This is a genomic window from Shinella daejeonensis (assembly GCF_024281235.1).
In the GTDB taxonomy this organism is placed as follows: domain Bacteria; phylum Pseudomonadota; class Alphaproteobacteria; order Rhizobiales; family Rhizobiaceae; genus Shinella; species Shinella daejeonensis.
Genome location: NZ_JAHWXY010000004.1, coordinates 57385 through 114352, shown reverse-complemented (window position 1 = coordinate 114352; position 56968 = coordinate 57385). Strand labels below are relative to the sequence as shown.

General features: G+C 63.7%; 54 protein-coding genes (2 of these 54 running past the window's edge). 28 read left to right on the top strand and 26 right to left on the bottom strand.

Going from position 1 to position 56968, the window contains the following annotated elements; translation table 11 throughout:
* Window positions 1-1408: the final stretch of an NAD-glutamate dehydrogenase gene (locus tag KYK29_RS13250; protein WP_254691378.1), read on the top strand. 3380 nt of this gene lie to the left of the window's left edge; 1408 of the gene's 4788 nt are visible here — the last part of the coding sequence; its start codon lies beyond the left edge, outside the window; the stop codon is at window positions 1406-1408.
* A 102-nt stretch (window positions 1409-1510) separates the two neighbouring features.
* On the opposite strand, the gene KYK29_RS13245 is transcribed toward KYK29_RS13250, so the two are convergent.
* The gene (locus tag KYK29_RS13245; protein WP_254691377.1) at window positions 1511-1708 is read right to left on the bottom strand and encodes a DUF1674 domain-containing protein; all 198 of its coding nucleotides are present in this window, start codon (window positions 1706-1708) and stop codon (window positions 1511-1513) included.
* Window positions 1709-1844: 136 nt separating this feature from the next.
* Here KYK29_RS13245 and htpX point away from each other — a divergent pair, with 136 nt between their 5' ends.
* From htpX to purH, 4 genes are all read left to right on the top strand, one after another.
* Window positions 1845-2807: a zinc metalloprotease HtpX gene (gene htpX / locus KYK29_RS13240; RefSeq protein WP_254691376.1), complete on the top strand. Its 963-nt coding sequence runs from the start codon at window positions 1845-1847 to the stop codon at window positions 2805-2807.
* A gap of 92 nt (window positions 2808-2899) precedes the next feature.
* On the top strand, window positions 2900-4204 hold the full coding sequence (locus KYK29_RS13235; RefSeq protein WP_254691538.1) for an RsmB/NOP family class I SAM-dependent RNA methyltransferase: 1305 nt from the start codon (window positions 2900-2902) through the stop codon (window positions 4202-4204).
* Between the two features lie 126 nt (window positions 4205-4330).
* Window positions 4331-6013: a heparinase II/III family protein gene (locus KYK29_RS13230; protein WP_254691375.1), complete on the top strand. Its 1683-nt coding sequence runs from the start codon at window positions 4331-4333 to the stop codon at window positions 6011-6013.
* 112 nt (window positions 6014-6125) lie between these two features.
* Window positions 6126-7736 (top strand): bifunctional phosphoribosylaminoimidazolecarboxamide formyltransferase/IMP cyclohydrolase, encoded by a 1611-nt coding sequence (gene purH / locus KYK29_RS13225; RefSeq protein ID WP_254691374.1) that lies wholly within the window; start codon window positions 6126-6128, stop codon window positions 7734-7736.
* A gap of 139 nt (window positions 7737-7875) precedes the next feature.
* Here the strand turns inward: purH and KYK29_RS13220 are convergent, their stop codons facing one another.
* The 9 genes from KYK29_RS13220 to KYK29_RS13180 form a co-directional block, all read right to left on the bottom strand.
* Entirely contained in the window at window positions 7876-9261 is a 1386-nt protein-coding gene (locus KYK29_RS13220; RefSeq protein WP_254691373.1) for an MFS transporter, read from the bottom strand.
* A 199-nt stretch (window positions 9262-9460) separates the two neighbouring features.
* Complete coding sequence (gene leuC, locus KYK29_RS13215) at window positions 9461-10870, bottom strand: 3-isopropylmalate dehydratase large subunit (RefSeq protein WP_254691372.1); 1410 nt, start codon at window positions 10868-10870, stop codon at window positions 9461-9463.
* Between the two features lie 288 nt (window positions 10871-11158).
* Window positions 11159-11884, bottom strand: coding sequence for an SDR family oxidoreductase (locus KYK29_RS13210; RefSeq protein ID WP_254691371.1), 726 nt, complete (start codon window positions 11882-11884; stop codon window positions 11159-11161).
* A 27-nt stretch (window positions 11885-11911) separates the two neighbouring features.
* Window positions 11912-12976, bottom strand: a complete 1065-nt coding sequence (locus tag KYK29_RS13205; RefSeq protein WP_254691370.1) for an ABC transporter ATP-binding protein — start codon at window positions 12974-12976, stop codon at window positions 11912-11914.
* A gap of 11 nt (window positions 12977-12987) precedes the next feature.
* Window positions 12988-14031 (bottom strand): NAD(P)-dependent alcohol dehydrogenase, encoded by a 1044-nt coding sequence (locus tag KYK29_RS13200; protein ID WP_254691369.1) that lies wholly within the window; start codon window positions 14029-14031, stop codon window positions 12988-12990.
* Between the two features lie 25 nt (window positions 14032-14056).
* Window positions 14057-14281, bottom strand: a complete 225-nt coding sequence (locus KYK29_RS13195) for a DUF2160 family membrane protein (protein WP_254691368.1) — start codon at window positions 14279-14281, stop codon at window positions 14057-14059.
* A 3-nt stretch (window positions 14282-14284) separates the two neighbouring features.
* Window positions 14285-15121, bottom strand: coding sequence for a carbohydrate ABC transporter permease (locus KYK29_RS13190; protein ID WP_254691367.1), 837 nt, complete (start codon window positions 15119-15121; stop codon window positions 14285-14287).
* The gene (locus tag KYK29_RS13185) at window positions 15121-15999 is read right to left on the bottom strand and encodes a carbohydrate ABC transporter permease (RefSeq protein WP_254691366.1); all 879 of its coding nucleotides are present in this window, start codon (window positions 15997-15999) and stop codon (window positions 15121-15123) included. Before KYK29_RS13185 ends, KYK29_RS13190 begins: the two co-directional genes overlap by 1 nt.
* 120 nt (window positions 16000-16119) lie before the next feature.
* Window positions 16120-17547, bottom strand: a complete 1428-nt coding sequence (locus tag KYK29_RS13180) for an ABC transporter substrate-binding protein (RefSeq protein WP_437437253.1) — start codon at window positions 17545-17547, stop codon at window positions 16120-16122.
* A 414-nt stretch (window positions 17548-17961) separates the two neighbouring features.
* Between KYK29_RS13180 and KYK29_RS13175 the strand changes: the two genes are divergently transcribed.
* The 9 genes from KYK29_RS13175 to KYK29_RS13135 all read left to right on the top strand — a co-directional run bounded on the left by KYK29_RS13175 (window position 17962) and on the right by KYK29_RS13135 (window position 26087).
* Window positions 17962-18846, top strand: a complete 885-nt coding sequence (locus KYK29_RS13175) for a sugar phosphate isomerase/epimerase family protein (RefSeq protein WP_254691364.1) — start codon at window positions 17962-17964, stop codon at window positions 18844-18846.
* 122 nt (window positions 18847-18968) lie between these two features.
* Complete coding sequence (locus KYK29_RS13170) at window positions 18969-20168, top strand: ROK family transcriptional regulator (RefSeq protein ID WP_254691363.1); 1200 nt, start codon at window positions 18969-18971, stop codon at window positions 20166-20168.
* Between the two features lie 188 nt (window positions 20169-20356).
* A complete protein-coding gene (locus KYK29_RS13165; protein WP_254691362.1) occupies window positions 20357-20626 on the top strand; it encodes a hypothetical protein in 270 nt (89 codons plus the stop codon).
* A gap of 2 nt (window positions 20627-20628) precedes the next feature.
* On the top strand, window positions 20629-21357 hold the full coding sequence (locus KYK29_RS13160; protein WP_254691361.1) for an SDR family oxidoreductase: 729 nt from the start codon (window positions 20629-20631) through the stop codon (window positions 21355-21357).
* A gap of 88 nt (window positions 21358-21445) precedes the next feature.
* Window positions 21446-22339 carry an ROK family protein gene (locus KYK29_RS13155; RefSeq protein ID WP_254691360.1) on the top strand — a complete coding sequence of 298 codons (894 nt, stop codon included), beginning with the start codon at window positions 21446-21448 and terminating at the stop codon, window positions 22337-22339.
* Between the two features lie 23 nt (window positions 22340-22362).
* Window positions 22363-23154, top strand: a complete 792-nt coding sequence (locus tag KYK29_RS13150) for an inositol monophosphatase family protein (RefSeq protein ID WP_254691359.1) — start codon at window positions 22363-22365, stop codon at window positions 23152-23154.
* A 40-nt stretch (window positions 23155-23194) separates the two neighbouring features.
* The gene (locus KYK29_RS13145; protein WP_254691358.1) at window positions 23195-24271 is read left to right on the top strand and encodes a Gfo/Idh/MocA family protein; all 1077 of its coding nucleotides are present in this window, start codon (window positions 23195-23197) and stop codon (window positions 24269-24271) included.
* On the top strand, window positions 24271-25110 hold the full coding sequence (locus KYK29_RS13140) for a sugar phosphate isomerase/epimerase family protein (RefSeq protein ID WP_254691357.1): 840 nt from the start codon (window positions 24271-24273) through the stop codon (window positions 25108-25110). The genes KYK29_RS13145 and KYK29_RS13140 overlap by 1 nt, the downstream gene beginning before the upstream one ends.
* The gene (locus KYK29_RS13135) at window positions 25107-26087 is read left to right on the top strand and encodes an ROK family protein (protein ID WP_254691356.1); all 981 of its coding nucleotides are present in this window, start codon (window positions 25107-25109) and stop codon (window positions 26085-26087) included. The genes KYK29_RS13140 and KYK29_RS13135 overlap by 4 nt, the downstream gene beginning before the upstream one ends.
* 19 nt (window positions 26088-26106) lie before the next feature.
* On the opposite strand, the gene KYK29_RS13130 is transcribed toward KYK29_RS13135, so the two are convergent.
* From KYK29_RS13130 to acs, 3 genes are all read right to left on the bottom strand, one after another.
* Window positions 26107-26868 (bottom strand): hypothetical protein, encoded by a 762-nt coding sequence (locus KYK29_RS13130; protein WP_254691537.1) that lies wholly within the window; start codon window positions 26866-26868, stop codon window positions 26107-26109.
* Window positions 26869-26945: 77 nt separating this feature from the next.
* On the bottom strand, window positions 26946-28418 hold the full coding sequence (locus KYK29_RS13125; protein WP_254691355.1) for an amidohydrolase family protein: 1473 nt from the start codon (window positions 28416-28418) through the stop codon (window positions 26946-26948).
* Between the two features lie 156 nt (window positions 28419-28574).
* On the bottom strand, window positions 28575-30527 hold the full coding sequence (gene acs, locus KYK29_RS13120) for an acetate--CoA ligase (protein WP_254691354.1): 1953 nt from the start codon (window positions 30525-30527) through the stop codon (window positions 28575-28577).
* A gap of 237 nt (window positions 30528-30764) precedes the next feature.
* Here acs and KYK29_RS13115 point away from each other — a divergent pair, with 237 nt between their 5' ends.
* Window positions 30765-31463 (top strand): DUF1013 domain-containing protein, encoded by a 699-nt coding sequence (locus KYK29_RS13115; RefSeq protein WP_254691353.1) that lies wholly within the window; start codon window positions 30765-30767, stop codon window positions 31461-31463.
* A gap of 193 nt (window positions 31464-31656) precedes the next feature.
* On the opposite strand, the gene KYK29_RS13110 is transcribed toward KYK29_RS13115, so the two are convergent.
* Window positions 31657-32316 carry a YggS family pyridoxal phosphate-dependent enzyme gene (locus tag KYK29_RS13110; RefSeq protein ID WP_254691536.1) on the bottom strand — a complete coding sequence of 220 codons (660 nt, stop codon included), beginning with the start codon at window positions 32314-32316 and terminating at the stop codon, window positions 31657-31659.
* A 191-nt stretch (window positions 32317-32507) separates the two neighbouring features.
* Between KYK29_RS13110 and leuS the strand changes: the two genes are divergently transcribed.
* The 3 genes from leuS to holA are packed head-to-tail and all read left to right on the top strand — an operon-like array spanning window position 32508 to window position 36697.
* The gene (leuS, locus tag KYK29_RS13105) at window positions 32508-35138 is read left to right on the top strand and encodes a leucine--tRNA ligase (protein ID WP_254691352.1); all 2631 of its coding nucleotides are present in this window, start codon (window positions 32508-32510) and stop codon (window positions 35136-35138) included.
* A complete protein-coding gene (locus tag KYK29_RS13100) occupies window positions 35125-35649 on the top strand; it encodes an LPS assembly lipoprotein LptE (protein ID WP_254691351.1) in 525 nt (174 codons plus the stop codon). The genes leuS and KYK29_RS13100 overlap by 14 nt, the downstream gene beginning before the upstream one ends.
* 7 nt (window positions 35650-35656) lie before the next feature.
* Window positions 35657-36697 (top strand): DNA polymerase III subunit delta, encoded by a 1041-nt coding sequence (gene holA / locus KYK29_RS13095; RefSeq protein WP_254691350.1) that lies wholly within the window; start codon window positions 35657-35659, stop codon window positions 36695-36697.
* Between the two features lie 116 nt (window positions 36698-36813).
* On the opposite strand, the gene KYK29_RS13090 is transcribed toward holA, so the two are convergent.
* From KYK29_RS13090 to hemE, 8 genes are all read right to left on the bottom strand, one after another.
* Complete coding sequence (locus KYK29_RS13090; RefSeq protein ID WP_254691349.1) at window positions 36814-37704, bottom strand: ParB/RepB/Spo0J family partition protein; 891 nt, start codon at window positions 37702-37704, stop codon at window positions 36814-36816.
* Window positions 37705-37728: 24 nt separating this feature from the next.
* Window positions 37729-38523 (bottom strand): ParA family protein, encoded by a 795-nt coding sequence (locus KYK29_RS13085; RefSeq protein ID WP_254691348.1) that lies wholly within the window; start codon window positions 38521-38523, stop codon window positions 37729-37731.
* A gap of 15 nt (window positions 38524-38538) precedes the next feature.
* Entirely contained in the window at window positions 38539-39174 is a 636-nt protein-coding gene (gene rsmG / locus KYK29_RS13080) for a 16S rRNA (guanine(527)-N(7))-methyltransferase RsmG (RefSeq protein ID WP_254691347.1), read from the bottom strand.
* The gene (gene mnmG / locus KYK29_RS13075) at window positions 39171-41060 is read right to left on the bottom strand and encodes a tRNA uridine-5-carboxymethylaminomethyl(34) synthesis enzyme MnmG (RefSeq protein ID WP_254691346.1); all 1890 of its coding nucleotides are present in this window, start codon (window positions 41058-41060) and stop codon (window positions 39171-39173) included. The genes rsmG and mnmG overlap by 4 nt, the downstream gene beginning before the upstream one ends.
* Before the next feature lie 66 nt (window positions 41061-41126).
* Window positions 41127-42455 carry a tRNA uridine-5-carboxymethylaminomethyl(34) synthesis GTPase MnmE gene (gene mnmE / locus KYK29_RS13070; protein WP_254691535.1) on the bottom strand — a complete coding sequence of 443 codons (1329 nt, stop codon included), beginning with the start codon at window positions 42453-42455 and terminating at the stop codon, window positions 41127-41129.
* Between the two features lie 138 nt (window positions 42456-42593).
* The gene (gene rho / locus KYK29_RS13065; protein ID WP_254691345.1) at window positions 42594-43859 is read right to left on the bottom strand and encodes a transcription termination factor Rho; all 1266 of its coding nucleotides are present in this window, start codon (window positions 43857-43859) and stop codon (window positions 42594-42596) included.
* Window positions 43860-44099: 240 nt separating this feature from the next.
* Entirely contained in the window at window positions 44100-44642 is a 543-nt protein-coding gene (gene hemJ, locus KYK29_RS13060; RefSeq protein ID WP_254691344.1) for a protoporphyrinogen oxidase HemJ, read from the bottom strand.
* Complete coding sequence (hemE, locus tag KYK29_RS13055) at window positions 44639-45652, bottom strand: uroporphyrinogen decarboxylase (protein WP_302795552.1); 1014 nt, start codon at window positions 45650-45652, stop codon at window positions 44639-44641. Before hemE ends, hemJ begins: the two co-directional genes overlap by 4 nt.
* A gap of 434 nt (window positions 45653-46086) precedes the next feature.
* On the opposite strand from hemE, the gene KYK29_RS13050 reads away from it, so the two are divergent.
* Genes KYK29_RS13050 through dnaQ form a run of 5 tightly spaced genes read left to right on the top strand, consistent with a single transcriptional unit; the run spans window position 46087 to window position 49669 of the window.
* Window positions 46087-46899 (top strand): pyruvate, water dikinase regulatory protein, encoded by an 813-nt coding sequence (locus tag KYK29_RS13050; protein ID WP_254691342.1) that lies wholly within the window; start codon window positions 46087-46089, stop codon window positions 46897-46899.
* Window positions 46900-46925: 26 nt separating this feature from the next.
* On the top strand, window positions 46926-47525 hold the full coding sequence (locus KYK29_RS13045) for a Maf-like protein (RefSeq protein ID WP_254691341.1): 600 nt from the start codon (window positions 46926-46928) through the stop codon (window positions 47523-47525).
* On the top strand, window positions 47518-48378 hold the full coding sequence (locus KYK29_RS13040) for a shikimate dehydrogenase (RefSeq protein ID WP_254691340.1): 861 nt from the start codon (window positions 47518-47520) through the stop codon (window positions 48376-48378). The genes KYK29_RS13045 and KYK29_RS13040 overlap by 8 nt, the downstream gene beginning before the upstream one ends.
* A complete protein-coding gene (gene coaE / locus KYK29_RS13035; RefSeq protein WP_254691339.1) occupies window positions 48375-48965 on the top strand; it encodes a dephospho-CoA kinase in 591 nt (196 codons plus the stop codon). The genes KYK29_RS13040 and coaE overlap by 4 nt, the downstream gene beginning before the upstream one ends.
* On the top strand, window positions 48965-49669 hold the full coding sequence (gene dnaQ / locus KYK29_RS13030) for a DNA polymerase III subunit epsilon (protein ID WP_254691338.1): 705 nt from the start codon (window positions 48965-48967) through the stop codon (window positions 49667-49669). The genes coaE and dnaQ overlap by 1 nt, the downstream gene beginning before the upstream one ends.
* Window positions 49670-49780: 111 nt before the next feature.
* On the opposite strand, the gene secB is transcribed toward dnaQ, so the two are convergent.
* On the bottom strand, window positions 49781-50269 hold the full coding sequence (secB, locus tag KYK29_RS13025; protein ID WP_254691337.1) for a protein-export chaperone SecB: 489 nt from the start codon (window positions 50267-50269) through the stop codon (window positions 49781-49783).
* Window positions 50270-50391: 122 nt separating this feature from the next.
* Complete coding sequence (locus KYK29_RS13020) at window positions 50392-50847, bottom strand: FxsA family protein (protein WP_254691336.1); 456 nt, start codon at window positions 50845-50847, stop codon at window positions 50392-50394.
* A gap of 162 nt (window positions 50848-51009) precedes the next feature.
* On the opposite strand from KYK29_RS13020, the gene KYK29_RS13015 reads away from it, so the two are divergent.
* The 5 genes from KYK29_RS13015 (at window position 51010) to gyrB (ending at window position 56350) form a co-directional block, all read left to right on the top strand.
* A complete protein-coding gene (locus KYK29_RS13015) occupies window positions 51010-51714 on the top strand; it encodes a Tim44/TimA family putative adaptor protein (RefSeq protein ID WP_254691335.1) in 705 nt (234 codons plus the stop codon).
* A 14-nt stretch (window positions 51715-51728) separates the two neighbouring features.
* Complete coding sequence (mltA, locus tag KYK29_RS13010; RefSeq protein WP_254691334.1) at window positions 51729-52847, top strand: murein transglycosylase A; 1119 nt, start codon at window positions 51729-51731, stop codon at window positions 52845-52847.
* Window positions 52834-53403, top strand: a complete 570-nt coding sequence (locus tag KYK29_RS13005) for a Smr/MutS family protein (RefSeq protein WP_254691333.1) — start codon at window positions 52834-52836, stop codon at window positions 53401-53403. The genes mltA and KYK29_RS13005 overlap by 14 nt, the downstream gene beginning before the upstream one ends.
* Entirely contained in the window at window positions 53400-53780 is a 381-nt protein-coding gene (locus KYK29_RS13000) for a helix-turn-helix domain-containing protein (protein ID WP_254691332.1), read from the top strand. Before KYK29_RS13005 ends, KYK29_RS13000 begins: the two co-directional genes overlap by 4 nt.
* Window positions 53781-53914: 134 nt before the next feature.
* Window positions 53915-56350, top strand: a complete 2436-nt coding sequence (gene gyrB, locus KYK29_RS12995) for a DNA topoisomerase (ATP-hydrolyzing) subunit B (protein ID WP_254691331.1) — start codon at window positions 53915-53917, stop codon at window positions 56348-56350.
* Between the two features lie 57 nt (window positions 56351-56407).
* Here the strand turns inward: gyrB and KYK29_RS12990 are convergent, their stop codons facing one another.
* Window positions 56408-56641, bottom strand: a complete 234-nt coding sequence (locus KYK29_RS12990; protein WP_254691330.1) for an Ada metal-binding domain-containing protein — start codon at window positions 56639-56641, stop codon at window positions 56408-56410.
* A gap of 24 nt (window positions 56642-56665) precedes the next feature.
* Window positions 56666-56968, bottom strand: the 3' portion of a protein-coding gene (locus KYK29_RS12985; protein ID WP_254691329.1) for a nitroreductase family protein. It continues 291 nt past the right edge of the window; the window shows 303 of its 594 coding nt (coding positions 292-594); the start codon falls outside the window, past its right edge; it ends in the stop codon at window positions 56666-56668.

The following is a 56968-nucleotide window of genomic DNA, read 5'->3' as shown; positions in this document are numbered from 1 at the left end:
GACCCAGCGCGGCCGGATCGCCTACAGCCTGAAGGGCGGGCGATGCAACTCCGACGCCATCGACAATTCGGCCGGCGTCAATTCCTCGGACCTCGAGGTCAATATCAAGATCGCGCTCGCCCCGGCCATGCGCGAAAACCGCCTGACGCGCGACAAGCGCAACGTGCTGCTGGCCGCGATGACCGACGAGGTGGCGCATCTCGTGCTCGCCAACAATTACCTCCAGTCGCTGGCGCTCTCGCTTGCCGAACGACAGGCGGCGGCAAACCGCGCGCCGCTGAGCCGGCTCATGAGCCGTCTCGAAGCGACCGGCCGGCTCAACCGCAAGGTCGAGATGCTTCCGGACGATCAGGCGATCAACGAGCGCTATCAGGCCGGCAAGGCGTTCACACGGCCGGAAATCGGCGTGCTGCTGTCCTATTCCAAGCTGGCGCTTTTCGACGAGCTGATCCTCAGCGACCTGCCGGACGAGCCCTATTTCGAGCCGACGCTGATGGGCTACTTCCCGGTGAAGATGCAGAAGGCCTATGCCGGAGACATCCGCTCGCACCGGCTGCGGCGCGAGATCGTGGCCACGGTTCTCGCCAACGAGGTGATCAACCGCGGCGGACCGGCTTTCGTCAGCACGCTGACCGACGGCACCGGTTTCGTCACCGCCGATGTGGTGAAGGCCGCGGTGATCGCCCGGGACGGCTACGGTCTCAACGCGCTTTACGACCGCGTCGACGCCCTCGATACCCTGGTGCACGGCGCGGTGCAGAACGATCTTTATGAGGAGATCGGCCGCATCCATGCCGCCGTCACCGGCCTGCTCCTGACCACCGGCACGATCAGCGGGCCGATGGATGAGACGGTTCAACGGTTGCAGAAGGCCCTGAAGCAGCTTCGCCCGCATATCGAGAGCCTGATGCCGGAACAGGCTGGCGAAGAGGTTCGCCGCCGGGCCCAGGCGCTTCGCGACAGCGGCGTCCCGGCCGATCTTGCCGACGAGGTCACCCTGCTTGCGTCGATGATCTTCGTTCCCGACGTCATGCTGATCGCCGCAAGGACCGGCGATCCGCTCGTCAGGACGGCGCAGGCCTTCGCCGGCATCAGCACCTCGCTCAATATCGGCAGGCTGCTGGTCGCCGCAAGCCGCGCCCCGGCCGGCGACCTCTACGAAGCGCTCGCGCTCCAGCGCGCCCTGCGGGATATCACCAATGCGCGCCGTGATCTCGCCACGACGGTGCTCGCCCGCCACAAGGACGAAAAGCATCCGCTTGCCGGCTGGCAGCAGGCCGACAGCGAGCGGCTGGCGCGCGTCACCAGCCGGCTTTCGGCGCTGACGGAGACCGGCGAGGCGACACTCGCCAAGATCTCGGTCGCCGCGGGGATCCTGAGCGATTTCGTGCAGGAACGGGCAAAATAGGAACACCGATAACGGACAGACGCGATCCCCATGGTTGGGATCGCGTCTCCGACGATATCGGGCGGCGGCCGGCCAGCCGGAAGCCCTACCCGCAGCCGGGGATCAGAAATCGATTGCTCGGCCCTTGATTTCCCAATCGCCGAAGCGGGCCGGGTCGGCGCCGCCGCGGCCGCCGAACTCTGGCGCGGCCGGGGATGGCTTTGCCGCCTGCCGGCGCGCCTCGGCCTCCTTCAGCGCGCGCACGGCCGCCGGCGGGAGAGCCTTGCGACCGTCGGCGCGATTGTCGTTATCGCTTTGCATGAAAATCGCCGTTCCTTGCCGATATTGAAGAATTCCTGTTGGCTTCCCATCATATAAGGGCGGGGACGCCCGCAGGAAAGGACCGTTTCACGTGAAATTCCGGATATCGCCGGCCCTCTGAAGGAACCGACACAGGATGAATATCGTTCGCACAGCCATGCTTCTCGCCTTCATGACCGCGCTCTTCATGGGCGTCGGGCTGCTGATCGGCGGAAAGGGCGGCATGATGATCGCGCTCGTCATCGCCATCGCCATGAACTTCTTCTCCTACTGGAATTCCGATCGCATGGTGCTGTCCATGTACGGCGCGAAGGAAGTCGACGAGCGCTCTGCCCCGGAATATTACGGCATCGTGCGCGATCTGGCCCGGCGCGCGGGGCTGCCCATGCCGCGCGTCTATGTCATCGACAGCGAGCAGCCGAACGCCTTCGCCACGGGACGGAACCCGCAGAACGCCGCCGTCGCCGCATCGACCGGTCTTCTCCGCGCGCTGAGCTACGAGGAAGTCGCCGGCGTGATGGCGCATGAGCTTGCCCATGTGCAGAACCGCGACACGCTGACCATGACGCTGACCGCGACGATCGCCGGCGCAATCTCCATGCTGGCGAATTTCGCCCTGTTCTTCGGCGGCGGCAACAGCCGGGAAAACAGCAATCCGCTCGGCTTCATCGGAGTGCTGATCGCCATGGTGGTCGCGCCCTTCGCCGCCATGCTGGTACAGATGGCGATCAGCCGGACCCGGGAATATTCCGCCGACCGCCGCGGCGCGGAAATCTGCGGCAACCCGCTCTGGCTTGCCTCGGCGCTTCGCAAGATCGCGCTTGCGGCCGATCGCATTCCCAACGCGGCCGCCGAACACAACCCGGCGACCGCGCATATGTTCATCATCAACCCGCTGTCGGGCGAGCGCATGGACAATCTGTTCTCGACCCACCCGGACACCGGCAACCGCATCGCCGCGCTCGAAGAAATGGCGCGGAACACGCACGCGCGCTCGACGGCGCCGGTCAGGGCTGATAATCCGGTGCGCAAATCGCGCTCCGTTCCGACGACGGGCTGGGGGCGCGGCTCCAAACCACCCAAGGGTCCCTGGTCTTGACAGATGACGAACGACGAACGCACCCGAAACACAAAGCCCGCAGGCCGTCCGGCCGGCGAGAGGCCGAGGACGCCCGGCCGGAAAAACCGGGCCTGAGGGCGCGGCAGGCCGCCGCCCGCATCCTGGCGGCGGTGGTCGATCGCAAGACGTCGCTCGACGGCATGCTCGACGCCGAAAACGGCACGCCCGTCTACCGCCAGCTTTCCGAGGCCGACCGGGCGCTCGTGCGCGCCATCCTCAACACGGCGCTGCGCCATCTGCCCCGCATCGAGACGATCCTCGATTCCCTCGTGGGCACGCCACTGCCCGACGGCGCGCGCGCGCTGCAACACGTGCTGACGGTCGCCGCGGCGCAGATCCTCTATCTGGACATTCCCGACCATTCGGCGGTCGACCTTGCGGTCGAACAGGCGCAGATCGACCCGCGCAACCGCCGCTTCGCCAGCCTCACCAATGCCGTCCTGCGCCGCCTCTCGCGCGAAAAGGGCGCGCATCTTGCAGCCATCGGCGTCGTGCCGGTCATTCCCGACTGGTTCCGCCAGCGGCTGGTCGCCGTTTACGGCGCCGACCATACCGCGCAGATCGACGCCGCATTGCTGGATCCCGCCGCCGTCGACCTGACGGTGAAATCCGACCCTCGCGCATGGGCGGAGCGGCTCGACGGACATGTGCTGCCGACCGGTTCGGTGCGGCTTCGCCCGTCTTCCGGGGCGATCCCGTCGCTCGAAGGATTTGCAGAGGGCGCCTGGTGGGTGCAGGACGCGGCCGCTACGCTGCCGGCCCGCATGTTCGGCGATCTGGCGGGCCGCAGCGTCGCGGATCTCTGCGCCGCGCCCGGCGGCAAGACGGCGCAACTGGCGCTGGCCGGCGCCAGGGTGACGGCCCTCGACCAGTCCGCCAACCGGCTGAAGCGGCTCTCCGGCAATCTGGAGCGGCTCGGTCTTTCGGTCGAGATGATCGAAATCAACATGGTCGATTTCCGGCCGCACACCCCGTTGGACGCGGTCCTTCTCGACGCGCCATGCTCTTCCACCGGAACGATCCGGCGGCATCCGGACGTCCTGTGGACCAAGGGTCCGGCGGACATCGAGAAGCTGGCGCGGCTACAGGAAAAGCTGCTGCGCCACGCGTTGACGCTGGTGCGCCCGGGCGGCGAAGTGGTGTTTTCCAATTGCTCGCTCGATCCGGCCGAAGGCGAGGACGTCACGCGACGCGTGCTCGCGGACAATCCCGACTGGCAGCGCGTTCCCGTCGACCCGGCGGACTGGCCGGGACTGGAAGAAGCCGTGACGCCGCTTGGCGAGTTTCGAACGACGCCGGCCATGCTTGCCCCGACAGAGGGCTTCACCGGCGGTCTCGACGGGTTTTACGCGGTGCGGTTGCAAAAAGCCGGCTGACAGCCCCCAAAAGCCTGGCCGATACCTACCCGTTCCTTGACGGTCATCAACAGGCCCTTGCCGGATGCGAATTGACGGGACTCCCGTCCTGCGCCTACACCAATAGCGCAGGAGGCATTCTCGACAATGCAGCTTTCCGACGGGCAGCGGCTTCTCTATCTGTATATGCGTGAGGGATGGCGGCGTTTCTCCCGCAGGCTCGCCGTGGGCCGGGTCTCGACATTGCGTTTTTCGGGCTCGACGCCCGATCGCCTGATCGTCGCGCCGACGGACCTCCATCCGGCCGATTCCTTCGCCGGAGAGGAAATCGCCCTCGGCCGTTTTCCGCTCGCCGGACGGGTTCTCGATTGCGACGGCGAGTCGCCTTTTGCGCTCGAACTGCCGTCGGAGCGTTTCGCCGTAAGGCTCCATTCCTTCCGCTGGCTGCGCCATCTGCGGCTGATCGATCCCGCGACAGCGGCGGCGACCGCCCGTTTCCTCGTCGACGACTGGCTGCACAGCCACGGCAAGACGATCGGCGGCCTCGCCTGGCGGCCGGACGTCATTGCCCAGCGCATCATCGCCTGGCTGTCCCATTCGCCGGTGGTGCTCAAGGATGCCGATTACGCCTTCTACCGCCGGTTCCTGAAATCGCTGGCCTTTCAGGTGCGTTATCTGCGTCATGTCGCCGATACGACCCGCGATGGCGAGCAGAAGCTGCGCGTGCGCATCGCGCTTTCCATGGCGTCCATCGCCATGCCGGCCCCCGCTTCCGCCATGCGCCGCGCCGCGCGCAATCTCGATGCCGAACTCATCCGCCAGTTCCTTGCCGACGGGGGCCATTGTTCGCGCAATCCCCGCGCCGCGCTCGATCTACTTCTCGACCTGCTGCCGCTGCGCCAGACCTATGTGAACCTCGGCCACGACGTTCCGGCCCAGCTGATCCCCTGTATCGACCGCATCTATCCGGCGCTGCGCTTCTTCCGGCATCAGGGCGGCGAACTCGCGCTTTTCAACGGCGCCACCTATACGCTCGCCAACGAGCTGATGTCGGCGCTGCGCTACGACGAGACCGGCGGCGCGCCGTTCAAGGCGCTGCCGTCGCTACGCTACGACCGGCTGGCGGCGGGCGAAACGGTGGTGCTGATGGATACCGGCGCGCCGCAATCCGTGGCGCTTTCGGCAACGGCTGCGGCCGGCACGCTGTCCTTCGAAATGTCCTCGGGACGCAACCGCTTCATCGTCAATGCGGGCCGGCCGCGCTTCGCCGGCGAAGCGATCCGCCGGATGTCGCGCATGACGGCTGCCCATACCGTCGCGACACTCAACGACACGTCCTCCTCCCGTATCTCCACCTCGTCCTTTCTCGGACCGATCCTCATCGGCGGCGTGCGCAAGGTCGAGGCATCGCGTTATGAGCCGCAGGCGGGCGCGGACGGCGTCATCGCGACCCACGACGGCTATCTGAAAGCCTTCGGCCTGCTTTACGAGCGGGATATCCGGCTTGCCGCCTCCGGCGACGAATTGCGCGGGCGCGAGCGTTTCTTCCGGCCGAATGCCCCGGACGCGCCTCTTTCCGGCGGCGTCGCGGTGGTGCGCTTTCACATCCACCCGTCGATCCGGCTCGACCGCATTTCGCAAAACGAGACGTCGCTCGTCGCGCCCGATGGGGAAAGCTGGTCCCTGAGCTGCATCGACGCCCCGGTGGAGGAGGAAGAAGACGTCTTTTTCGCCGACCCCTCCGGCATACGGCCGTCCCGCCAGCTGATGCTGACAATGCCGCTTGCAAGGATTTCCGAGTTGCAATGGCTTTTGATCCGCCAGCGCTGAGAACGCTGCGGTTTCGAGGTTTTCTCACGGTCCGGCCTGTGGTAACCGGGCGCATGACCACCCGGCCCCATTTTCTTTCCTCCCGCTCGGGGCCCCCAGAACGGAGTGTCCCATGGCCGTCATCTCGAAGAAGATTCCCGCTCCCGACCGCGTCGCCGTCCGCACCGCGCTGCTGTCGGTATCCGACAAGGCCGGCATCGTCGATCTCGCGCGCGCGCTTGCCGAAAAGGGCGTCCGGCTTCTGTCGACCGGCGGCACCCACAAGGCGTTGAGCGAGGCGGGGCTCGCCGTCACCGACGTTTCCGAGGTCACGGGCTTTCCGGAAATCATGGACGGGCGCGTAAAGACGCTGCATCCCGCCGTCCATGGCGGCCTGCTGGCGATCCGCGACGATGAGGATCATGTCGAGGCCATGGCCGCGCACGGCATCGGCGCGATCGACCTTGCCGTCATCAATCTCTATCCCTTCGAGGACGTTCGCGCCAAGGGCGGCGATTATCCGACGACCGTGGAGAATATCGATATCGGCGGACCGGCGATGATCCGTGCCTCGGCCAAGAACCATGCCTATGTGACGATCGTCACCGACCCGGCCGACTATTCCGCGCTGCTCGACGAACTGGCAGACGGTTCCACGTCCTATGGCTTCCGCCAGCATATGGCCGCCAGGGCCTTCGCGCGCACCGCCGCCTATGATGCGGCGATCTCCAGCTGGTTCGCCGAGGCGCTGGCGATCGCCATGCCGCGTCACCGGGTCTTCGGCGGCGTGCTGAAGGAGGAGATGCGCTACGGCGAGAACCCGCATCAGAAGGCGGGTTTCTACCTCACCGGCGAAAACCGGCCCGGCGTGGCGACGGCCACCCTCATCCAGGGCAAGCAGCTCTCCTACAACAATATCAACGACACGGACGCGGCCTTCGAGCTGGTGGCCGAATTCCGGCCGGAAAACGGCCCGGCCTGCGCGATCATCAAGCACGCCAACCCCTGCGGCGTCGCGGTCGGCCGCACGCTGAAGGAAGCCTATGGCCGCGCGCTCGCCTGCGATCCGGTTTCGGCCTTCGGCGGCATCATCGCGCTCAATTCGACGCTTGACGGCGAAACGGCGGAAGAGATCGTGAAGCTCTTCACCGAGGTCATCATCGCACCGGAGGCCGACGACAAGGCGCGCGCCGTCATCGCCGCCAAGCCAAACGTGCGGCTTCTCGTCACCGGCGCGCTGCCCGATCCGCGCACGCCCGGCCTTGCCGCCAAGACGGTGGCCGGCGGGCTGCTGGTGCAGACGCGCGACGACGGCATGGTCGAGGACCTGGAACTGCGGGTCGTGACGAAGCGCACGCCGACACCTCAGGAGCTGGAGGACATGAAGTTCGCCTTCAAGGTCGCCAAGCATGTGAAATCGAACGCCATCGTCTATGCCCGGGACGGCCAGACCGCCGGCATCGGCGCCGGCCAGATGAGCCGTGTCGATTCCGCTCGTATCGCCGGCCTCAAGGCGGAGGAGGCGGCCCGGAGCATGGGCCTTGCCGAACCGCTGACGCGCGGCTCGGCGGTTGCCTCCGAGGCTTTCCTGCCCTTCGCGGACGGGCTGCTTTCGGCCATCGCCGCCGGAGCGACCGCGGTGATCCAGCCGGGCGGCTCGATGCGCGACGCCGAAGTGATCGCCGCGGCCGACGAGGCCGGCGTCGCCATGGTCTTCACCGGCATGCGCCATTTCCGGCATTAGAGCATTTCCCGCAAAAGCGTGAAACGGTTATGCGTCCGGAAATATAGCCAAAACAAAGAGATAGGGTAGTTCTGCGAAACCAGAACCGCTCTCAGCCGGGCCTTCCAAACCGGCGCTCGGCGTCAACGTCGAGCGCCGTTCAGGACCGTTCGCGATCGGCGGGATAGGGCGTGCGCAACAGCAGCACGAGGCCCGCGACGAGGAAGGCGATCAGCATCGCCATGCCGAGACGGGCCGAGCCGGTGGCCGTCGTGACGAGCCCCACCGAAAGCGGCGCGAGGAACGACGTGGCGCGGCCGGACAGCGCATAAAGCCCGAAATAGCGCCCGGCCTCGTCCGGATGCACGCTTTGCGCCAGATAGGAACGGGCGGAAGCCTGCACCGGGCCGAAGGCGACGCCGATCAGCAGGCCGAAGAGAATATAGGCCTTTTCCGCCGCCGTGCCGAACAGGCCGCCACTGTCGCCCGGCGGCAGCGGCACCAGACCGAAGAGGGTGAAGCCCGGGCCGGTCGAAACGATGCCGACTGTCGCCACGACGAGGCAGAAGAGGCTCGCCGCCACCACCACCTTCGAGCCGAGGCGGCGGTCGAGCCGGCTGGCGTAGAGGCAGCCGCCGATCGCCACGACATTGAGGATGATGCCGTAGATGCCGAGTTCCATCGTACGCCAGCCGAACATGCCGGCGGCGAAGGTGCCGCCGAGCGCGAGCAATCCGTTGACGCCGTCCTGATAGACCATGCGGGCGATGAGAAAGCGCAGGATACCGCTGCGCCGGCGCAGGTCCTTCAGCGTCCCCGTCATCTCGGCAATCCCGGTGCGCACCGCCGCCAGCGCCGGCAGGCCCCTGTCGCCGTCGGGCGTGAAGAGGAACATCGGTATCACGAACACGAGATACCACAGCGCGGCGATCGGCCCGGTGATGCGGGCGTCTTCGCCCCGGGCGGCGTCGAGGGTGACAAGCGGCTCGATCCCGAGGGCCGTCCGCCCGGTTTCCGGATCGGTCGCAAGAAAGCCGACGACGGCGATCAGCACGACCATGCCGCCCAGATAACCGAGCCCCCAGGCGATATTGGAAACCCGTCCGGTCTCGGCGGGAGGAACGAGCCTCGGCATCATCGAATCGTTGAAGACGATGGAGAATTCCGCGGCGACCGTGGCCAGGACCATCATCGTCATGGCGAAGGCGAGACCGCTTCCCGGCGCCGCGAACCAGAGCGCTGAAAGCGACAGGATCTTGATGACGGCGAAGACGCCGATCCACGGCTTGCGAAGGCCCGAGGCATCGGCGATCGCCCCGAGCGCCGGCGCAAGCAGCGCGATGGCGACGCCGGCGATGGTCAGCGTATAGCTCCAGGCGGCCTGCCCGCTGACCGGATCGTCCGCCAGCCGGGAAACGAGATAGGGGCCGAAGACGAAGGTCGTGACAACCGTGAAGAACGGTTGCGCCGCCCAGTCGAACAGCATCCAGCCGCCGATGCCGAGCCGCCCCGCCCGTCTCTGTCCGCTCTGCGTTCCGTCCGCCATCCCGCCTCGAATCGGCCCGGCCGCGCATTGCGTCCAGGCGAGGCGAAGCTAGAGCATTTCCAGCCGAAGCGAAATCGCTGCGGCGTCGGACAATGCGTAAAAACAAGAATCTAGAGATCGCCACCCGCCGGGAACAAGCCCCGCCCGTCGCAGCGGGACGGGGGCCGCCGCCGCGATGGGCGGCGGCGGCCTTATGGGATCACGTCCAGTCGCGGATATCGACGAAGTGGCCGGCGATCGCCGCAGCGGCGGCCATGGCCGGCGACACGAGATGCGTGCGGCCCTTGAAGCCCTGGCGGCCCTCGAAGTTGCGGTTCGAGGTCGAGGCGCAGCGCTCGCCCGGCTTCAGGCGGTCGTCGTTCATGGCCAGGCACATGGAGCAGCCCGGCTCGCGCCAGTCGAAACCGGCCTCCTTGAAGATCTTGTCGAGACCCTCGGCTTCCGCCTGTTCCTTCACGAGGCCGGAGCCCGGAACGATCATGGCGTCGACGGTGGCGGCGACCCTCCGACCCTCGACGACCTTGGCGACGGCACGCAGGTCCTCGATGCGGCCATTGGTGCAGGAACCGATGAAGACGCGGTCAAGGGCGATATCCGTGATCTTCGTACCGGGCTCCAGGCCCATGTAGTCGAGCGCCCGCCACTTGGACGAACGCTTGGTCTCGTCCTCGATATCGTCCGGGTTCGGCACGATACCCTGCACGGAGACGACGTCTTCCGGCGAGGAACCCCAGGAAACGATCGGCGGCAGATTGGCGGCGTTGAGCACGACGACCCGGTCGAAATGCGCGCCTTCGTCGGTATGCAGCGTCTTCCAGTAGTCGAGCGCCATCTCCAGCGCCTTGCCCTTCGGCGCACGCGGCTTGTCCTTGATATATTCGAAGGTCGTCTCGTCCGGCGCGATGAGGCCGGCGCGGGCGCCGCCCTCGATCGTCATGTTACAGATCGTCATGCGACCTTCCATCGAGAGCGAACGGATCGCTTCGCCGGCGAACTCGATGACGTGGCCGGTGCCGCCGGCCGTGCCGATCTCGCCGATGATGGCGAGGATGATGTCCTTGGCGGTGACGCCTTCGGGAAGCTTCCCGTCGACGCGCACCAGCATGTTCTTGGCCTTCTTCTGGATCAGCGTCTGGGTGGCGAGCACATGCTCGACCTCCGAGGTGCCGATGCCATGCGCCAGCGCGCCGAAGGCTCCATGCGTGGAGGTATGGCTGTCGCCGCAGACGATGGTCATGCCCGGCAGGGTGAAACCCTGCTCGGGGCCGACGATATGCACGATGCCCTGGCGCCTGTCCTTTTCCGAATAGTATTCGACGCCGAAGTCCGCGGCGTTCTTCGCCAGCGCCTCGACCTGGATGCGGCTTTCCTCGTTCTTGATGCCGAGATGGCGGTCCGCCGAGGTCGGCACGTTATGGTCGACGACGGCGAGCGTCTTTCCCGGGGCGCGGACCTTGCGGCCGGCCATGCGCAGCCCTTCGAAAGCCTGCGGGCTCGTCACTTCGTGAACGAGGTGGCGGTCGATATAGAGAAGACAGGTGCCGTCTTCCTGGCGGCTGACGATATGGTCGTCGAAGATCTTGTCATAGAGAGTACGGGGTGCGCTCATGGCTCTTCATCCGTGTAGAGGGATCGGGACAATGAAAAAGGGGCGGCAGGTGCCGGCGATCGCAGAAGCGATCAGGATAGGCGACCGGTGGGCGCCCCGAATACACGCGCGAAGAAGCGTGCCGGCAGGCGCTTGTGGTCCTGCAACACGACAATCTGCGAATATGTGCATCCGAACTTGGATTCCATGACCCGCATATAGCCATTTTTCCCCGTTTCGGCAATCGTCGAGAATCCTCGCCGCGCCCCGCCTTCGGCATCGGGCCTTGCCGGAGAAACCGGCGCCCGGTCAGGCGGCGCGAAAACCGCCGTCGACCATCAGCGACTGGCCGGTGACCATGGCCGCGGCGTCGGAGAGCAGGAACAGGATCACCTCCGCGATATCGACCGGCAGCGCGAAACGGCCGAGCGGGATGCGCGACAGCATGAAATTCGCCTTCTCCGGATCGCTCCAGGCCTTTTCCGCCATCGGCGTCAGGGTGACGATGGGATTGACGCAATTCACCCGGATACCGTGCGGGCCAAGCTCGTTGGCCATGACGCGGGTCATCGCGTCGAGCCCGCCCTTGGAGGCGCAATAGGCGGCATGGTCGATCACCCCCTGGAAGGCCGCCATGCTGGAGACATTGACGACCGCACCCTTTTGCCCCCGCTTCACCCTGTCGCGCGCATATTCCTGCGTCAGGATGAGCGGGGCGCGGGTATTGACCGCGATCAGCAGGTCGAAGTTCTCCACCGTGACGTCGAATATGGATTCGAGCGCCGTGGTGCCGGCGCAATTGACGAGAAGATCGGCCGGCAGCGCTTTCAGCGCCGCGGCGCGCGTCGCATCGGCGTCGGCAAGATCCACCGCGATGATCGCGCATCCGGTGTCAGCCGCCAGCGCATCGAGATCGGCCCTGGAGCGCGAGAGGGCGACGACCTCCGCTCCCCGTTCCGCCAGCATGCGGACCGTGGCATGGCCGATGCCCTTGCCGGCCCCGGTCACGATGACGCGTTTGCCCGAAAAATCCATCCGCTCGTCTCCTCTTGTCTCGGGGTTTCAGGTGAGCCGCCGCTTCGTCTGTGCGTCGAAGATATGGACGCGGCCGGGATCGATGACGAAATGGACGGTGTCGCCGGCGCGCACGTCGACGCGGTCGCGCAGAAGCGCATCGATGACGTCTTCGCCCGCCCGCGAGAAAAGCTGCGTCTCCGCGCCGGTCGGCTCGACCACGGCCACCCGCACCGTCACCCCCTCGGCACCGAGCGCGATATGTTCCGGACGCACCCCGTAGATCACCGGATGACCGTCCTCGACCGGCAACGGACGGACGGGAAGCACCGTGCCGTGGTCGGAGACGAACCGCTGCGCCCCGCCCTCGCTCCGGATGCGGCCCTGGATGAAATTCATCGACGGCGAGCCGATGAAGCCCGCGACGAACACGTTGTTCGGCTTGTCGTAAAGTTCCAGCGGCGCGCCGATCTGCTCGACATAGCCGTCCTTCATCACGACGATCTTGTCGGCCATCGTCATCGCCTCGATCTGGTCGTGCGTGACATAGATCGTCGTCGTCTTCAGGCGCTGGTGCAGTTCCTTGATCTCGACGCGCATGGCGACGCGCAGTTTCGCATCGAGATTGGAGAGCGGCTCGTCGAACAGGAACACCTGCGGATCGCGCACGATGGCGCGCCCCATGGCCACCCGCTGGCGCTGTCCGCCCGAAAGCTGCCGCGGATAGCGGTCGAGCAGCTTTTCGAGGTCGAGGACGCTGGCCGCCTGCCGGACCTTGGCGTCGATCTCCGCCTTTGAAGCGCCCTTGATCTTCAGGGAGAAGCCCATGTTTTCCGCCACCGTCTTGTGCGGATAGAGCGCATAGCTCTGGAACACCATCGCGATGTCGCGGTCCTTTGGCGGCACGGTGTTGACGATCCGGCCGCCGATCCGCATCTCGCCGCCGGAAATCTCCTCCAGCCCGGCGATCATCCGCAGAAGCGTGGATTTCCCGCAGCCGGAGGGACCGACGAGAACGACGAACTCGCCATCGCGGATATCGACGTTCACACCATGGATGATTTCCACTTCGCCATAGCGCTTGACGATGTCCCTGATTGTGACTTCTGCCATTGTCGCTCCCCTTATTGCGGCAGTTCTATCTGCATCTTGACTTCCCCCTTCGGCGCCGACGCAGCGATCTCGAAGGCCCGGACGCTGTCCTCGAAGCCGAAGGTGCGGGTGATCAGCGGCTGGACGTCGATTGCGCCGGAGGCAAGCATCGCCACGCAGCGCGGAAAGACGTGGGCATAGCGGAAGACATGCTCCACCCGCGCCTCCCGCACCATCGCCTTGCCGACGCTATAGGCGATGTCGTGCACCTGCGATCCGATGAACACCACCCGGCCCGCCGGGCAGAGCGGATCGAAGACCCCCGCCGCCGCCTTCGGGCTGCCGGAACATTCGAAGACGATCTCGACGCCCCAGCCCTCCGTCGCCGCCATGATGGCCTTTACGGGATCGTCCCGCGAAACATTGACGGGCGTGACGGCGCCGAGACGGGACGCAAGCTCCAGTTTGCCGTCGTCGACATCGGTGACGAACACGCGGGCGCAACCGGCGGCAAGCGCCGACAGCACGGTGACGAGGCCGATCGGACCGGCTCCGATGACCAGCGCGGTGTCGCCCGGACGGATCTGCGCCTTGGTCGCGGCATGGACACCGACGGCAAGCGGCTCGACCATCGCGGCCTCGGCGAAGGAAACATTGTCCGGCAGCCTGAAGGTGAAGGCTTCCGGATGGACCACCGTCGGCCGCAGTACGCCGTGCACCGGCGGCGTCGCCCAGAAGCGCACCGCCGGATCGACATTGTAGAGGCCGAGCCGGGTCGCGCGGCTCATCGGATCGGGGATGCCGGGCTCCATGCAGACACGATCGCCGACCCGCAGCGTGGTGACCTCGCCGCCGGCCTCGATGACCGTGCCGGACGCCTCGTGACCGAGGATCATCGGCGCCTTCACCTGGAAGACGCCGATGCCGCCATGGGTATAGTAGTGCACGTCCGATCCGCAGATTCCGACCGTATGCAGCTTGATGCGGACGTCATGCGGTCCAAGCGTCTCCTCCTGTTCGATCGGGAAGTCGCGTAGCGACAGTTTCCGTTTTTCTTCAAGCACCAGCGCCTTCATCACCCACCTCTCTCGTCCGGGCCGGTCAACCCTTCCAGACGATCAACGCCGCAAGCGCGATCGCCAGGACATGGCAGACGGCAAGAGGGATCGACTGTTCGAGGAAGCGCATCCACAGCAGTTCAAGCGCCACGAACAGGTAGATCCCGATGAAAAGCCGATCGAACCAGTTGGTCACGATGGGCAGGAAGCCGCGACGCGCCGGGCGCACGGGCGCAGATGCGTCGGATTCGTCGGATCGTTGGCTCATCGATCACTCCTTTACCGCGCCGAAGGTCAGGCCGGCGACGATGTGCCGCTGGACGACCGCGAAGACGACGATCGCCGGGATGAGGGTGATGATGGCGATGGACGCCATCGTGCCCCATTCCGTGCCGGTCGTGGTCACATATTCCGAAAGTCCCGTGGTGATGGTGCGGGCGTTGAAACTCGTCAGCGTCGCCGCCAGCAGGAACTCGTTCCAGGCGAAGACCCAGGTAAGGATCAGCGTCACGGCGAGGCCGGGACGGGCGAGCGGGAAGACGATTTCGGTGATGACCTGCCAGGAGGACGCCCCGTCGACCGTCGCAGCCTCGTCGAGTTCGCGCGGGATCGCGTCTATCGTCGGCCGCAGGGTCCAGATGGCGAAGGGCAGGTTGAACGTGCAGTAGAGCAGGATCATGCCGATGCGGGTATCGTAGAGCCGGAAATCGCCGATGGCGAAAACCTGCGTGAACAGCAGGAAGAACGGCAGCAGAAACACGGCGGCGGGCGCCATGCGGTTGGTGATCGTCCAGAAGAAGATATTCTCCTTGCCCGCAAGATCGTAGCGCGACAGCGCATAGCAGGCCATGAACGCCAGAACGGTGACGAGCACGGCGTTGCCGCTGGAGATGATTACCGAGTTGAGCATGTAGCGGCGCAGCGTGTCGTCCGTCAGCACCTTGGCGTAATTGTTCCAGTAGAAGGAATCGAGAATGACGCTGGGGGCCGTGAACAGGTCCACGGCCGGCTTCACCGAAATGACGAAGAGCCAGTAGATCGGAAACAGTGTCGCGATGCTCAGCAGAAGCCAGAACAGCGTCATGAGAAGGGGATTGCTCTTGCGCATCACGTTCTCCTCCCGTTTCGCGGGGCGACGAGACCGACATAGAGCAGCCAGCACAGGACGAGGGTGAGATAGAGCACGATGACGGAAATCGCCGAACCGTAACCGTAATCCGTCTTGGGAAACACCACCTTCCAGATATGCAGGCCGATGTAGCGGGTGGCCGAACCCGGGCCGCCGCCGGTCAGCATCCAGATCTCGTCCACCGTGCGCAGCGCATCCATGAGCCGGATAAAGACAGTGGCGAGGATGGCCGGGCGGATCATCGGCAACGTGATGTGCCAGAAGATCTGCCAGCGGTTCGCGCCGTCGATCTGCGCCTGTTCGAACGGGTCCTTCGGCAGGGCGACGATCGCCGCCAGCAGCGTCAGCGTCACGAGCGGCGTCCAGTGCCAGATGTCCATGATGACGGTGACGACGAAGGCGGCGCCGGCATTGCTGCCGATATTGAGCTGATAGCCGAACCAGGCATCCAGGAAATAGGGGATGATGCCGATGCTGGGCGTCATCATCAGCCGCCAGACCGACCCCACGACGATCGGCGCGACGATCAGCGGCAGGGTATGAAGGGTGCGGAACACCGCCTTGCCGGGAAAATCGCGCATCAGGAACTGGGCCAGGAAATAGCCCAGCACGATTTCGCTGACCACCGCGAAGAAACCGAACTGGAAGGTGAACCAGATGGATTCGAGAAATTCCGTGTCGAAGACGAGGCGGCGGAAATTGTCCGCGCCGTTGTAGATCATGTACGGATTTGCACCGAAGGCGTTCCATTGGTGAAACGCAACCCAGAGGACGTAGATGAAGGGCAGGATACCGAAAACGCCGAGGATGACGAGCGTCGGCGTCAGCAGCAACCAGCCGGTTCTGTTCGATCCCATGAAGAAGACTCTCCCCTTGTGATGAAGGAGAGCGCCACCGCGATCCCTCGCGCCGCCGCCTCCGGTCAAGGCGGGATCGCCGCCGGCCGATGACGGCGGCGATCCCGGACGGTTGGTGTCTTACTTGCGGTAACCGAGGTTGGTGAGTTCCTTTTCCGTAGCCTGCGCCATCTGATCCAGACCCTCGTCCGGACCGATCTGGCCGGTCAGGATCTTGTAGAAGATCGACGCGCAGACCTCGCGGACCTGGGCATGGAAGGGGAAGGGCGGCGCGCCGGCGAAAAGCTTGCCCTCGTCCTTCAGCATCGTGTAGTAGCCGCCGAGCCTGGCATCCATCTCCTTCACGGCCGGATCGTCATAGGTCGCCGTGTTGGTGATGCGCGGCGCGGCGACGGCCCAGCCGCTCTGGACGGAATCCTGTCCGATATATTGCAGGAAGAGCAGAGCCGCATCACGGTTCTTCGACGTCACCGGAAGCCCGAAGGCGCCGCCGTCGTAATAGCCGATATAGCCCTTGCCGGATTCCGCGTCGGCCATCACCCCATCGGAGACCGGCGGCAGGGCGACGCCGACCTTGTCGACAACCTTGGACTTTTCGGCGTCCGATGCGATCCAGGCCGCGTTCTCGCCATAGACCAGGCCCTGCGCGGCACGGCCGGCGGCAAATGTGCTGGCGACCTCCGTCCAGGTGCTGGCGGCCGATTCCGGCGGCGCTATATCGCGCAGATGCAGCCAGTATTTCAACGCGGCCTTGGCCTCGTCGCTGTTCATCGAGCCGCCATTCTCGACGGTGGCGGCATAGTTCTTCTCCGCGTTGATGCCCCAGTTGTAGACGCCGAAGGTCGGGGCGACGGATTCGACATATTCATACCAGGACGCCGGATGCCCGGTATGGGCCTGGGCGGTGGTGCCCCAGAGGTCGAGGCCGTTCTCCTTGCCGTATTCGGTGAAGAACTCGGCGATCTGGGTATAGTCCTCATGGGTCTTGGCCGGCGCGAGATCCTTGCCGGTCTTGGCCTTGAAAGCCTCCTGGATCTTCGGATCCTCGAAAAGGTCCTTGCGGTAGAGATAGATCTTGATGAACGCCTCCATCGGCACGCCGAAGAGGTCGCCGTTCTCGCCCCGGAAATAGTTCGCGAAGGTCGTGAAATGCGATTCATCGAATCCCGGGGCCTTCAGCGAGGGATCGTCCTTCAGGCTTTGGGTGACATCGACGAGAAAGTTGCGGGCGAGATAGGCGTAGACGATATCCTGTTCGATGTAGATCATGTCATAGATGCCGGTCTTGGCTTCCATGTCCTTGATCGCCTTGTCGTACATCTGGTCCCAGGACGTCGTCTCGATCTCCACCTTGATGCCGGTCTTCTCCTCGAATTCGGGCGCAAGGACATCCTTGATATAGTTGGAGGGCGGCGTGCTCTCCGTGACGCCGTGCAGGGTGACGCCCTTGAACTTCGCCCCCGCATCCGACCAGAAATCGGCGAACGCGGGCGCCGTGCTTGCCATCAGGCCGGCGACGAGCGCGACCATGCCCATTCTCAATCTCATATTCATCTGTTTCCTCCCAGGACAACGATAAGGATTGCGGCAGCACATCCGCACGCCTGTCGAAGCGGCGGATCGCCGGGCGCGCTCCGACAGCTCCTCTCAGCCGGAACGCCCTGTCATCGGGTGTAACCGATCTTGATGATCGGTGCAATATTTGTTGCCTAAACTTTCAAATGAGGATTGCCCTATGAATTCCCGCCGAAGGACGGGAGTATATGAGCCTTTGCCCGATCGGAGAGCTTTCGCCAATTCAGAGAAAATGCCGCCAACCGGCTGAAACGCACGGATTCCAGCGCCCTCCCACCCCCATTTCCAACAGGGGGAAGATCTTCGGCAAGCGCGGAAGAACGCTTGACACATCTCCGTAAAGATATTTTGTTGCGTATAACATCAAATATGGAGCCGGAGGATACCATGGCGCGACTGGGCATTCATTCATTCGTCTGGACGGATGGGGGAACGGAGGATTCGCTGATCGATGCGATGGAGAAATCCGCGGCCAGCGGCTACCGGCTGATCGAGCTGGCCTATCTGAAGCCGGAGAAGTTCAATCTCGACCGGCTCGGCCAGCGGGCGAAGGCGCTCGATCTGGATATCGCCGTCACCATGGGATTGCCGCCGGCCGCCGACGTATCGAGCGAGGATCCGGACGTGGTGAAGCGGGGGAAGGCCGTTCTTGCGGATGCGGTGCGGGCGGTGCGCGACATCGGCGGCTCCAAGCTCGGCGGCATCCTCTATTCCGCCCATACGAAATATGCCCGCACCCCCAGCGATCGCGGCCGTCGCAACAGTGTCGCCGCCATCGCCGGAACGGCGGAGATCGCGGACAAGGCCGGCGTCGATCTGGTGCTGGAAATCGTCAACCGCTTCGAGTCCAACCTGCTGAACACCGCTGCCCAGGGCCTGGCCTTCATCGCGGAAACCGGCTCCGATACGGTGCGCCTGCATCTCGACACGTTCCATATGAACATCGAGGAGGCCAATCCGGCCGCCGCCATCCGGCTTGCCGGCGACAAGATCGGCTACTTCCATATCGGCGAGAGCAACCGCGGCTATCTTGGAGACGGGGTCATCGATTTCGACCGGATCTTCGATGCGTTGCTCGACATCGGCTATCGGCGCGACATCACCTTCGAATCCTTCTCCGGCGCGGTCGTCGATGAGGCTCTGACCGTCGCCTGCGCGATCTGGCGCGACACCTGGACGGACAACGGCCCGCTTGCCGCCCATGCAAAGCAGTTCATCGACCAGAAGATGGCCGAGGCCCGGCGACGGCGGGAAACCAATGCGCGGCCCTGAGGAATAAGGGCTGACGGATAGCGCCAAAAACGATAGATGCAACGCGCATGATGCGGCGGTCCGCTCCGATCCCGAACCGGCGGCGGCCCGCAGGACCCTTCTGCCAGAAACGAAAGCAGACCGTGATAGAACCGAACCTTCTCGCCAGTTCACCGCGGAAGATACGCCAGGCCAACGAGATCGCCGCCTTGCAGGCGCTGCATCGCGCCCGGCAGTTGAGCCGCGCCGATCTGGCGCGGATCCTCAACCTGAATCGCTCGTCTTCCGGCCACATCATCGCGGAACTGACGGCGGCGGGCATGGTGCGGGAAGTCCAGGAGGCGCGCGAGGCGCGACCCGGCCGTTCCCGGGTCGGCCGCCCCGGCGTCATGCTAGAGCTGGTGCCCGACGCGGTCTTCTTTCTCGGCATCGAGCTTGGCGTCGAGCATATCAGCACCGTGGAGATCGATCTGCGCGCCGATATCGTGCGCACCCGCACCGATCCTTTCGACGGTCCCACCCACAGCGTCGAGGACGCCATCCGCCACGCGGTGAAGCTTGCATGCGCCGATCTTCCGCCGGACCGTCTGGCGCAATGCGAAGGGATCGGCATTTCCACGCCCGCCCAGTTCACCCTCGACGGCATCGTCCATCTTGCGCCGCTGCTCGGCTGGAAAAACGTCAACCTCACCGAACTCGCCTTGCGCCATCTTCCCTTCCAGGCGCCGGTGCATGTGGAAAACGACGCCAACGCCTTCGCCATCGGAGCCGCCTATGACGACGCCGAAATCCATAGCGGCGTCACCTTGTTCGTCGTCATGGAAAGCGGCGTCGGAAGCGGCATCCTCATCGACGGCAAGCTTTTTCGCGGCGGTCACGGCCTTGCCGGCGAAATCGGCCACATGCACGCCGAAGGCAAGCCCGGGCAGGGCCGCAGTCTCGAGCAGATCGTCGGGCTGACGAGCATTCTTGCCGAATACCGGACGGTGACCATGCGTCCGGCCGCAAGTTTCGACGATTTCCTCGCCGACGTGCGCGACCGCGCGCCCGACGCCGTCTCCATCGCGGAAGGATGGGCGAAGGCGCTTGCCTATGCGCTGGTGCAGACCTGTCGCATCGTCGACGCCAACCGCATCGTCCTCGGCGGCTCCGTCGCCCAGCTCTATCCGCTGGTCGCAGCCCGCCTGATCGCCCATATGCAGGCGGCCCAGAGCAGCGGCTTTCCCTTGCCCGTCGTGCAGTTGAACCCGCGCGCCGACCTCGGCTCGGCCTTTGGCGCCGCCTGCCTCATGCATCAGCGCTATCTTTCGCTGGAAAGTCCCCGTCTCTACGGCGACGGGTGAAAACATCTATTTGTTGTGATATGACGCAATGCAGCATAAAATACTGCATTGCGGTCCCCATTCTGCCGCTTGTGGCAGGCCTGTTTCTCCGCATTGCATTTTCATCCGCACAATATGTTGCTTAAAAATACAATTTGACTAACATGGTTTTACCAAAAGGATGAAATCGCAAGATCGACGTGACGCCCATGCATGCCGACCAGCCAAACCGGAATAGCGGACCGGGTTCCGACCACCTCGGACCGACGATCACGATCAGGGAGATCCCGGTCGAGATCATGGCTCTTGAAAAAGAGGGGAGATTCCGTCGGCCGCTGGTGCTGAGCGGCCCTTACGCCGGCGATGCACCGGCAATTTTCATCAGTCGATGCGCAGCGGCGGCACCGGCCTTGTCGCCTGCACGGGCGCTGATTGACCGGCATCGGCCGGCGGGCAACGAATTTCGGGAGGAGATATGAACATGGCGGAATCGCTTGACGGAAAAGTGGTCGCAATCACCGGCGCAGCGGGAGGTATCGGCCTTTCCTGCGCAAGGGCCTGTATCGAGGCGGGGGCGACGGTCATCCTGATCGACCGGGCGGAAGAGGAACTGGCGACGGCCTGCGCGGAGCTCGGCGCCGGCGCTATCCCGCTTACCGTCGACCTGCTCGACAACGGCAGCATCGACCGGATGATGCCGGCGATCCTTGAGCGGGCGGGGCGGCTCGACGTTTTCCACGCCAATGCCGGCAGCTATATCGGCGGCGACCTGGTCGACGGCCATCCGGACGCTTTCGACCGGATGCTGCAACTCAACATCAACGCCGTCTATCGCAGCGTCCATTCCGTGCTGCCGCACATGATCGGCCGCAAGACGGGCGATATCGTCATCACCACCTCGGTCGCCGGCTACGAGCACATCCCCTGGGAGCCGGTCTATTCCGCCTCCAAGCACGCCGTGCTGACGCTTGCCTATACGCTCCGCCGCCAGCTGATCAAACACGGCATCCGCGTCGGCTCGATTGCGCCGGGCCCGGTCATCACCGGCCTCCTGAAGGACTGGCCGAAGGAAAATCTTGAAAAGGCGAAGGCCAACGGCAGCCTGATCGAGCCGTCCGAAGTGGCCGAGGCGCTGCTCTTCATGCTGACGCGCCCGCGCAACGTCACCATTCGCGATATCGTCATCCTGCCCGCCAGCCAGGATATCTGATCGGCCGCCACCGCGACGACGAAGGGAGATCATCCATGCGTTTCCGGAATCGCTTCCGGGCCGCCGAAGAAAGCGGGGGAGGAAGAGGATGCTGATCGGGATCGACTGGGGTGGTACGAAGATCGAGGCCGTCGCCATGGAGCGGGACGGCCGCGAACTGGCGCGGCTGCGCCGCGATACGCCCCGTCACGACTATGCCGGCTGCATCCGCATCATCGTGGAGCTGATCGATGCGCTGGAGGCCAAAACCGGCCGTGACGGAACGATCGGCATCGGCATTCCCGGCAGCCTCGAACCGGTAAGCCGGCGCGGCAAGGGGGCAAGTTCCACCTGGCTGCTCGGCCAGCCGGTGGAAAAGGATCTGCGCGAGGCCATCCGGCGCGAGATCCGCGTCGAAAACGACGCTGACTGTTTCGCGGCCTCCGAGGCGGCCGACGGCGCGGGCGTCGGCCACAATGTGGTTTTCGCCGTCATCCTGGGGTCCGGTGCCGGCGCCGGCATCGCCATCGGCGGCAAGGCGCATCACGGTCCCAACAACAGCGCCGGCGAATGGGGGCACAATCCTCTGCCCTTTCCCGATGTGACGGAAATACCCGGCCGGGCCTGCTATTGCGGCCGTCACGGCTGCATGGAAACCTGGGTTTCCGGCCGCGCTTTCGAAGCCGAATATGCCCGCCATGCCGGCGAGGCTTCGAAGGCGCGCGACATCGTCGACAGGATGCGCAACGGCGACCGGCTGGCCCGGATGCTGTGGGAGCGCTATGTCGACCGGCTGGCGCGCGGTCTGGCGAGCGTGGTCAACACTCTCGATCCGGATGTGCTCGTCATGGGCGGCGGCATGTCGAATATCGACGAACTCTACGACGATCTGCCGGCAGCGCTCGGCAGGCGCATCTTCTCCACCGTCTTCCACACGCCGATCCGCCGCGCCGTCCATGGCGATGCGAGCGGCGTGCGCGGTGCCGCCCGTCTCTGGGCCTGATCCCTGTGCAAGGAGCTTCCGCCATGCCCGACACCGCCGGCCTTTCCGCCCGCTACGATTTCGCCCTCCGGCTCATTTCCGATGCCGGCGATCTCGCACGCGGCTATTTCCGCAAGCGGGACATCCTGACAATCCACAGCAAGGGCGTGCAGGACATGGCGAGCGAAGCCGATCTCAATACCGAACTGCTGATCCGCGAGCGCCTGGAAAAAGCCTTTCCGCAGGATGCCTTTCTCGGCGAGGAGACGGGACAGACCGCTTTCGGCCCGGGGCAGGGCATCTGGGTGGTGGACCCCATCGACGGAACGCAACCCTTCATTTCCGGGCTGTCCGGGTGGTGCGTGTCGATCGCCTTCGTGCAGGAAGGAGAATTGCGGTTCGGCATGGTCTATGCACCGGAAAGGGGCGAGCTGTTTGCAGGCGGCATCGGCTTTCCGGCAACGCTGAACGGTGAACCGGTCGGCAGGCATCCCGGCCGCAGCATCCGCGACGGCATGATCGCTTTCGGCTATTCGACGCGCCTGCCGGCCAGCCGTTTCCTGCCGGCCTTTTCCCGCTTTCTCGAACGTGGCGGCATGTTCTACCGCGACGGCTCGGGCGCGCTTGGCCTGTGCTATGTGGCGGCCGGCCGGCTGCTCGGCTATGCCGAGATGCACATCAATTCCTGGGATTGTCTCGGCGCGCTCGCCGTCATCCGCGCCGCCGGCCTGAAAACCAGCGACTTTCTCGCCGGCGACGGCCTCACCCGCGGCAATCCGCTGATCGCCGCCAATGAGGATGTTTACCGGGAACTGGCCGAGATCCTGCAAATCTGACGTCCACGCACAGACACAAAGCGGCCTGAAGGGTTTCGCCATGCCTCAAAAACAGGATCGACGGCTCCGCATCGGCGTTCTCGGCGCCGGCCAGATCGCACAGGCCGCCCATTTCGAAAGCTGCACCAAGGCGGCCAATGCCGACCTTCATGCGATCTGCGACGTCGCCGACGACCTGCGTGAGCGCATGGCGATCGTCCACGGCGCCCGCAAGACCTATGGCGACTACGACGCGATGCTGGCCGATCCCGAGATCGACGCCGTCATCGTCGCAACCGCTGACGCCTTCCACGTCCCGGCCGCGCTGCGGGCGCTGGAGGCCGGCAAGCACGTTCTCTGCGAAAAGCCGATGGGCGTCACCGTCGAAGAATGTCTGGACCTGAAGGCCGCTGCGGAAAAATCCGGCAAGATCTTTCAGGTCGGTCACATGAAGCGCTTCGACGCCGGGCTCCAGGCCGCAAGAGCCTTCATACGCGATGAGATGGACGGGATGATCGCACTCAAGGCCTGGTATTGCGACAGCACCCATCGCTACCCGATGACCGACGCCGTCCAGCCGCTGATCGTCACCAGCGGCCATGCGAAAAAGCCCGCCGCCGACCCGAAGGCCGACCGGCGGCGCTATTACATGCTGGCGCACGGCTGCCACCTGATCGATACGGCGCGCTATCTTGCCGGCGACATCGTCTCGGTAAGGGCGCGCCTTCTGGAACGCGCCGGCATCCGATGCTGGTTCGTGGATTTGGAATTCGCCTCCGGCGCGCTCGGTCATCTCGATCTCACCGTGCAGGTCCGCATGGACTGGCACGAGGGCTTCCAGATCTACGGCGAGAACGGCAGCATTCTCGGCAAGACCTATAACCCCTGGTATTACAAGACCAGCGAGGTCGACATTTTCCGCGAAGCCGATGGCGCGACGCACCGCGTTCTGGGCGCGGACGGCCATTTCTACCGGCGACAGGTCGAGGGTTTTGCGCGCACCATCCTCGATGGCGCGCCCATGGAAGGCGCGAATATCGACGACGGCCTCGCCTCGGTGCGCGCCATGGTCGCCATCGCCCGTTCGGTCGAAAGCGGCAGGGCCGTCGCGCTCGCCGATGTCATCGGTGGCGTCTGATGAAGCTCGGGATTTTCGCCAGAACATTTGAGGGAACGCAGCCGGGGGCGGTACTCGATGCCGTGGCCGGGGCGGGTTTCTCCGTCGCGCAATACAATATGACCTGCTCGGGCCTTGCCGCCATGCCCGATGTCATCGACGAGGCAGAGGCGCGTGCGGTATCCGAAGCGGCAAAAAAGACCGGCGTCGAAATCGCCGCCGTCTCCGGCACCTACAACATGATCCATCCGGATCAGGCGGTGCGCGAGGCCGGCCATTTCCGGCTTGCCGTTCTGGCGGAACGCAGCCATGTCATGTCGACCCGTCTGATCACACTCTGCACGGGCACGCGCGATCCGTTCGACCAGTGGAAGGCGCATCCAGACAATGACACGCCAGCGGCCTGGCGCGATCTCCTCGAAGCCATGGAAATCGCCATCGGCATCGCCGAACGCCACGACGTCGATCTCGGCATCGAGCCGGAACTTGCCAATGTCGTCAACTCGGCGGAAAAGGCCCGTCGGCTGATCGACGAGATGCAGAGCCCACGCCTCAGGATCGTGCTCGATCCCGCCAATCTCTTCGAGAAGGCGACACTCGACGAGCAGCGCAGGACCGTCTCCGCGGCGATCGATCTCCTCGCCGACCGGATCGTCATGGCCCATGCAAAGGACCGGACGGCGGACGGCGGTTTCGCCACGGCCGGAACGGGCGTTCTCGACTACGGCCATTATATCGCCGGGCTTGCGGCGGCCGGTTTCGACGGGCCCCTGATCGCTCACGGGCTTTTACCGGAGGAAGCACCCGGCGTCGCAGCCTTTCTCCGCGACCGGCTCCGGACCGCCGGGGCAAGCCGATGAACGCCTTCGGGCTTGCCGCCGAAGCCCCGGATATCGCGCTCGGCGTGGACCTCGGCGGAACGCGGGTGAGGGCGGCGCTCGTGACGGCGGGAGGACGAGTGCTCAGGCGGGCGGAGGAACGGACCGAGGCCCTTGGCGGCCCTGCACGCATCCTTTCGCAGATCGAAGATCTGGCAGGCCGGCTGATCGACGGGACGCGCACGCCTTGCCTCAAGGGCATCGGCGTTTCCCTGCCCGGGCCGATCGATACCGTCGCCGGCGTCGCCATGGAGATTCCGACGCTCCCGGGATTTGCCGGCGTTCCCCTGAAGGCGGAGCTGGAAAGGCGCTTTGCCTTTCCTGTCCGTCTGGAGAACGACGGCATCGCCGCGGCGATCGGCGAATGGCGCTTCGGAGCGGGCAGGGGACTTGAGAATCTTGTCTATGTCACTGTCAGCACCGGCCTCGGCGGCGGGGTGATCGCGGATGGCCGGGTCCTTCGCGGCCGCATGGGAATGGCCGGCCATATCGGGCATATGGCCTTCGTGCCGAACGGTCTGCCCTGCCCCTGCGGCAACCGCGGCTGTTTCGAGGCCTATGGCTCGGGAACAGCCTTCGCCCGTCGGGCGCAGACGGCCGCCCGACGGCACGGCAAGTCCCTTCTCGGCGGACATGGCGCCAGGATCGACAGCCGGAGTGTTTTCGCGGCAGCCAGAAACGGCGATCCTCTCGCAGGGCGGCTTGTCGACGAGGAAGCCGAAATCCTCGGCCGCGGCTTCGTGAGCCTGCTGCATGTGTTCAGCCCGGATATCCTCATCATGGGAGGCGGCCTTTCCCACGAGTTTTCCCGTCTGCTGCCGGGAATCCAGAGGTATATCGCCAGACGGGCGATGCCGGCTTTCCGGGAGGTGAAACTCGTGCGGGCCGCCCTCGGCCAGAATTCCGGCCTGATCGGCGCCGCCGCCCTGGCGCTGCCCGAACCGCTACGCCCGGAGTGAACGGGTGTAGCGCCGGTGCTCAGAAGCGCCAGGTCATGCCGAGAACCGGACCGTGCAGACGCGTGTCGTAGACATGTCCGCCATTGCGGTAATCGACGTCCAGCACCTTGTAGCCGGCCGAGAAGGAAAACTGATCGTTGACGATGTAATTGGCGGTCGCCAGCGCCGACCACGTAAAATCGGACCCCACGCCGAAGCCGCCGATATCCACCTGCGCCTGTAAGGAAAACGCCTGCGTGAGGGGCAGGAAGGCGCGTGCGCCGACGACCGGATCCACCCAGCCGAAACGCTCGCCGTAGCGGCGTGCGATACCGAGCCGGCTGGCGCTGACCGTCACATCGTTCGATATATGCCAGAAGCGCGCGCCACCGAGGACGTCCAGCGTGAATTCCGGCGTCCCGACCAGACGATAGCCACCCTGCACCGTCGCCATGAACTGGGTGCTGTCCACGCTGCCGCTGACAGTCGTTCCCGGGGGGATGGGAATGGGCAGCGGCAGGGGAGGCAAGGGGCCGGATGTGCGGCTATCGGTCGTATTCACATACATCACGTCGGCCGAAAGGACGAAACTCTCCTGGCGCGCCCAGAGATTGACGAAGCCGCCGAAATTGAGGTCGTCCATGATGTCGGAAAACCGCTTCTCGATACCGATCGTCGGACCATGCCGGAAGGGCGAGATATCGCCTGTAAAGCCGGCGGCCCACAGATAGGGCGTGATCTGCAAGACGAAGGCAGGCGGCTCCGTTTCGAGCGAAACGGGTTCCTCCAGCGGATAGATCACCGGTTCGGCGGCCTGGGCGACCTTTCCGCCGGAAAGGGCCGCAAGGAAAAGGACGGCGGCGCAGGCATGGCGGCTGTTCAAGGGATCCTGTCCTCTCGTGATACGAGCATGTTCTTATGCACACGCCCGTCCTTCATGATCAGTTTCATGCGACGTTCGGGGTCCGCGATGACGGAGATATCCTCAAGCGGATTGCCGTCGACCACCAGAATATCCGCATAGGCGCCGGCTTCGATACGTCCGAGCGGGCCGGGGTAGGGGTTGCGCGGCCCGGAAAGACCGGCAAGTTCGGCATTGCCGCTGGTCAGGAGCCGCAACACATCCGCTGGATCATACCAGCGGGAAAACTTGGCGAGTTGCCTGCCCTGGGTAAGGGTCCCTGCGGGATTGAACAGGATGTCGGTGCCGAGCGCCATTTTGACGCCGTGCTTGCGTCCCAGTTCGACGGCCCGCGCCGTTCCCTCCGCGATGCTCTTCTGCTGCGCCTGCTGCTCGGGCGAAGGATAGCGGTTGGCGTCCTCGTCGGCGAGAAAGGGCTGGATGCTCCACCAGGCCCCGGCGTCCGCCATGCGCATCACGGTTTCCTCGTCGGCAAGCTGGCCGTGCTCAATCGACTTCACACCGCTGTCGAGCGCCCGGCGGATTCCCGCCGACGTATAGGTATGGACGCAGACGTAGGTACCCCAGTCCGCCGCCGCCCCGACGGCCGCCCGCATCTCGGCCACAGAATATTGCAGCGCGTCGATCGGGTCGTAGCTGGAGGCGACCCCGCCGCCGCCCATGATCTTGATCTGGCTTGCGCCCAGCATGAGCTGCTCGCGCACGCAGCGCAAAACCTCCGCCTCGCCATCGGCAATGGCCGAAATCCCCGCCCGCTCGGCGACGCTCGGATCGCTTTGCGGCGTGCGCGGCAGATCCGTACGCATGCGGAAATCACCATGTCCCGAGGTCTGCGAGATCATCGCACCGGACGGGTAGATGCGCGGGCCGGGGATACGCCCCTCGTCGATCGCCCGCTTGAGGGCAAAGGACGGACCGCCCACGTCGCGAACCGTCGTGAAGCCGCGCAACACCGTCCGTTCGGCCTGCTGCGCGGCGACCAGATGGATATAGGGAATATCCGCAGTCATCGCCGCCATCTGCGAAATGCCCGCGAGGATCGAATGCCAATGGGCGTCGATCATGCCGGGCATCAGCACCCGGCCGCCGCCGTCGATGACATCGGCGTCTGCGACGGTATCGGCGGCCGCGACCAGCGCCCTGATCCGGTTTTCCACCACGAGGACGCCCTTGCCATCGACAAGCCTGCCGTTCACCCCGTCGAATATTCTGACGTTGCTGATAAGGACCGGCCGGGAGGGAGCTTCGGCGAAGGCCGGGCCGGCAAGGCCGAGAGCGGAGGTCGCAAGGCTCGCCGCAACACCCTTCAGCACCGAACGGCGCGACAGTCCCTGATCAATCCGGGCGAACAGCGATTGGGCCTGCGCGCTATGGCAGGCGCAGGTCGCGCCATGAATGAAATGCCGATACCTGTTGCCGGGACGAAACATCGCACTGTCTTCCCCCTGATCGTCAAAGGTCAGGACTTTATGCCAAAGGGGCCTGCGCCGATCAACCGGCCTCATCCTTGCCGAAGGGATCGCCGCAAACCGCGCACCCTGCCGCAAGGAGATCGCCGCCGGCTGCAGCCGGCGGCGCGAATGTCCTCAACCGGCCTTGTTCTGCCGGTTCTCGATCAGATCGTCGACCACCGACGGATCGGCGAGCGTCGACGTATCGCCGAGCGCCCCGAAATCGTCCTCGGCGATCTTGCGCAGGATACGCCGCATGATCTTGCCGGAGCGGGTCTTCGGCAGGCCGGGCGCAAACTGGATCTTGTCCGGCGTGGCGATGGGGCCGATTTCCTTGCGCACATGCTTGACGAGGTCCTGGCGCAAGGCGTCGTTGCCCTCCTCGCCGGCCATCAGCGAGACATAGCAATAGATGCCCTGGCCCTTGAGGCTGTGCGGATAACCGACGACGGCGGCTTCCGAGACAAGGTGATGCGAAACGAGCGCCGATTCGATTTCGGCGGTGCCGAGGCGGTGGCCCGAAATGTTGAGCACGTCGTCGACGCGGCCGGTGATCCAGTAATAGCCGTCCTCGTCGCGCCGGCAGCCGTCGCCGGTGAAATATTTCCCCTTGTAGGTGGAGAAATAGGTTTCGACGAAGCGCTTGTGATCGCCGTAGACCGTTCGCATCTGGCCCGGCCAACTGTCGGCGATGCAAAGGTTGCCATCGGCCACGCCCTCCAGAACATGCCCCTCGCTGTCGACGATTTCCGGCTTGATACCGAAGAAGGGGCGGGTCGCGGATCCGGGTTTCAGCGTCGTCGCGCCAGGCAGCGGCGAGATCAGGATGCCGCCGGTCTCGGTCTGCCACCAGGTATCGACGATGGGGCAGCGTTCCTCGCCGACGACAGTATAGTACCATTCCCAGGCTTCGGGATTGATCGGTTCGCCAACCGACCCGAGAAGCCGCAGCGTCGAGCGGGACGAACGCTTGACGAAGCTGTCGCCGGCGCCCATCAGCGCGCGGATCGCCGTCGGCGCAGTATAGAAGATATTGACCTTATGCTTGTCGACCACTTCCCAGAAGCGGCCGGCATCCGGGAAGTTCGGCACGCCCTCGAACATCAGCGTGGTGGCGCGGTTGGCGAGCGGACCGTAGACGATATAGGAATGGCCGGTGACCCAGCCGACGTCGGCGGTGCACCAGTAGATATCGCCGTCCCGGTAATCGAAGACATATTTATGCGTCATCGCGGCGAAGACCAGATAGCCGGCGGTCGTATGCAGAACGCCCTTCGGCTTGCCGGTCGACCCGGAGGTATAGAGGATGAAGAGGGGATCCTCGGCCTTCATCCTCGCCGGCGGACAATCGCGCGCAACGCTGGCGGTTTCCTCGTGATACCAGAGGTCCCGGCCGGGGGCCCAGCCGGTCTTTCCGCCGGTGCGCCGCACCACGAGCACCTTGTTGACCAGCACATGCTGCTTGGCGGCAAGATCGATGGCGGTATCGGTGTTTTCCTTGAGCGCGATCGGCCGGCCGCCGCGAACACCTTCGTCACAGGTGATGACGAAGGTCGATTCGCAGTCGACGATGCGGCCGGCAAGCGCATCCGGCGAGAAGCCACCGAAGACGACGGAATGCACCGCTCCGATCCGCGCGCAGGCGAGCATGGCGTAGGTCGCTTCCGGGATCATCGGCATATAGATGGTGACGCGGTCGCCCTTCTTCACGCCATGCTTCTTCATGACGTTGGCGAGACGGCAGACATGCTCGTGGAGTTCGTTATAGGTGATCTTCTTGTCGATATAGGGATTGTCGCCTTCCCAGATGATGGCGACCTGATCCCCATGCGCCTTCAGGTGGCGGTCGATGCAGTTATAGGACACATTGGTGATGCCGTCCTCGAACCACTTGATCTGCGCCTTGCCGGTGAAAGCGGTGTTCTTGACCTTCGTATAAGGCTTGAACCAGTCGATGCACATGCCGTGCTTGTCCCAGAACCGCTCCGGATTCTCGACGCTCTCGCGATACCACGCCTCATAGGTGTCGTTGTCGATCAGCGTCCGGCTCTTTGCGGATTTCAGGACCGGGTAGGTCTTCGTGGACATGAACTCCTCCATCTCTATGCAAATCGCAGGGAGGGTTACGGCGACGCAACGCCTCTCGCGTATTTTCGCGCCATTCATAGCAGGTCACGGCTTCAGGGCAATTAGACGTCGATCATTTGGCGCTTGAAGAATTGCATTTCCGCCGCACTGGCGTTATTGACTGGAAAATTCCCGGAACATAGTGGTTACTATCCACGGCCCGCGACACCGGCGCGGACGTACAAGAGGACTATACCCATGGCTCAACAACTGCTCATGCCCAAGGCGACTGCCGTCTGGCTGGTCGACAATACGGCCCTGTCGTTCGAACAGATCGCGCAGTTCTGCAAGGTGCATCCGCTCGAGGTCAAGGCCATCGCCGACGGCGAAGCCGCTCAGGGGATCAAGGGCCTCGACCCCATCGCCACCGGTCAGCTGTCGCGCGAGGAGATCGCGCGCGCCGAATCGAATCCGAATTACAAGCTGAAGCTTTCCGAACCGAAGGTCCGCGTGCCGGAATCCAAGCGCAAGGGCCCCCGCTACACGCCGGTCTCCAAGCGTCAGGATCGCCCCAACGCCATCCTCTGGCTCGTGCGCAACCATCCGGAACTCAAGGATGCGCAGATTTCCCGCCTCGTCGGCACCACCAAGTCGACGATCGAGCAGATCCGTGACCGCACCCATTGGAATTCCGCCAACCTGACGCCGATGGATCCGGTCACCCTTGGTCTCTGCTCGCAGATCGACCTCGACCTGGAAGTCGAACGCGCCTCCAAGGGTCGGCCGCTGCCGACGGCGGCGGAAGCCGGCGCGACGCTGGAATCCGCGCAGGAAACGGAAAAGCTGCCCTATAGCGACCGGGACGATGAAAAGGAGATCGACGCCGACGCCGTCTTCGCCAAGCTGAAGTCGCTCAAGTCCGCCGATCCCCAGGAGGACGAGGACGACAAGTTCTGACCGCCTTCGAAGGCCGATCCCCAAAAAACCCGCCACACCCCGGCGGGTTTTTTTATGCCTTCCGGGCGGCGGCGGCCGGAAACCCCTGCCGTGCCGGACGCGCCAGGCGGTGATTCACGTGAAACATTCCGCTTTTCCCGCCACATTCCTGCATCCGGCAGGGAGCTGGAAATCGCAGCCGGCCGGTGTCTTCTCAGCGCATGCCGAAAATGGCGGAGCCGACCCGCACGCTGGTCGCGCCAAGGGCGACTGCGGTCTCATAGTCCCCCGACATGCCCATGGAAAGCCGGTCGAGGCCGCAGCGTTGCGCAAGCTTGGCCAGAAGCGCGAAATGCGGGCCGGGATTCTCATCGGCCGGCGGAATACACATCAGCCCCTCGATGGAAAGCCCGAGCGTCTCACGGCAGAACGCGACGAATTTCTCGGCGTCATCCGGCGCGATACCGGCCTTCTGCGGCTCCAGCCCGGTATTCACCTGCACATAGAGCCGCAGCTTGCGGTCCTGACGCTGCATTTCCGTGGCGATGGCCCGCGCGATCTTTTCCCGGTCGACCGTTTCGATCACGTCGAACAGGGCCACGGCCTCGGCCGTCTTGTTCGATTGCAGCGGGCCGATGAGATGCAGTTCGATGTCGGGTGTCTCGGCGCGCAGGCCCGGCCATTTGCCCTGGGCCTCCTGCACCCGGTTCTCACCGAAAACACGCTGCCCGGCTTCGATCGCCGGACGGATCGCCGTCGCATCGAAGGTCTTGGAAACAGCGACAAGCGTTGTCCGGCCGGACGGGCGGCCCGCCTCCTGCGCCGCCTTTTCAATCCGCGTCCGCACATCCGTCAACCGGTCGCAAAGGTCCATATTCATTCTCCGTCGCCTGTATCTATTCCCCGGACCTAGCGAAACGGGCTCGTCTTGCCAAGCCGGGACATCGGCCGGACCCTTCATTCCGGGCCCGGAAAACTTGACGCTTCCCCGGTTTCGTGATGAAGGTCAGGCGACCTTATTTGCATGGGCGCATCGTCCCTCAAGACTTCCGGAACATCAAGAACATGGCCAGTGAACGCTACAATCCACGCGACGTCGAACCCCGTTGGCAGGCGAAATGGAGCGAAGAAGATGTCTTCGTGACAAAAAACGACGACCCGCGCGAGAAGTATTATGTGCTGGAGATGTTCCCCTATCCCTCCGGCCGCATCCACATGGGCCATGTGCGCAACTATGCGATGGGCGACGTCGTCGCGCGCTACAAGCGCGCCCGCGGCTACAACGTATTGCATCCGATGGGCTGGGACGCCTTCGGAATGCCGGCCGAAAACGCCGCCATGCAGAACAAGGTCCATCCCAAGGACTGGACCTACCAGAATATCGCAACCATGCGCAGCCAGCTGAAGTCGATGGGCCTGTCGCTCGACTGGTCCCGGGAATTCGCAACCTGCGACGTCGATTATTACCACCGCCAGCAGCATCTCTTCCTGGATTTTCTGGAAAAGGGCCTCGTCTATCGCAAGCAGTCCAAGGTGAACTGGGATCCGGTAGATCACACGGTTCTCGCCAACGAGCAGGTCATCGACGGGCGCGGCTGGCGGTCGGGCGCATTGGTCGAGCAGCGGGAACTGACGCAATGGTTCTTCCGCATCACCGATTTCAGCCAGGACCTGCTGGATTCGCTGGAAACACTCGACCAGTGGCCGGAAAAAGTCCGGCTGATGCAGAAAAACTGGATCGGTCGTTCCGAGGGCATGCTCGTGCGCTGGGAAATCTCCGACACGGCCGGCCTGACGGCTGAAAAGGACGTGACCGTCTACACGACGCGACCCGATACGCTGTTCGGCGCATCCTTCCTCGCCATTTCCGCCGATCATCCGCTGGCCCGCGAGGCGGCGGCGCAGAATCCGGCTATCGAATCCTTTGCGGAAGAATGCCGCCGCGCCGGCACCTCGATCGCCACGCTCGAAACCGCTGAAAAGAAAGGCATGGACACCGGCATCCGCGTGCGCCATCCCCTCGACGCCAGTTGGGAACTGCCCGTCTATATCGCCAACTTCGTGCTGATGGACTACGGTACGGGCGCGATCTTCGGCTGCCCCTCCGGCGACCAGCGCGACCTCGATTTCGCGCGCAAATACGATCTTCCGGTCGTGCCCGTCGTCATGCCGAAGGACGGTGACGCCGCCAGTTTCACAATAGGCGACGAAGCCTATGCCGGCGACGGCGTGATGATCAATTCCCGCTTCCTCGACGGGCTTTCCACCGGCGACGCCTTCGACGCCGTGGCAAAGACACTGACGTCGACAATGCTCGCCGGCGCCCCGCAGGGCGAGCGCAAGGTGAATTTCCGCCTGCGCGACTGGGGCATCTCGCGCCAGCGCTACTGGGGTTGTCCGATCCCGGTCATCCATTGCGACGATTGCGGCATCGTCCCGGTTCCCAAATCCGACCTGCCGGTCAGGCTTCCCGACGACGTCAGCTTCGACAAGCCCGGCAATCCGCTCGATCGCCATCCGACCTGGCGTCATGTCGCCTGCCCGGCCTGCGGCAAGGACGCCCGCCGCGAGACGGACACGATGGACACCTTCGTCGATTCGTCCTGGTATTTCGCCCGCTTCACGGCACCCTGGGAAAATGCGCCCACCGATCCGGCCGCCGCCGATGCCTGGCTTCCCGTCGATCAATATATCGGCGGCATCGAACACGCGATCCTGCATCTGCTCTATTCGCGCTTCTTCACGCGCGCCATGCAGGTCGCCGGTCATCTCGACCTCAAGGAACCCTTCAAGGGTCTCTTCACCCAGGGCATGGTCGTGCACGAGACCTATAGCCGCGGCGAGGGCGCGAAACGCGAATGGGTCACGCCGGCCGAAATCCGCATCGACGACGCCGACGGAACGCGCCGCGCCGTCCATCTCGAAACCGGCGAGCCGATCGCCATCGGCTCCATCGAGAAGATGTCGAAGTCGAAGAAGAATGTCGTCGATCCCGATGACATCATCGCTTCCTATGGCGCGGATACCGCCCGCTTCTTCGTTCTGTCCGATTCGCCGCCGGATCGCGACGTCATCTGGTCGGAAGCAGGCGTCGAAGGCGCGCTCCGCTTCGTCCAGCGCGTCTGGCGTCTCGTTTCGGAAGCCGCTCCGACGCTGAAATCGGCCGATAACCGGCCCGGTTCGAGCGGCGAGGCCCTTGTCATTTCGCGCGCCGCCCACCGGACGCTGAAGGCCGTGCAGGCGGATTACGACAAGCTCGCCTTCAACAAGGCCGTCGCCCATATCTACGAATTCGTCAATACGCTGGCAGGACCGCTGACGAATGCCGCGTCCGGCAAGCTGGACGAGGACCTGGCCGCCGCGCTTCGCGAGGCCGTCGGCATCCTCGTGCGGATCGTCGCGCCGATGACGCCGCATCTTGCGGAGGAATGCTGGCGGATCATCGGCGGCGAGGGGATCGTCGCGACCGTTGCCTGGCCGACCTATGACGAGAACCTGGTGGCCGAGAACGAAATCACGCTGCCGGTGCAGATCAACGGCAAGAAGCGCGCGGATTTGACAATCGCCCGCGACGCGGATCACAGTGCCGTGGAGCAGGCGGTGCTCGGCCTCGAAGCCATTCAGGCGGTGCTTGCCGGCAAGCAGCCGAAGAAGATCATCGTCGTGCCGCAAAGGATCGTGAATGTCGTCATCTGATCGAACAGTCCTCAAGCGGTCCGTCCGGATTGCCGCCGGGCTCGCGCTCGTCGTTCTCCTGGCGGGATGCCAGGTGCGTCCGCTCCATTCCACCGGATCGGCGGTCGGGAGCGAACTGGCCTCGGTTTCCGTCTCCGAATCCCGCGACCGGGTCGAGCAGCAGGTTCGCAACCACCTCGTCTTCCTGCTTGCCGGCGGCGCGGGCGAGCCCGCATCGGCGACCTATCAGCTCGATCTCAACGTCGCCTCGCGCACGGTGGGCGCGCTGCTCAACATCCGGACGGATATGGCGCGCGCCGGTCGGGTCGTCGTCTCCGCCGATTATAATCTGGCGAGGATCGACACCGGTGAGACCGTGGCCTCGGGCAAGCGCTCGACGCTTTCTCCGGTGGATTTCCCGGTCCAGGAGTTCGCCAAGCTGCGCGCCATCCGCGATGCGGAAAACCGTGCCGCACGTGAGCTTGCCGAAATCATTCGCGCCGATATCGCCGCCGCGCTCGCGCGGCGCTGAACGGGCCATGGCGGAGATCAAGTCGTACGAATTCGAGCGCTTCGCGGGGAAGCGCCCCTTAGCCGCGCGGCTCATCCTGATCTACGGTCCCGATCGCGGGCTGGTGTCCGAACGGGCCGCCACGCTTGCGGCGGCAAGCGGCGTCGATCTTGCCGATGCCTTCTCGGTGGTCAAGCTCGACGCGACCGACCTTTCCCACGATACCGGCCGTCTGATCGACGAGATGAATGCCATCGGCCTGTTCGGCGGCGACCGCCTTGTCTGGGTCCGGGGAGCAGCCAGCGAGAAGGGGCTTTGCGACGCATTTGCTTTTCTGGCCGGCGCGCCGGCCGGTCCTTCCACTCTGATCGTCGAGGCGGGCGACCTGAAAAAGGGGGCCACGCTACGCAAGATCGCCGAATCATCCGCCGCCGCCATCGCCATTCCCTGCTATGCCGATGACGGTCGCGCCCTTCAGACATTGATCGACCAGGAACTGGGAGAGGCCGGGCTGCGCATCGCTCCGGCGGCGCGCCAGCGGCTGACGGACGTGATCGGCGGCGACCGCCTCGCCTCCCGCAACGAATTGCGCAAGCTTGCGCTCTATTGCCGGGGCAGGGAACTGATCGAGGAAGCCGACGTGATGGAGATCGTCGGTGACGCCAGCGCGATCTCCACCGACGAAGCCGTCGACGCCATCCTGAAGGGCGATCGCGACGGTTTTCTCCATGCCATCCAGAAGATCGTGTCCTCGAAAACGCCGGTCTTCCTCGTCTTGCAGGGGTGCCTGCGTCAGTTCCAGCTTCTCGAGCTGATGCGTGCGGAAATGGACGAAAAGCGGCTGCCGGCCGCCCAGGCCGTTGCGACGCTCGGTCGCCATCTGCACTTCCGCCGCAAGCCGGTCATCGAGAATGCACTGAGAAACTGGTCGGCCGCCGCCATCCGCCGCGAGGCGAAGCGTCTTCAGGCGGCAATCCTGCAAAGTCGGCGACGACCCGCGCTCGAAGATACGATCGCCATGCAGACCATGCTCGCGACCGTTCTGCAATCCGCGCGAAAAGGCGGCTGAATCCGACTAAATAAGAAAGAGCAGGCGGGATATCGAAAAATTACCCCCGCTGCTCTATCCTCTTGTTTCTAAAGCCGTTCTTCGCGGAAACACCGGCCCCATGTCCCGGAAGAACGTCAGCGGCGCTCCAGAAGCCGGCAAACTTCCTCAAGCTGTTCGAGCGTCTTGTAGGAAATGCGCAGATAACCGCCGTTACCCTTGTGATTGACGCTGACATCGAGGCCGAGCACATCGGAAAGGCTGCGTTCAAGCGCCAGTGTGTCCGCGTCCTTTTCCGGCGTTCGCGTTGCCGCGACACCATGAGCGGGATCGGCTTGCGCCTTGATGTCGTTTTGCGCCAGCCGTTCCGTATCCCTGACCGATAGCCCCTTGGCCACGATCGTACGGGCAAGGCTGATCGGATCGGAGGTCGGAACCAGGGCGCGGGCGTGTCCCGCCGAAAGCGTTCCCGAGGCCAGCATATCGCGCACCGGCTCCGGCAATTTGAGAAGCCGCAGGCTATTGGCCACATGGCTGCGGCTCTTGCCGATGATTTCGCCGAGATCGTTCTGCGTATAGCCATGATCGGCGATGAGCAGTTCGTAGCCCATCGCTTCTTCCAGCGGATTGAGATCGGAGCGCTGGACGTTCTCGACGATGGCGATTTCCAGCGCCGTCCGGTCGTCGACATCGCGAATGATCACCGGAATCTCGATCAGTCCGGCAAGCTGCGCTGCGCGCCAACGCCGCTCGCCGGCGATGATCTCATAGCGGCTCTCCGCGATGGTCCGCACCACGACCGGCTGCACGATGCCATGCTGGCGCACCGAGGAGGCAAGATCCTGCAATTCCGATTCGTCGAAATATCGCCGCGGGTTGCGCGGATTGCGGCCGACGAACTCTATCGGAACCATGCGATCGGGATTGAGCGGCTGGCTTGCACCGGCCGCCGCGGGCATCTGGTCCATCTCGCCGATCAGCGCTGCAAGACCGCGACCGAGTCGCCTTTTCGAGTTGTCTTCATTCATGGACTCTACTCACACTTTCCGCCATCAAGCGGCCTTGCGCTGCCGCTCTCTCTGGATCACCTCGGACGCCAGCTGAAGATAGGCCTGACTTCCGGCGCATTTGAGATCGTAAAGGATCGCCGGCTTGCCGTAGGAAGGGGCCTCGGATACCCGCACATTGCGCGGAATGAGTGTATGATAGACTTTTTCACCCAAGTGGGTGCGAACATCGTTAACAACCTGTTGCGCCAGATTGTTGCGGGAATCGAACATGGTCAGCACGATCCCCTGGATATCGAGATAGGGATTGACCGTCCGCCGCACCTGATCGACGGTTTCCAGCAGTTGGCTCAACCCTTCCAGCGCGAAAAATTCGCATTGCAACGGCACCAGTACGGAATGGGCCGCCGCCAGGGCATTCATCGTCAGAAGATTGAAGGACGGCGGGCAATCCACCAGCACGTAGGAGTAGGCGCGGGCTTCGGGCGCAGCCAGGGCATTCTTGAGGCGGAAAACACGGTCGGCCTGCTGGGCGATCTCCATTTCCACCCCCAGCAGATCCATGGTCGAAGGAACGATGGAGAGATTCGGAACGACCGTATCCAGCGCCGTTTCCGCAACGCTGTGGCTACCGACAATCAGATCATAGGACGACAGCGCGCGATTGCGGCGATCGATGCCCAGCCCCGTGCTGGCATTGCCCTGCGGATCGAGATCGACGATCAGAACCCGCTCGCCGATTGCGGCGAGCGCTGTCGCGAGATTGATGGCTGTCGTGGTCTTGCCGACGCCACCCTTCTGGTTCGCTATGGTGATAATTCTGTTTTTCTCGCCTGCCATGGATATCCGCCAGTTCTACGAGGGTCTTCGCGACAGATTTGAAATCTCAAGCACGCACGAATCCTGCTCGATGATGCTTCGATGTTTTACCAGATCGAATTCCCAGCGACCAACGGCTTTATCGATCTCTTTCTGATAATCCCGGCCTTTGTGCAGAAAAAACCGCAGATCGGGGTTCTGTCCAGCCCAGGGGAAGCCAAAAGCCAGAAGGGTATCGAGATCCGCCAACGCCCGGGCGGACAGGGCGTCACAGGAGGGAATCTCTGCGGACGCTTCCTCGATCCGCATCGCATGGACGGATGCCCGCGCGCCGGTCTCGCGTATCGCCGTACGCAGGAAAGAGGCTTTCTTGTTGTTGCTCTCCACCAGATGAACCCATCCGTCCCCCTGTCCGGAAAGCAGGATTGCCGTAATGACGCCGGGAAACCCGCCCCCGCTGCCGAGATCCACCCATGTTTTCGGCCCGGGATAGAGCGCAAAGATCTGCGCGCTATCCGCGATATGCCGCTGCCAGACTTCCTCCATCGTCGACGGGGCGACAAGATTGATCGCCTTTGCCCATTTCTGAAACAGTGCGACGAAAGCGGTCAGACGGTCGTGCGTTTCACGTGAAACAGTCAGGTTGTAGAACTCCGGGAGAAGACTCGTCATTGCTGCACCATTCGCGCTACCTTTTCCTCCGGAAGACGCCGCAAATGCGCCAGCAACAATGTCAGCGCCGCCGGCGTCATACCTTCGACCCGCGCGGCTTGTGCCAGATTCGCGGGACGCGCGGTCTTCAACTTCTGCCGCAGTTCGATCGACAGACCCGGTAAGGTCGAATAGTCGAAATCGGCCGGAATCAAACGTTGCTCCTCCCGGCGGGTCTCGAGAATATCGCTCCGCTGGCGCTCCATATAGACCGCATAGCCGGCCTCGATCTCCATCGTCTCATGAAGACGCTGCGGAAAGCCTCCGAGCTCGGCCGGCCAGATGGCGGCCAGACGGCGATAGTCGATGTCCGGATAGGCAAGCAAATCGTAAGCGCTGCGGCGCACGCCATCCTGATTGATCCGGATACCGTGAGCGGCCGCTTCGTTCGGAGACAGCCGCAAGGACGACAGCCGCTCGCGAAGCACGGTCATTTCCCCGGACCACGCCTCGAACCGGGATTGGCGCGCCGACTGTACCAGGCCGAGGTCGAGTCCCAACGGCGTCAACCGCGCATCCGCATTGTCGGCGCGAAGCGACAGGCGATATTCGGCCCTCGATGTAAACATCCGATAGGGCTCGCTCACACCCCGGGAGGTGAGATCGTCGATCATCACCCCGATGTAGCTCTCCGTGCGGCTGAAGACATAACCCTCCTGACCGGCCGCCCGATAGGCGGCATTCAGCCCCGCGACCAACCCTTGCGCGGCCGCCTCCTCATAGCCCGTCGTCCCATTGATCTGCCCGGCCAGGAAAAGACCGGCGGTCCGCTTGACTTCCAGTGTCGGCGACAATTCGCGCGGGTCGACATGATCATATTCGATCGCATAACCGGGCTGAAGGATCTGCACACGCTCGAGGCCGGGAATCGTCCGGATAAAACGTTCCTGAATATCGGCGGGCAGCGAGGTCGAGATGCCGTTCGGATAGACCGTATGATCCGTCAGCCCTTCCGGTTCGAGAAAGATCTGATGACCGTCCCGCTCGCCGAATCGCACGATCTTGTCTTCGATGGACGGACAATAGCGCGGCCCGACACCCTCGATCTGTCCGGAGTACATCGCCGACAGGCCAATATTTTCCTCGATGATCCGATGGGTTTCCGCCGTCGTGCGGGTCACACCGCATTCGATCTGTGGCGTCTCGATCCGATCCGTCATGAAGGAAAAGGGCACCGGTTCATCATCGGCAGCCTGCCGCCCGACCCCGGACCAATCGATCGTACGGCCATCCAGCCGCGCCGGCGTTCCGGTTTTCAGCCGCGCCAGTGTCAGGCCGAGCCTCTGGAAGGTCGCGGACAGGCCGAGCGACGGTTCTTCGCCGACGCGCCCCGCTGGAATCTTTTCGGTCCCGATATGAATAAGGCCGCGCAAAAAGGTTCCGGTGGTCACCACAACCGCACCGCAGGCCAGCCGCCGGCCGTCCTTCATGATGACCGCTTCGACGCGCCCGTTGGCGAGATCAATATCGAAAGCATCGCCTTCGATGACGTCGAGATTGGCGACGGCGGCAATCTCGCCTTGCATGGTATCCCGATACAAATGACGATCCGCCTGCGTGCGCGGCCCGCGAACCGCCGGCCCCTTGCGGCGGTTCAGCAGTCGGAACTGGATTCCCGCCTTATCGGCGACGCGCCCCATCAGGCCATCCAGGGCGTCGACCTCGCGAACCAGATGGCCTTTACCAAGCCCTCCGATCGCCGGATTGCAGGACATAATCCCGATGGTCGCCTTCTGATGGGTGACCAGACCGGTTTTGGCGCCCAGACGCGCAGCCGCGGCCGCGGCTTCGGTCCCCGCATGACCGCCACCGATAACGATGACATCGTAACGCTGTTTATCCTTCATGGGTTCCTGCCTGTTTCACGTGAAACGTTCAAAACGACTCGCTCACGTTGCACTGTTTCACGTGAATCATTTCCCGATGCAGAATTCGGAAAAAATCACATCGAGAAGATTCTCAACATCCACCCGCCCGGTGATCCGGCCGAGCGCCTGGCCAGCCGACCGAAGATGCTCCGCCCGGATATCCAGTTCTAAAGCGTCGCTTTCCAAAGCACGGCTGATTTCCGCAACGACCAACTGCAAGCTTTCAATATGTCTGCGCCGGGTCGGCAAAGCCAGCGCCAGCGCCATGGAAAGATCGGGGAGGTGATCCTGGATGCGTTGCAACAGAGTTGCGATCCCGTCTCCGGTTCTCGTCGAGATCACGACATCGGCGGAACTCTTCCGCCAATCCCGATCGGACCGATCGCTCTTGGTGCCGATCCGCAATAGCGCACCGGTATAATCCCCGATCAGGTCTTGCCAGTCCGTGACCGCCGGACAATCGGAAAGAAGCAGGACCAAATGCGCATCCGCCAGTGAGCGGCGAGCACGCCGGATTCCTTCCTGCTCGATCAGATCCTCGGTGTCTCTCAATCCCGCCGTATCATAAAGCCGGACAGCGAATCCGCCAAGATCCAGATCGACATGCAACACGTCCCGCGTCGTCCCTGGAATATCCGTTACAATGGCGACATCCCGCCGGGCGAGATGATTGAGCAAACTCGATTTTCCCGCATTGGGCGGGCCAGCGATCACCACCTTGAGCCCGTCCCGGACAATTTCTCCCAGATCGGCGCCGGAAAGATGGTTAATAATTTCCTGCCGCAGTTCCGTCATATCGTGCCAGATGGTCGTCGCCACGGAGCCCGGAACATCGTCCTCGTCGGAAAAATCCAGCTCGGCCTCGATCATCGCGCGCGCATGGGTCAGCCGGCGCGCCCAGGTCTCGTAAAGACGCGACAGGCCGCCGGAGGCATGTTCCGCCGCCAATCGACGCTGCATCTCGGTTTCCGCGGCGATCAGATCGGCAAGCCCCTCCACGGCCACCAGATCCATTTTACCCAGAAGAAAGGCCCGACGTGAAAACTCGCCGGCTTCCGCCGCTCTTAACAATGGCAGATCGCTTAACGCATCGAGGATCGCTTTCACGGTGGCGCGTCCACCGTGGACCTGCAACTCGGCGCTATCTTCTCCGGTAAAGGACGCCGGACCGGGAAAGAAAAGAACCAGACCACGATCCAGTCGTTCGCCGTTTCGATTCCGAATCGAAAGCAGTGTCGCCTGTCTGGCGGGGGGAATCTGGCCGCAGATCGTTTCCAGAACGGCGCCTGTGGCGGGACCGCTGATCCGGATCACCGCCACGCCGGAAGGCAGGCCGCCGCTGGACAGGGCAAAGATCGTATCCTGCTGCATGATCATTCGATATCCGATTTAATTTCGGAGGCGAATCGATTGATTCGTTTCAATTCAGAATCGATCTCTCCATATCAAACAAAAATGGTCTCGCCTCCGGGGCGAGACCATGGATAGCGTCCGAATTCCCGGACGTTCCAATCAGGTATTCATCGAATCGAAGAAATCGCCATTGCTCTTGGTCTGCTTCAGCTTGTCGATCAGAAACTCGATCGCGTCCGTCGTACCCATCGGGGCGAGGATACGGCGAAGAACGAAAATCTTCTGAAGGTCCTGGCGCGGCACCAGCAGGTCTTCCTTGCGGGTACCCGATTTCAGGATATCCATGGCCGGGAAGATCCGCTTGTCGGCGACCTTGCGGTCCAGAACGATTTCCGAGTTTCCGGTGCCCTTGAACTCCTCGAAGATCACTTCGTCCATACGGCTGCCGGTATCGATCAGTGCGGTGGCGATGATCGTCAGCGATCCGCCTTCCTCGATATTGCGTGCGGCGCCGAAGAAGCGCTTGGGCCGCTGGAGGGCGTTGGCGTCGACGCCACCGGTCAGAACCTTGCCGGAGGACGGCACAACGGTGTTATAGGCGCGTCCGAGGCGGGTGATGGAATCGAGCAGGATGACCACGTCGCGACCGTGCTCGACGAGGCGCTTGGCCTTTTCGATCACCATTTCGGCCACCTGCACGTGGCGGGTCGCAGGCTCGTCGAAGGTCGAGGAGACCACTTCGCCCTTCACCGACCGCTGCATATCCGTCACTTCCTCGGGACGCTCGTCGATGAGGAGAACGATCAGATAACATTCCGGATGATTGGCGGTGATCGAATGGGCGATGTTCTGCAAGAGAACGGTCTTGCCCGTTCGCGGCGGCGCAACGATCAGCGCGCGCTGGCCCTTCCCGAGCGGCGCCACGAGATCGATGACGCGGGGCGACAGGTCCCTGGACGTCGGAACGTCGAGTTCCATGCGGAAGCGCTCGTTCGGATAGAGCGGCGTCAGGTTGTCGAAATGCACCTTATGCCGGATCTTCTCGGGATCGTCGAAATTGATCGTATTGACTTTGAGGAGTGCGAAATAACGTTCGCCCTCCTTCGGTCCGCGAATGGGGCCTTCGACCGTATCGCCGGTCTTGAGCGAGAAGCGACGGATCTGCGAGGGCGAGATATAGATATCGTCGGGACCCGGCAGATAGTTCGCATTGGCCGAGCGAAGAAAGCCGAAACCGTCCTGCAACACCTCCACAACGCCTTCGCCGATGATCTCGACTTCCTGCTCGGCAAGCATCTTGAGGATCGCAAACATCAGTTCCTGCTTGCGCATCGTGCTCGCATTCTCGACCTCGAGTGATTCGGCAAAGGCCAGGAGGTCGGTCGGAGTCTTGTTCTTGAGTTCTTGAAGCTTCATTTCGGCCATGAACGGTCCATGCTGATCAGTCTGGGGAATGGAAAAAGGCATGCGGGCCAAGACGGAGCTGCGCGGGGTTCGATGCAGTCCAATGAACGAATACACATGCCACGAGAGATGGGATGGATAGAAAATAGCGGTTCCTGCCGATGCCCGCAAGGGGGCGGCGGAATTTCCTGCGTCACAGCCATCCTTGCGATCACGAACCCGCATCGAAACGTCGGACGAAGGTCCGTGCGCCGAAGACCGCTAGAAGGGCTTCACCACGACGAGAATGACGATCAGGACCATCAGCACGGCCGGCGCCTCGTTCCAGATCCGCCACTGCCGGCCCGTATTGCGGTTCTCGTCCCGGGAAAAAGCCGCGACGGCACGGCCGTAATACTGATCGACGGCCGAAAGCAGCAGCACCAGCAACAGCTTGGCGTGCAGCCATCCACCCTTGAAGCCATAGACCGACCACGCCAGATAAAGGCCGAGCAGCCATGTCAGCCCCATCGCGGGCTGCATGATCATCCGGTAAAGCCGCCGTTCCATGATCTTGAAGGTTTCGGATTGCGCGGATCCCACCGGCGCATCGGTGTGATAGACGAAAAGCCGCGGCAGATAGAGCAGGCCCGCCATCCAGGAAATCACCGCGACGATGTGCAGCGCCTTCAGCCAGAGATAAAGTTCGTCGGGCGGATAGAACACCAGCAAGGCGATGACGGCGGCAAGGACGGCAAGCACCAGGGCGACCCGCAGGCGAGCGCGGCGGCCCGGCCCTTCACCGGTCTGCCGCTCAGGGGTCACAGGGCCTCCCCGCGCACCCGCTTCACCAGCCGCGTGACATGGTCGGGATCCGCCTGCGGCGTGATGCCATGGCCGAGATTGAAGATCAGCGGTCCGTTTCCGAGCGCCTGGAGAATGGCGTCCACACCCTCGTCCAGCGCCGCCCCGCCGGCCACCACGCGCATCGGATCGAGATTGCCCTGAACCGGCCCGTCCTTCTGCAACTCGGCGGCGAAGGAAAGCGGCACCGACCAGTCGAGGCCGATGGCGTCGGTGTCGGTGTCCCGGCGGTAGGTCTTGAGGCGGAGGCCCGCTCCCTTGGCGAAGGCGATGATCTTTGCGCCAGGCCGGCGCGCCCGCACGGAATCGACCATTCGCCGCACGGGCCGGACCGCATAATCGGCAAATTCCCGCTCGCCGAGAACGCCGGCCCAGGAATCGAAAATCTGCACGGCGTCCGCCCCGGCATCGATCTGCTCGACGAGATAATCCGCCGAGACATCCGCCAGAAAATCGAGAAGATAGGTAAAGGCCGCCGTCTCGCGATAGCCGAAAAGCCGCGCCGGCGCCTGATCCGGCGTGCCCTGTCCGGCGATCATATAGGTGGCGACCGTCCAGGGAGCGCCACAGAAACCGAGCAGGGTGGTCTCCTCCGGCAGCGATGCGCGCAGCCGCGTCACGGTCTCCATCACCGGCTTCAGATGGCTGGAAACGTGATCCGGTTTCAGAGCGCGGATCGCCGTGACGTCGATCGGATCGAGACGTGGGCCGTGCCCTTCCTCAAAACGGACATTGCGTTTCAGCGCATCCGGAATGACCAGGATATCGGAAAACAGGATCGCTGCATCGAAACCATACCGCCGGATCGGCTGCAAGGTCACTTCGGTCGCTAGTTCCGGCGTATAACAGAGATTGAGAAAACCTCCGGCCTTCTCGCGCGTCTGCCGATACTCGGGAAGATAGCGTCCCGCCTGCCGCATAAGCCAGAGCGGTGGAGGAGACATCGTCTTTCCATTCAGGACGTCGATCATCTTCCGGCTTTTCGCAGACACTTCGGCAGTTCTCCTAAATATAAAACAATCTCTTTAAAGAGGTTTCTATTTCTTAGAGTCGGTGACTATCAAGGATTAAATCCCATCCACAAATTCCCCACGGCCCGGCTGGGGAGGCCATCAAGCGGGAAAAAATGGATCCTCTCAGGGAAAAATCCGGGGAAAATGATATTATCATATAGTAATCAATTACTTATGTTTTCCGGATATTATCGTTTTCCTGTGGATCATCGGTGGATTACCGCGACACTTTGCCTTTTCATGAGTCTTGTCCACAAGGCTGGCCTCCCGGCGTTCCGGCGAACGCCAATTGTGGAAAACTTCGCCTTTATCCCCTTGCCTGTCCGGCGGCGGCGGCATTAGCTCCTTTTGTCCCGGCCTATCAACAGGGGGCGAAGGATATTGGGGAGAGCATGAAAAACTACTTCCATCTCCATCTGATTTCGGACTCGACAGGAGAGACGCTGATCGCCGCCGGCCGTGCCGCTGCCGCCCAGTTCCAGTCTTCCCAGGCGCTGGAACATGTTTATCCGCTGGTGCGCAATCGCAAGCAGCTGATGCCCGTGCTCGAAGCGATCGACGGCGCGCCCGGCATCGTGCTCTACACGGTGGTTGACCGCGAGCTTTCGCAGATCATCGATCTGCGGTGCCGGGAAATGGGCGTGCCGTGCGTTTCTGTTCTGGAGCCGGTGATGGATGTCTTTCAATCCTATCTCGGCGCGCCGTCTCTTCGCCGCGTCGGTGCGCAGCACGTCATGGATGCCGATTACTTCGCCCGTATCGACGCGCTCAACTTCACGATGGATCATGATGACGGCCAGTTGCCCGCCGATCTTGACGATGCCGACGTCATCATCGTCGGCATCAGCCGTACCTCCAAGACGCCGACCAGCATCTATCTCGCCAATCGCGGCATCAAGACCGTCAATGTGCCGATCGTGCTCGGCGTACCTCTGCCGGATCGTCTTTCGACGGCCACCCGCCCGCTGATCGTCGGTCTCGTCGCGACGACCGACCGGATATCACAGGTGCGGCAGAACCGGATTCTCGGTCAGGTCGAGGATTTTCGCGGCGACGACTATGTCGACCGCGTCCAGATCGCCGAGGAACTGAAATATGCGCGCGCCCTCTGCGCGCGAAACAGCTGGCCGCTGATTGATGTCACGCGCCGCTCGATAGAGGAAACCGCCGCGGCGATCGTTGCTCTTCGCCCGAAGCTCCGCTAACCCGGTGGCGGAAATCGGAGAAATGCATGACCCCGTCGTTGATCCTCGCCTCGCAAAGCCCGTTCCGCCGCATGCTCATGGAAAATGCCGGCCTCGCCTTCGAGGCCCGTCCGGCGCAGATCGACGAGCGTGCCGTGGAGGCGGCCATCGCCGCATCCCATATCTCGCCGGTGGATATCGCCGGGGAACTGGCGCTGGCCAAGGCGCGTGACGTCAGCGGCCGGGCCGCCGGCGCTTACGTCATCGGATCGGACCAGACCCTTTCGCTCGACGGGCGGGTTTTTCACAAGCCGCGCAACATGGCGGAGGCAAGGGGTCATCTTGAAGCCCTGTCCGGGCGCACCCACGCTCTCAATTGCGGCATCGCGCTGGTGCGGGACGGTGAAACGCTCTGGCGTCATGTTTCCATCGCGCGGCTTACGATGCGGCCGCTGAGCCGGCCGTTCATCGAGCGCCATCTGGAGCGGGTCGGCGAAAGAGTGTTGGCCAGCGTCGGCGCCTACCAACTCGAAGGAGAGGGCGTGCAGCTTTTCGAGGCTATCGACGGGGACTACTTCACCATCCTCGGCCTTCCGCTTCTGCCGCTTCTGCAACAATTGAGAAAATTCGGTGTGATCGATGCCTGATTCACGTGAAACATCCGCGCGCCATGCCTTCGTGACGGGCTATCCGGTCCGCCATTCGCGCTCGCCGCTGATCCATGGCCACTGGCTGGAAACGCTCGGCCTTGCCGGCAGTTATCGGCGGGAAGAAGTCTCGCCGGACGATTTTCCGGATTTCATAAGCCGGCTCAAGAGAGGCGGGACCCGCTATTGCGGCGGCAATGTCACCATACCCCATAAGGAGACGGCCTTCCGGCTGGCGGACCGGCCCGACGCCCTCAGCGAGGAATTGGGCGCGGCCAATACGCTCTGGCTCGAGGACGGGCTGTTGCACGCCACCAATACCGACGGCCGCGGTTTTCTGGCTAATCTGGATGCGGCGGCGCCCGGATGGGACCGGACCGGCACGGCCGTGATCCTCGGGGCGGGCGGTGCCAGCCGGGCGATCGTCCAGGCGGTGCGTGATCGCGGCTTCGACGCCATCCATATCGTCAACCGCACGCCGGAACGGGCCCGGGAACTGGCGGATCGCTTCGGTTCGAAGGTCCACGCCCATCCCATGGCCGCGCTTGGCGAGGTCTCGAAAGGGGCGGGCCTCTTCGTCAACACGACGTCGCTGGGCATGGACGGGGCTCCTGCGCCGGCCATCGATTTCTCGCCGCTCGCCGGCGGCGCCGTCGTCACCGACATCGTCTATGTGCCTCTCGCGACGCCGATCCTGAAACAGGCGGCCGCGCAGGGTTTCCAGACGGTCGACGGCCTCGGCATGCTGCTGCATCAGGCCGTTCCCGGCTTCGAGAAATGGTTCGGCGTCCGGCCTGTCGTGGACGAGACGCTTCGCCGGCGCATTCTTGCCGATATGGAGGGTGAGGGATGATCGTGCTCGGCCTTACCGGTTCGATCGGAACGGGCAAGTCGACGACGGCCGCGATGTTTCGCGATCTCGGCGTGCCGGTGCATGATGCCGATGCGGCCGTGCATGAGCTTTACCGCTCCGAAGGGGTCGGCCCCGTGTCGGCGCGTTTCCCCGAAGCGATCGTCAACGGCGTCGTGGACCGCGCGGCCCTGTCCGCGCTGCTTGCCGATGCGCCGGGTCGTTTCGCCGAACTGGAGGCGATCGTTCATCCGCTGGTGCGCGCCCGCGAGGAGGCGTTTCTGTCGGCCGAGCGCCAACGCAAGACACCGCTCGTTCTTCTCGATATTCCGCTTTTGTACGAAACCGGGGGGGAAACGCGCGTCGACAAGGTCGTTGTCGTCACCTGCGATGCGCAAACCCAGCGACGCCGGGTGCTCGCCCGGCCGGGCATGACGGAGGAGCGTTTTCGCCTTATCCTCGCGCGGCAGGTTCCGGATTCGGAAAAGCGCCGCCGCGCCGACTTCCTGATCGAAACGGATCACGGCCTTGCTTCGGCCCGCCGTCAGGTGGAAGAACTGGTCGAACGATTGAGAGGAATTGCCGGCTGATGCGTGAAATCATCTTCGATACGGAAACGACCGGTCTCGACAGCAAGCTGGATCGGGTAATCGAGATCGGCGGCGTGGAACTGGAAAACCATTTTCCAACCGGCCGCACCCTTCATCTCTATATCTGCCCCGGCGACCGCAAGGTTCATCCGGATGCATTGGCGGTGCATGGCATCACCGATGAATTCCTGAAGGACAAGCCGACGTTCGCGGATGTGGCGGAAGAGATCCTGGATTTTTTCGGTGACGCCCGCTGGGTCGCCCATAACGCCACCTTCGATATGGGCTTCGTCAATGCCGAACTCGACCGGATCGGCCTGCCGCCCATATCCGGCGAACGCGTGACGGATACGCTGGCGCTTGCCCGCCGCAAGCATCCGATGGGACCGAATTCCCTCGATGCGCTCTGCCGCCGCTATGGCATCGACAACTCCCACCGGGAAAGGCACGGCGCGCTGCTCGATTCCGAACTGCTGGCGGAAGTCTATATCGAGATGCTCGGCGGCCGCCAGGCAGCCCTTGGCCTCGGGATGTCCGATAACGGGCGAAAGCTGCCGGTCGAGGAAGAAGACGGGATTTTCGCCCCGCTGGCGACCCGCCCGCGCCCGCTGTCCCCACGCCTTTCCCCGCAGGACCGCGCCTTGCACCGGGCGATGGTGGAGAAGATGGGCGAGAAGGCGATCTGGACGAAATACAGCGGATGAATCCGGCTTACGATTTCGTCCTGCGGGACTGAAACGCGAACCAATCGGCTGAAACGAAGACGCCCGATCCTGCGGACCGGGCGTCTTCGGTATTTTGCAGACAATCCCGCGTCAGTTGGCGGTGGAATTCACCTTGGCCTTGACCTGCTCTTCGGCCATGCGCTGCGCGAACATCTGCGCGAAGTCGATCGGGTCGATCATCAGCGGCGGAAAGCCGCCGTTACGGGTGGCGTCGGCGACGATCTGGCGGGCGAAGGGGAACAGCAGGCGCGGGCATTCGATGAACAGCACCGGCAGCATGTGCTCCTGCGGAAAGCCGGTGACGCGGAAGACGCCGCCATAGGCCAGTTCGGCGTTGAACAGGACCTTGTCGCCTTCCTTGGCTTCCGCGTTCAGGGAAAGCACGACGTCGAAGTCGTTCTCGGCCAGCGGATTGGCATTGACGTTGACGTTGATATTGATCGAGGGCGCCGATTCGCGCGCCTGGAGCGAGCGCGGCGCACCCGGATTCTCGAAGGAGAAGTCCTTGATGTATTGCGCCAGGATATTGAGCGAGGGGCTCTCCGCGGGCTTGCTGGATGCTGCTGCGTCGGTTGTCATGATTGGTCCTCGGGTATCGGAAAAGTGAGGCCATCTACCATTTCGATCGGGGGCTTACAACCCTTGCGCCCTTGAGGAACCGCTTGCCGGACAAGCCATTCCGGGCGCCGATCGCGACAGGGTCACGGCCGGTCGTCCCGGTGGAAATCGTCGCTGTCGAGATCGATCGTGCGCGTCGCGTCGCGCCCGTCGCGACGAGGATCGCGTCCGCCGGATATGTCCACCACAACGATACTACGCCTGAGCCGGTTCCATAGCCAATGGCGCACCGGCGGAAAAAACAGCGCGATACCGGCGAGATCGGTGAGAAAGCCGGGAATGAACAGCAGCAGGCCGCCGAGCACGATCGCCGCGGTGTCCAGCAGTTCCTTGCCGGGCAGGACACCTTCGCCGGCCGTTTTCCGCAGCCGCGCAAGCGCGCCGAATCCCTGGGCGCGCATCACGACGACGCCCGCCACCGCCGAAAGGATGACGAGCGACAGCGTCGGCCATAATCCGATATGCTGCCCCACGACGATGAAGCCGGCGATCTCGGCAAGCGGCAAAAGAAGAACGAAAAGCGGCAGAAGTCTCGTCATGCTGTTCCGTGATGGCGAGTGTTTTCGATTTGAAGCGGGTTGCGGGACATCTCCGGCCCCGATGATCTTCGTCGCATTCACGTCATCGCCATTTGAATGATGCGTCTTTGCAGACTATATGGGAAAGGAACGGCAAATAGGAACCGCAGCGGCGGGCGGATAATGGGCTCATTCGATTTCGTAACGATTTTCTTTCTCGTGGCTGCGGTGGTGATCTTCCTGCAGTTGCGCAGCGTGCTCGGCCGCAGGACCGGCCAGGAGCGTCCGCCTTTCGATCCCTATTCCAGGCGGGAGACCGCCGATCCGGCCGACCAGGCCGACCGGGGCAAGGTGGTGACCCTGCCGCGCCGCGATGGCAGCGAGGATGCCGAAAACCCCTTCGCCGCGATCGACGCCTTCACGCCGGCCGGCACGCCGCTCAACGAATCGCTGCGCATGGTCGCAAAATCCGACCCGGCCTTCGACCCCAGGGAATTCGTCAACGGCGCGCGCATGGCCTATGAGATGATCGTCGCCGCGTTTGCCGACGGCGATCGCAAGGCCCTGAAGAACCTCCTTTCCGCCGAGGTCTATGAGGGGTTCGACGCGGCGATCTCGGAACGCGAATCCAGGGGCGAAGTGGTCCGCTCCAGTTTCGTCGGCATCGACAAGGCGGAAATCACCAGCGTCGAGGTCAAGGATTTCGAGGCCAATATCACGGTCCGCATCGTCAGCCAGCTGATTTCCGCCACCTATGACAAGGCCGGCGCGCTGGTGGACGGTGACGCCGAAACCGTCGCCGAGGTCAACGACCTGTGGACATTCGCCCGCGATATCCGCTCCCGCGATCCGAACTGGAAGCTGATCGCGACCGAGTCGGAAGGCTGAGCGAGGCCGCCGCAATGGACTGCCGGCTTGTCCCTGTCCGGTTTGCGGCGCTTGCGGGCTGGGAGACGGACGACCCCCGCCCGCTTTTTGCGGCGATGGAGCGCTGTCGGCGTCATATTCTCGACGTCAAGCCCTATCGCACCGGGTCGCTCGGTGTGACGGCGGCGGATCTGCTGACGCTGTTTGACGCCGCCGCTGGCGCTCGCCCGGAAAGTCCCGCCGCCGCGCGCTCCTTTTTCGAGAGCCATTGCGTCGCCTTCCGTATCGACAGAACGGATGGTGCGCGGGGCTTCATCACGGCCTTCTATGAGCCGGACGTTCAGGTGCAGCCCGTGCCGGGCGCCGAATATCGCTATCCCTTCTATCGCCGCCCGGCCGATCTGGTGGCGGTCGACGACGGCAATCGCCCGGCGGATTTCGATCCGTCCTTCGCCTTCGGACGGTTGCTGGAGGATGGACGCATCGTCGAATATGCCGACCGGGGCGAGATCGAACGCGGTTTTCTTGCCGGACGCGGGCTGGAGATCGCCTGGGCGCGCTCCCGGGCGGACGTCTTTTTCGCCCATGTGCAGGGCGCGGCGCGGCTCGTCGGGCCGGATGGATCGGTCACCCGCATCACCTATGCCGCCAAGAGCGGCCACCCCTTTTCGGCGATCGGCCGTCTGCTGGTCGACCGGGGCGAAATCGATGCGGTGACGGTGTCTATGGCATCGATCAGGGACTGGCTCGACCGGCACGAGGATGAGGTGGACGGGGTGCTACGGCAGAACCGGTCCTTCATCTTCTTTCGCGAGGCGGCCGTGGAGGACCTCTCGCTCGGGCCGGTGGCCGCCGCCAAGGTGCCGCTCGTTTCCGGGCGGTCGCTGGCCGTCGACCGGCATATCCATACGTTCGGCCTGCCCTTTTTCATCGCCAGCGATACGCTGACCCATATGGATGGCGGGCGGCCCTTCCGCCGGCTGATGCTGGCGCTCGATACCGGAACGGCCATCGTCGGTCCCGCGCGGGGCGATGTCTTCACCGGTTCGGGCGATGCGGCGGGCGCGCTTGCCGGCGCGGTGCGGGAAGCGGCGGATTTTTATGTGCTGATCCCCAGGGCGGCGGCGGAAAGATATCTCCATGGCCCGGGATAAGCCGCTTTCCACTATCGACCGTATCCTCTGGGGCAAGGTCGCCCGCAGCGCGCGGCCCCTGCCGGGCAGGCTCGAGGCGCTGACCGAATTCGAGGCGGCTTTTGCCGCGGCGGAACCGGAAAAGCCGGTTCAGCCGGAAAAATCCGCAAAGGCGGCCCTCAGGACGGAAACGGCCATCGCGCTTACCGTCGCGCCGGGCGGGCAGGAACGCCGTCACCATCCGCTCGAACTGCCGGTCAAGCGCAAGATCGCCCGTGGACGCCTGCCGCTCGAAGCGCGCATCGACCTGCACGGCATGATCCAGAGCGAGGCGCACGGCTTTCTCCTCGGTTTCCTCATCCGTGCGCAGGAGCGGGGATTGCGCCATGTGCTGGTCATCACCGGCAAGGGGGCTTCCTTCGGGAGCGACGGCGCGTTGAAACGGGCGGTGCCGCTCTGGTTCTCACTACCGGAATTCCGCTCGCTGATCTCGTCCTACGAGACGGCGGCGCGCAACCATGGCGGGGAGGGCGCGCTCTACGTGCGGCTGAGCCGACCGTCGGGAGAGCGGCGGTGACGACCCCCTTCGGCAAGGCGGTGCGGCATCTGCGCGAGCGCAAGGGCGTCTCCCAGAAGGAGATGGCCCTGGCGCTGGGCGTCAGCGCGGCCTATCTTTCGGCGCTCGAGCACGGCCGCCGCGGCATGCCGAGCTTCGACTTCCTGCAAAGGGTGGCCGGTTATTTCAACATCATCTGGGACGAGGCGGAGGACCTGTTCCGCATCGCGCAGATTTCCGACCCCCGCGTGGTGATCGATACGGCCGGCCTGCCGCCGGAATATACCGCTTTCGCCAACCGGCTTTCGGCGGAGATCCGTGGTCTGCCGCCCGAAACGGTGCGCCGTCTGGCCGGCATTTTGGAAAAGGCATGCAATTCGCGGGCAAAACTGCGCTGATCCCCTGATTTCTGCCGTGATTCGCTGCTCTGCGGTTTGGAACAAGCGGGCAAAATACCTATAGTCCTAAGGCTGGAAATTCGTGATTCGCCGCGCTTCCCGCCCCTCGCGAGACATCTGGAAAGACCTTCTGAATGACTGATACACCCGAGACCGAAAACACCGGCCCGGCCGACTATGGCGCAGATTCGATCAAGGTCCTCAGGGGCCTCGATGCGGTGCGCAAGCGCCCGGGCATGTATATCGGCGACACCGATGACGGATCGGGCCTGCATCACATGGTCTATGAGGTGGTGGACAACGCCATCGACGAGGCGCTGGCCGGTCATGCCGACATCGTCACCGTCACGCTGAATGCGGACGGCTCGGTGACCGTCACCGACAACGGGCGCGGCATCCCCACCGCCATTCACAAGGAGGAGGGCGTCTCGGCCGCCGAGGTCATCATGACCCAGCTCCATGCCGGCGGGAAGTTCGACCAGAATTCCTACAAGGTCTCCGGCGGCCTGCATGGGGTGGGCGTTTCCGTCGTCAATGCGCTTTCGATCAAGCTGAAGCTGAAGATCCGCCGTGGCGGTCATATCCACGAGATGAGTTTCACCCATGGGGTCGCCGATGGCCCGTTGACCGTCACCGGCGATTGCGGTGAGGAGACCGGAACGGAAGTGACGTTCCTGCCGTCACCCGACACCTTCTCGAACATCGAGTTCAGCTATGCGACGCTCGAACACCGCCTGCGCGAACTCGCCTTCCTCAATTCCGGCGTGCGTATCCTGCTCACCGACCGGCGGCATTCCGACGTCAAGCAGGACGAGATGATGTATGATGGCGGCCTTGAGGCCTTCGTCACCTTTCTCGACCGGGCGAAGAAGCCGCTCGTCGACAAGCCTGTCTCGATCCGGGGCGAGCGTGACGGCATCGTGGTGGAAGTCGCCATGTGGTGGAACGACAGCTATCACGAGAACGTGCTCTGCTTCACCAACAACATTCCGCAGCGCGATGGCGGCACCCATCTGGCCGGCTTCCGCAGCGCCCTGACGCGCCAGATCGTCTCCTATGGCGAAAGCTCCGGCATCATGAAGAAGGAGAAGGTCTCGCTGACCGGCGACGATTGCCGCGAAGGCCTGACGGCGGTGCTTTCCGTGAAGGCGCCGGATCCGAAGTTCTCCTCGCAGACCAAGGACAAGCTGGTTTCCTCCGAAGTGCGGCCCGTTGTCGAAAGTCTCGTCAACGATGGATTGAGCACCTGGCTGGAGGAGCATCCGGCCGAGGCGAAGACGCTCGTCGGCAAGGTGGTCGAGGCCGCCGCCGCCCGCGAAGCGGCCCGCAAGGCGCGCGAATTGACCCGCCGCAAGGGCGCGCTTGATATTTCCTCGCTGCCCGGCAAGCTTGCCGATTGTTCCGAGCGCGATCCGGCCAAGGCCGAACTTTTCCTCGTAGAGGGCGATTCGGCGGGTGGTTCGGCCAAGCAGGGCCGGTCCCGCGAGAACCAGGCCATTCTTCCGTTGCGCGGGAAAATCCTGAACGTGGAGCGCGCGCGCTTCGACAAGATGCTGTCGAGCCAGGAAATCGGCACGCTGATCACCGCGCTCGGCACGTCCATCGGCAAAGACGAGTTCAATCCGGACAAGCTGCGCTACCACAAGATCATCATCATGACCGATGCTGACGTGGACGGCGCCCATATCCGCACCCTGCTTCTCACCTTCTTCTTCCGGCAGATGCCGGAACTGATCGAGCGCGGCCATCTCTATATCGCCCAGCCGCCGCTCTATAAGGTGTCGCGCGGTAAATCGAGCCAGTATCTCAAGGACGAGAAGGCGCTGGAGGACTTCCTCATCGCCACGGGTCTCGACGATGCGGCGCTGGAACTGGGGTCGGGCGAGGTACGCGTCGGGCAGGATATACGGGAACTGATCCAGGATGCGTTGCGCCTGCGCGCGCTGCTCGACGGGCTGCATTCGCGCTACAGCCGGTCCATCGTGGAACAGGCGGCGATCACCGGCGCCCTGAATTCCGAACTCGGCCATGACCGCGAAGCCTATGCCGCCAAGGCCGAGGATGTCGCCCGCCGTCTCGATCTGATCGCCGAGGAAACCGAACGGGGCTGGACAGGAACGGTGGCGAGCGATGGCGGTCTGAGGTTCGAGCGCACGGTGCGCGGCGTCAAGGAAACCGCCCATCTCGACATGGCGCTGATCGGCTCGGCCGACGCGCGCCACATCGATCAGCTCTCCGCCCGCTTCGTCGATATCTACACCAAGCCGCCGGTGCTGCGGCGCAAGGACGGCCAGACGGAAATTACCGGCCCGCGCGCCCTGCTCGAGGCGGTTCTGGCGGCCGGTCGCAAGGGCCTCAGCATGCAGCGCTACAAGGGCCTTGGTGAAATGAACGCCGAGCAACTCTGGGAAACGACGCTCGATCCCAACGTCCGGACGCTGTTGCAGGTGCGCGTTTCCGATGCGACGGATGCAGACGGGCTTTTCGCCCGGCTGATGGGCGACGAGGTGGAGCCGCGTCGTGACTTCATCCAGGAAAATGCGCTGAGCGTGGCCAATCTCGATATCTGAGGTCGTCCCGCGCAGGCGGAAAAACCAATGGTGCTCCCGGAAAGCGGGCCGGTTCCCTCAAAAAGGGGCCGGCCCGTCCGGTTTGCAGCGCTTGCACGGGCGAAAGCCCGCTTGCCGGGCATGGGCTGCCGATGCATGAAAGCGCGTGTTTCGGCGCAGCGGTGGCCGTGACGGACAGCCGATCCGGCAATAGATCCCGCTGGAGGCGACCGAATAAACGATCGCCCCGGTGTTTTCCGCATTCCGTGCGACAAGCGCCCGCCACAGGGTGTCCTCATCGATTGTCGCCATTGTCGTACCTCCCGCCTGGCCGGATCAGCGGGCGAACCGTCCTTCCGACAAGAACTCGGAGACCGGTTTGCGGTCGCTCGGAACCTCGCGCTTCATGAGGTCCTCCGGCAGTGTTTCCCTGGCGGCCATCCTGCCGATCGCCATGGCGGCTTCCACCCGAAAACCGTCCGGAACACCCAGATCGGTCATCGCCTTGTCGCGGTCGATGCCGCCCATGGCATGGGCGTAATAACCGGAAAGCCGCGCCTGAAGCGCGAGGTAGCCCCAGGCGGCGCCGGTGTCGAAGGCGTGGGTATGGGTGGGCCGCATCTCGCCGGATGCGGATTT

Excerpts from the sequence above, each read along its gene's own strand:
- KYK29_RS13245 (WP_254691377.1), bottom strand. The coding sequence starts at position 1,708 with ATGCAAAGCGATAACGACAATCGCGCCGACGGTCGCAAGGCTCTCCCG.
- htpX (WP_254691376.1), top strand. The coding sequence starts at position 1,845 with ATGAATATCGTTCGCACAGCCATGCTTCTCGCCTTCATGACCGCGCTC.
- KYK29_RS13230 (WP_254691375.1), top strand. The coding sequence starts at position 4,331 with ATGCAGCTTTCCGACGGGCAGCGGCTTCTCTATCTGTATATGCGTGAG.
- purH (WP_254691374.1), top strand. The coding sequence starts at position 6,126 with ATGGCCGTCATCTCGAAGAAGATTCCCGCTCCCGACCGCGTCGCCGTC.
- KYK29_RS13220 (WP_254691373.1), bottom strand. The coding sequence starts at position 9,261 with ATGGCGGACGGAACGCAGAGCGGACAGAGACGGGCGGGGCGGCTCGGC.
- leuC (WP_254691372.1), bottom strand. The coding sequence starts at position 10,870 with ATGAGCGCACCCCGTACTCTCTATGACAAGATCTTCGACGACCATATC.
- KYK29_RS13210 (WP_254691371.1), bottom strand. The coding sequence starts at position 11,884 with ATGGATTTTTCGGGCAAACGCGTCATCGTGACCGGGGCCGGCAAGGGC.
- KYK29_RS13205 (WP_254691370.1), bottom strand. The coding sequence starts at position 12,976 with ATGGCAGAAGTCACAATCAGGGACATCGTCAAGCGCTATGGCGAAGTG.
- KYK29_RS13200 (WP_254691369.1), bottom strand. The coding sequence starts at position 14,031 with ATGAAGGCGCTGGTGCTTGAAGAAAAACGGAAACTGTCGCTACGCGAC.
- KYK29_RS13195 (WP_254691368.1), bottom strand. The coding sequence starts at position 14,281 with ATGAGCCAACGATCCGACGAATCCGACGCATCTGCGCCCGTGCGCCCG.
- KYK29_RS13190 (WP_254691367.1), bottom strand. The coding sequence starts at position 15,121 with ATGCGCAAGAGCAATCCCCTTCTCATGACGCTGTTCTGGCTTCTGCTG.
- KYK29_RS13185 (WP_254691366.1), bottom strand. The coding sequence starts at position 15,999 with ATGGGATCGAACAGAACCGGCTGGTTGCTGCTGACGCCGACGCTCGTC.
- KYK29_RS13180 (WP_437437253.1), bottom strand. The coding sequence starts at position 17,547 with ATGAGATTGAGAATGGGCATGGTCGCGCTCGTCGCCGGCCTGATGGCA.
- KYK29_RS13175 (WP_254691364.1), top strand. The coding sequence starts at position 17,962 with ATGGCGCGACTGGGCATTCATTCATTCGTCTGGACGGATGGGGGAACG.
- KYK29_RS13165 (WP_254691362.1), top strand. The coding sequence starts at position 20,357 with ATGCATGCCGACCAGCCAAACCGGAATAGCGGACCGGGTTCCGACCAC.
- KYK29_RS13160 (WP_254691361.1), top strand. The coding sequence starts at position 20,629 with ATGGCGGAATCGCTTGACGGAAAAGTGGTCGCAATCACCGGCGCAGCG.
- KYK29_RS13155 (WP_254691360.1), top strand. The coding sequence starts at position 21,446 with ATGCTGATCGGGATCGACTGGGGTGGTACGAAGATCGAGGCCGTCGCC.
- KYK29_RS13150 (WP_254691359.1), top strand. The coding sequence starts at position 22,363 with ATGCCCGACACCGCCGGCCTTTCCGCCCGCTACGATTTCGCCCTCCGG.
- KYK29_RS13145 (WP_254691358.1), top strand. The coding sequence starts at position 23,195 with ATGCCTCAAAAACAGGATCGACGGCTCCGCATCGGCGTTCTCGGCGCC.
- KYK29_RS13140 (WP_254691357.1), top strand. The coding sequence starts at position 24,271 with ATGAAGCTCGGGATTTTCGCCAGAACATTTGAGGGAACGCAGCCGGGG.
- KYK29_RS13135 (WP_254691356.1), top strand. The coding sequence starts at position 25,107 with ATGAACGCCTTCGGGCTTGCCGCCGAAGCCCCGGATATCGCGCTCGGC.
- KYK29_RS13125 (WP_254691355.1), bottom strand. The coding sequence starts at position 28,418 with ATGTTTCGTCCCGGCAACAGGTATCGGCATTTCATTCATGGCGCGACC.
- acs (WP_254691354.1), bottom strand. The coding sequence starts at position 30,527 with ATGTCCACGAAGACCTACCCGGTCCTGAAATCCGCAAAGAGCCGGACG.
- KYK29_RS13115 (WP_254691353.1), top strand. The coding sequence starts at position 30,765 with ATGGCTCAACAACTGCTCATGCCCAAGGCGACTGCCGTCTGGCTGGTC.
- KYK29_RS13110 (WP_254691536.1), bottom strand. The coding sequence starts at position 32,316 with ATGGACCTTTGCGACCGGTTGACGGATGTGCGGACGCGGATTGAAAAG.
- leuS (WP_254691352.1), top strand. The coding sequence starts at position 32,508 with ATGGCCAGTGAACGCTACAATCCACGCGACGTCGAACCCCGTTGGCAG.
- KYK29_RS13100 (WP_254691351.1), top strand. The coding sequence starts at position 35,125 with ATGTCGTCATCTGATCGAACAGTCCTCAAGCGGTCCGTCCGGATTGCC.
- holA (WP_254691350.1), top strand. The coding sequence starts at position 35,657 with ATGGCGGAGATCAAGTCGTACGAATTCGAGCGCTTCGCGGGGAAGCGC.
- KYK29_RS13090 (WP_254691349.1), bottom strand. The coding sequence starts at position 37,704 with ATGAATGAAGACAACTCGAAAAGGCGACTCGGTCGCGGTCTTGCAGCG.
- KYK29_RS13085 (WP_254691348.1), bottom strand. The coding sequence starts at position 38,523 with ATGGCAGGCGAGAAAAACAGAATTATCACCATAGCGAACCAGAAGGGT.
- rsmG (WP_254691347.1), bottom strand. The coding sequence starts at position 39,174 with ATGACGAGTCTTCTCCCGGAGTTCTACAACCTGACTGTTTCACGTGAA.
- mnmG (WP_254691346.1), bottom strand. The coding sequence starts at position 41,060 with ATGAAGGATAAACAGCGTTACGATGTCATCGTTATCGGTGGCGGTCAT.
- rho (WP_254691345.1), bottom strand. The coding sequence starts at position 43,859 with ATGGCCGAAATGAAGCTTCAAGAACTCAAGAACAAGACTCCGACCGAC.
- hemE (WP_302795552.1), bottom strand. The coding sequence starts at position 45,652 with ATGATCGACGTCCTGAATGGAAAGACGATGTCTCCTCCACCGCTCTGG.
- KYK29_RS13050 (WP_254691342.1), top strand. The coding sequence starts at position 46,087 with ATGAAAAACTACTTCCATCTCCATCTGATTTCGGACTCGACAGGAGAG.
- KYK29_RS13045 (WP_254691341.1), top strand. The coding sequence starts at position 46,926 with ATGACCCCGTCGTTGATCCTCGCCTCGCAAAGCCCGTTCCGCCGCATG.
- KYK29_RS13040 (WP_254691340.1), top strand. The coding sequence starts at position 47,518 with ATGCCTGATTCACGTGAAACATCCGCGCGCCATGCCTTCGTGACGGGC.
- coaE (WP_254691339.1), top strand. The coding sequence starts at position 48,375 with ATGATCGTGCTCGGCCTTACCGGTTCGATCGGAACGGGCAAGTCGACG.
- dnaQ (WP_254691338.1), top strand. The coding sequence starts at position 48,965 with ATGCGTGAAATCATCTTCGATACGGAAACGACCGGTCTCGACAGCAAG.
- secB (WP_254691337.1), bottom strand. The coding sequence starts at position 50,269 with ATGACAACCGACGCAGCAGCATCCAGCAAGCCCGCGGAGAGCCCCTCG.
- KYK29_RS13020 (WP_254691336.1), bottom strand. The coding sequence starts at position 50,847 with ATGACGAGACTTCTGCCGCTTTTCGTTCTTCTTTTGCCGCTTGCCGAG.
- KYK29_RS13015 (WP_254691335.1), top strand. The coding sequence starts at position 51,010 with ATGGGCTCATTCGATTTCGTAACGATTTTCTTTCTCGTGGCTGCGGTG.
- mltA (WP_254691334.1), top strand. The coding sequence starts at position 51,729 with ATGGACTGCCGGCTTGTCCCTGTCCGGTTTGCGGCGCTTGCGGGCTGG.
- KYK29_RS13005 (WP_254691333.1), top strand. The coding sequence starts at position 52,834 with ATGGCCCGGGATAAGCCGCTTTCCACTATCGACCGTATCCTCTGGGGC.
- gyrB (WP_254691331.1), top strand. The coding sequence starts at position 53,915 with ATGACTGATACACCCGAGACCGAAAACACCGGCCCGGCCGACTATGGC.
- KYK29_RS12990 (WP_254691330.1), bottom strand. The coding sequence starts at position 56,641 with ATGGCGACAATCGATGAGGACACCCTGTGGCGGGCGCTTGTCGCACGG.